Here is a 57,671-nt window from a genome sequence, read left to right on the forward strand (position 1 = left end):
ATGGACGCAAACGCTGCTGGAGTATCTGAGCGCCATTGAGCGGGAAACCGCGCTCTATATCATGGTGAAACGTATTGATGACTGAAATTGAATGCCGTAGTGAAAATATCGTGTTGACCGTCGGAAACAGCATGATGGGCGACGACGGTGCCGGGCCATTATTAGCCGAACGAATGACACAACACCCGGTGGCGGGATGGTCGGTCATTGACGGTGGCGCCATTCCCGAAAATGCAGTACACACGCTGCGCGCGCGATGCCCCAAACGGCTATTGGTCGTCGATGCCACCGACATGGGGCTGGCCCCGGGTGAAATCCGTATCGTCGATCCAGGACGTATCGCGGAAGATATGCTGATGAACACTCACAATCTGCCGCTGAATTTCCTGATCGATCAGCTAAAGGAAGACATTCCCGAGGTGATTTTTATTGGTATCCAACCTGCGCTGGTGGCGTTCTATTTTCCGCTTAGCGCAGAAGTCGAACAGGCGGTGGACCGGCTTTATCACCGTTTGGAAGACTGGCAGGGAAACGGCGGCTTGCAGGTGTTGTAGCGGCCCGGACGGTGCTCAATCGGGGCCGCTGCGCTGTCAGAACTTTTCCCAATTGTCGTGATGCCGGCCACCGGCAGATAGCAAGGGGGCATTGTTACTCACGGCATTGTTATTCACGGAATTGTTATTCACGGAATTGTTATTCACGGAATTGTTACTCACTATCGCGGGCTGCGTCAGCGGCGCGGCGAGCGAAGAACGTAATGGCGGGGTTCCGTTATCTCCCTCAAGGTGGAAAACATCCACTGCGGCGGAAAGTTCATCGGTTTGGGCATCCAGTTGCGCCGCCGCCTCTGCCGCTTCAACCACCAGTGCCGCGTTCTGCTGCGTGACGCTATCCATTTCGTGAACGGCCTGGCTAATCTGGCTAATCCCTCGGCTTTGCTCATCAGTCGCAGCGGCAATTTCAGCAATCAGATCGTTCACATGGGAAATGGCATCAATAATCGAGGTGGTTGCCTCACCAGACTGTTTCACCTGCTCTGCCCCCGCGGCAACCCGGGATACCGACTCCGCAATCAGATCCTCTATCTCTTTCGCCGCCTGCGCGCTACGCTGTGCCAGGACGCGCACTTCACCCGCGACCACCGCAAACCCCCGGCCCTGCTCACCCGCACGGGCAGCCTCGACCGCCGCATTGAGCGCCAGAATATTGGTCTGGAATGCAATACCGTTGATAACGGTCGTGATGTCTGAAATCTTGTGCGAACTGGCACTGATATTTTCCATGGTTTCCATAACGTTGCCGCTGATCCTGCCGCCCTTCTGCGCGATATCCGCAGCATCCTGCGCCAGCTTACGGGCATGGTGAACATGATCCGTGGTTTGCTTCACGGTGGAACTGATCTGTTCCATGCTGGCAGCCGTTTGTTGTAGAGCCGCGGCCTGCTGTTCGGTACGGCTGGAGAGGTTGTCATTCCCCTCCTTGATATGCGAGGTTCCCAAACTGATTTCGGTCGCTCCCTGACGAATAACCGTTACCGTATCACGCAGGCTTTTCTGCAACCGCTTGATATCCGGTATTAACCTCCCGGCACAGTTCTGACCAAATTCGACTAATTCGACGCCCAGTCGACCCGCGGTCAACTGCGCCAAATGCGACTTCAGTACGCCAATCGGCCTAACCAGATAGCTTTTCAGATAGAATTCGGTAAACAGCAGGAGCAAGAGGCCTGTAATCATGACGGCAATCAGCATATTTTGATTATTTCGGTTGTGATTATTCACCAGCGGAATCAGCGATGATGCCGCCATTTCATCGGCGTATCGCTTTACCTCGTCGCCAAAAGTTTGATTGATTTGGGGATAAACCGAACGGAATAGCTGACGAAATGCGGCAATATCATTACGCTGTAATGCGTTATTCATTGGCTCAATCACCGACGTCACTAACGACGACCAGGTATTATTGAGGGAATCGACCGTCGAGCGCGCCACGCCGATATGTTCTGACGATTTAAAACTCTCCATCGCATCATGGACGTTTTTTATAGCGACCTGCGCTGTTTCCAGTGTTTTTCTGGCGTTTTCCGGATCGTCGTTCTGGAAATAATCCTCCACCCGCGCCAATCGACTAATCGATTGAAAATATTGCTCATTCCCATAAACCAACTGTGCATAAGTTTTCTTTTGGATTTCACTTTTATCAAGTAAATTTGTAACCTGATTAAGCGAGTAAAAATTAAAACCTACCGCCACGCCCCAAATAATCAACAGAAAAGCAATAATAATTAGCACCATAATTCTTATGCTAATATCTTTTAGAAAACTCATAATACACCCCATGAATTTATTAAATACATTGCATACCAGACCGATCTCTGGAAAGTATTTATTTTTTGATCATTGCTGCTGTATCGCCCTAACGTTTCACATTCGTGGAGCAAACGTGAATACCCAGACGTTCCGGAATCCCTGATTCAGATACCGATAAAAAGAAAATTGGAGAGGTTTCAATAGCTCAATTAATACTCACAGCGTGAGAGCCTTCCCTGTTTTTATCGATACCCAATAGATTTCAAGATGCAGGAACGCGGCAATTTGAAAGATGACGGGTATAAGTCCAGTTATTGAAATAAAGTATAGACACTAACGGCTGAAGGTGAGAGATATCCCCCCGTTTCATGATGAATTTATTGCGTGCTTACAAAAAAAGTTGAACCTGATAACGTCGTCAAATCTGCCGACCCTTTGCTTGTTACCATCGTCACCATTGACACCCCCTTCGCAACCCCCTGATCATATTGCATAAATATTATTAATATTCAATAAGTTAAAATAAACTTTATTTTCCTGGCATAAACCCTGCTTTATATAGGGCGATGTGTCACTACACTATTATTTCGACACCCCTGTTTTTCATCTGAGCCAGGTCGGAGACGATGTCATGAATCGGTTCGTTATTGCAGACCCCAGAAAATGTATTGGCTGTCGCACTTGCGAAATTGCTTGTGTGCTGGCCCACAGCGACGGGAAGACGGCCTCGTTATCCCCGGAACACTTTTCGCCGCGCCTCAGCGTCGTTAAAGGGCTGAACATCAGCACCCCCATTCAATGCCGTCAGTGTGAAGACGCGCCTTGCGCCAACGTTTGCCCGAATGGCGCCATCATTCATGCCGATGACTATATTCAGATACAGCAGGAAAAATGCATCGGCTGTAAAACCTGCGTCGTCGCTTGTCCTTACGGCGCCATGACCGTGATCAGTAAACCCGTCGCCCGTATCAGCCATTATCAGGGACTGGGTAACTGCATCAAAGCCGAGGCGCAGAAATGCGACCTTTGCACGGGACGAGCCACCGGTCCGGCCTGCATTGAGGTTTGTCCAACCAAAGCACTATACATGATCAGCCGTGATGATATTCAGGCCATGATCCAACGAAAACAACGGCGTGCGGCGCTTGATGAAGCCGCAGGAATGCAGTTCTGAACGGTGCCGTACGGTACGCTGAAGGAGAAGAATCATCATGCAGAAAGTGATCACCGTCTGTCCTTATTGCGGGTCAGGCTGCAAAATCAACCTGCTGGTTGAAAATGGCAAAGTGGTTGGCGCAGAAGGGGCCAACGGCGTTACCAACGAAGGTGAACTGTGCCTTAAAGGCTATTACGGCTGGGATTTTCTGAACGACACCAAGCTACTGACCCCGCGGCTGAAACAACCGCTGATTCGCCGCCAAAAAGGCGCGCCGTTTGAGGCGGTATCCTGGGATGAAGCCATCAAATTCGCCAGTTCCCGCCTGAAAGCGATTAAAGAGAAATACGGCGCCGACGCTATCATGCATACCGGCTCATCCCGCGGGCCGGGTAACGAAACCAACTATGTGATGCAGAAGTTCGCGCGCGCCGTAACCGGCAATAACAATGTCGACTGCTGCGCCCGCGTCTGCCACGGTCCTTCGGTCGCCGGCTTGCAGGTGACGCTGGGTAACGGGGCCATGAGTAATTCCATCTGCGAAATCGAGCATACCGAATGTATTCTGGTCTTTGGCTACAACGCCGCCGATTCGCATCCCATCGTGGCCCGCCGCATCCTGAAAGCCAAGGAGCGCGGCGCCAAAATCATTGTGTGCGACCCTCGCCACATTGAAACCGCACGCATCGCCGACCTGTGGCTACCGCTGAACAATGGCTCCAACATGGCGCTGGTCAACGCGTTTGCCAACGTGCTGATTAATGAAGGCCTTTACAACAGGGAGTATGTGGCACGCCATACCGAAGGGTTCGAGGAATATAGCCAGATCGTCGCCAAATATACGCCGGAATATGTCGCAGAAATCACCGGCTTGTCGCCACAGCTGATTCGTGATGCCATGCGGATGTACGCCGCGGCGCCTTCCGCCACCATTTTGTGGGGCATGGGCGTGACCCAATGGGGTCAGGGTGTTGATGTGGTGAAAGGCCTGTCCGGTCTGGCGCTGCTGACGGGAAATCTGGGTCGTCCGAACGTGGGTGTCGGCCCGGTGCGCGGTCAGAATAACGTGCAGGGGGCCTGTGATATGGGCGCACTGCCCAATGTGTACCCCGGTTATCAAAAAGTGACGGACCACGAGGTCCTGGACAAGTTTGCCAAAGCCTGGGGCGTACCCAGCCTGTCCGACAAGATAGGTTATTCCCTGACCGATGTGCCGCACAAGATTAAAGAAGGCAAAATCAAAGCCAACTACGTGATGGGTGAAGATCCCCTGCAAACCGAGCCGGATCTGTCCATGATGCGTCAAGCCTTCAACGAGCTGGAACTGTTGATTGTGCAAGACATTTTTATGACCAAAACCGCGTCAGTCGCCGACATAATCTTACCTGCCACCTCCTGGGGGGAACACGAAGGGGTCTATTCCGCCGCCGACCGTGGCTTCCAGCGTTTCTACAAAGCGGTTGAGCCACAGGGCGACGTTAAACCGGACTGGGAAATCATCAGCCTGATGGCAACCGCGCTCGGCTATCCGATGCACTACAACAATACGCAGGAAATCTGGGACGAACTTCGCCATCTCTGCCCGCTGTATTACGGCGCAACCTACGAAAAAATGGCCGGATTGGGCTATGTGCCCTGGCCGTGCACCACGGAAGACAGCCCGGGGACACCGTGGCTGTACGAAGGGAACAAGTTTGACCGCCCTGGCGGCAAAGGTCTGCTGTTCGCGACCGAATGGCGGCCGCCGATGGAGCTGGTGGATGAGAACTATCCGCTGGTGCTGTGTACCGTGCGTGAAGTGGGTCACTATTCCTGCCGGTCGATGACCGGTAACTGCACCGCCTTGCAGACGCTGGCTGATGAACCCGGCTATGTACAGGTCAACCCGGAAGATGCCGAGAGGATAGGCCTGCGCGATCAGCAACTGACCTGGGTTTCCTCACGGCGCGGTAAAGTCATTACGCGTGTTTCCGTCAGTGAGCGGGTCAATAAGGGCGCAGTTTACATGACCTACCAGTGGTGGATTGGCGCCTGTAACGAGCTGACGCTGGATCACCTCGATCCGATTTCCAAAACGCCGGAATACAAGTATTGCGCCGTCAAACTGGAAGCCATCGAGGATCAGCAGGCGGCAGAAAATTATGTGCAACAGGAATACAGTGAATTGAAAGCGCGCCTGCGCAGAACAGCGGAAGAAGTAAACTAGACCCACCTTGCCCGGCGGTCAGACTTCTGGCCGCCATCGCTCACTCCATATCTTCAATCGCCTTAACCGAAATGCCCATCCGCTGCATACGCGATAACAGGGTTGTGCGCTTCAACCCCAGTTTAGCGGCGGCACCTTTCGGCCCGGCGACGATGCCGTTCGTTTCTCTTAACACCCGGATAATGCGCTGACGTTCTGACTCTTCTTCGTCATCTTCCACGACCGGTGGCGCCATCGGCGCGTCTTGTGCAACAGCAGGAGCAGGCTTCGGCATTTCCAATGGCGCAAGGTGATGCTGTAGTTCAGCCAACTGCAAATTCAGCGTCGTGCCTTTTGTGAGGATCACCGCCCTTTCAATCACATTCTCCAGCTCGCGCACATTGCCCGGCCAGGGGAGTCTGCTCAACTGACGCAGCATTTCAGATGGAATACTGTCAATGGTGCGGTTCATACGGCGCGCAATCTTGCGGGTAAAAAACTTCACCAGCAGCGGAATATCCTCTGGCCGCTCACGCAGCGGCGGGATCACAATCGGAAAGACATTCAGACGATAATACAGATCGCTGCGGTATTCCCGATCGGCCACCATCTGTTTCAGGTCACGGTTAGTGGCCGCAATCAGGCGAACATCCACCGGAATCACCTTGCTTCCGCCTAAACGTTCAATCTCCCGTTCCTGCAAAACACGCAGCAGTTTAGGCTGTAATTCCAGCGGAATATCCCCTACTTCATCCAGAAACAGCGTACTTTTATCCGCCAGTTCGAAGCGCCCCTGACGCTGGCTTGTTGCCCCGGTAAAAGCGCCTTTCTCATGGCCGAACAGATCGCTCTCCAGTAAACCGGACGGGATCGCCGCACAATTCATCTTCACCATGCGATGGGCATTGCGCGAGCTCAGGTTGTGGATCGCGCGGGCGATCAGCTCTTTTCCTGTTCCCGTCTCCCCGAGAATCAGCACGGTGCTATCGCTCACGGCCACCATTTCCACCTGTTCCAGCACCTGACGAATCGCTGCGCTACGACCAATAATTTCGCCGAATGCCTCACCGCCCACGCTTTGGGTACGTTCAGTGAGCTGTTCCGTCAGATAGAAATTCTCGTGGATCAGGCTGTCCTTCAAACGGGTGATCTGCTCATAGGCCAGCGCATTATCCAGAGCGATAGCAATACGCGCCGCAATCTGCCGCAGCAATTTTATGTCCGCACTGCTGACCGATAAATCACTGCCGTGCGCCAGTTCCAAAACGCCCAGCACGCGATTGCCAAACGTCAACGGCAGCAGGCAGGCATGCTTCAGTCCGCTGTCAAACCACTGCGCCAGATAGCGCGCATGTTCCGGCGAATGCAGATCATTGTCGCGATCGATCAACAGAACATCATTGTTCTTCATGACCTCTTCCGCCCGCGTTTCCGACAGTCTGAGCGTACCTTCGCCCGACTGCGGCGAGCGTCCCGAAAGGTAATGCGTGGCGTAATAGTTAAGCGTCTTATCGTCGTCATCGCTGTCGCGTAATGTCAGCGCCACAAAATCAATCCCGAAAAAGCGGTGAATCTCTTTGGAAACTTCCTGCGCCAGCGCCTTCAGCTCCAGTTTGGAAATAACGGTATTCGTCACGTCAACCAGAATACGGAAGTGATCGCGTTCGTGGCGCAGCCGCTCTTCCTCGCGCTGTGCCTGCGCCCGCTCGCCAATATGCTCCAGCGCCAGCGTAATCACGTCGGCCAGGGATTGAAAAAAAGTTATTTCGCTGTCATCAAACAGGCTGCCGTCTGTTTTAATGAATTCGACGCCGCCCAATGAACGCTGGGGGGACGCCAGCAGGGGAAACTGGCAATAGTCGCTGAGCCCGGCATAAGCCGGTTGCCCCATCAGATGGGAGAATTCGCGCTGGAAATGCGCCCGGCTGCAATGCAACGGCGTATGGGTGTTCCACACGACACCGCCCGGCCCGTCCAATAACAGGATGGTTTCTTCACTACAGATTGTTTTGTTCCCGCTACGGTCGTAGCGATAAAGCAGGGTTTGGTTATGAAGCGGATCGATCAGAAGCAGATTGACGCGCCCGAATCGCACGACTGAAAAAGACAAACTATCCAACACTTGCAGCAATGCTTCGATACTGCGTTGCAGCAGCAAGGTTTGTGACACCTTCAGTAGGGCGTCCTGCCACAGAATCGACAACCGTGATGGGGAATCTGTCAGTCGTATCGCCATAACCACCGCAATTAAAATCAACATAATTACTGGGGATAACAGTGTAAGGATTAACGCACTGAAATCCTATGTCATCATGCCGATAGCTTGATCTGAATCGCCATTAACCAGCAGAATTAGTAAAAAAAAGATAAATATTATTATCCAATAACAATCATTTTATAGCGTGATAGCCCGTTGTCAAAAACGGGAAATACCCCGACGGCCATATAGGGTAAACATCTGCTTTCGATCTCCACTCTTAAAAAACGCTCACAAACCAGAAACAAACCAATTACAAATCCGGTATAAATCTTAATCAAAAACTCATTTAATGAAATATTTCTCTGAACGCGATCACAGATAAATTAAATGCATTAGTAAAAACAGGAAATATATTAATCGAATAAAATTACGCCAACAAACGCTCACAAAAACACCAGCATTTCAAATGAAAATCAGTTATTAAATTAAAGTAATCAGTTGTATTCAACATAGCGAGATGAATAAAAGCCGGTTTACGCTATGTACGGTTAAACAGATTCAGCACATTATTATTTTCAGAATATCCGTACCGACGGCCAATCGGACCTACTGTTTAACTGCCTGTTTAAATTAGTATTAATGCTAATCACCCGGTTCCTCTTCATATTGCATTACGCCTTAACATTCATTTTTTGCATGACGAAGTTCACAATTACATTTCAACCAACAGAAAAAAAATGTAAAAAGTCAGAATCGTTGTAATATCAGCGTGCAGACACAACACCTCAATAACAGGTCAGGGTGATGGGTTAGGTGTGTTCAATTTATAACCACCCGCTCGTCGCGCTGCAATAATATTGTGTTGTCTGAATGAATTCATCAACATGAGGTTTATATGCAAAGGCAGAAGTTAGTTATACAGATAGCTGTCGCTATCATATTAGGTATATTCATTGGATGGGCATGCCACCAATATCTGGACGCTGGACGCGCAAAAGAAATCGCGTCTTACTTCAATATGGTCACGGACATATTCCTTCGTCTTATCAAGATGATCATTGCGCCGCTGGTGTTTGCAACGCTGGTTTCCGGCCTGGCAAGCATGGGGAAATCCTCCGCGGTTGGCCGTATCGGTATGAAAGCGATGATCTGGTTCGTTACCGCGTCTTTCCTCTCGCTGCTCATCGGGATGGTACTGGCGAATTTCTTCCAGCCGGGCGCAGGCATGAATCTGGAAGTTCCTGCCGCCGCGGCGCATGTTACCACCGGCCTGAACACCGATGGTTTCACGCTTAAGAATTTCATCAGCCACATTTTCCCGAGAAGTATCGTGGAAGCGATGGCCAACAACGAAATTCTGCAAATTCTGGTCTTCTCACTGTTCTTCGGCTCTGCCCTTGCCTACGTTAAACACCAAAACAAGCACGCGACCACCATCATTACGATGATTGAAGAGCTGGCCAAAGTGATGTTCCGCGTGACCGACTACGTTATGGCTCTGGCCCCTATCGCCGTGTTCGCTGCCATCGCGTCCGCCATCACCACTCAGGGCCTGGGTTTGATCTACGACTTCGGCAAACTGATCGGCGAGTTCTACCTCGGTCTGGCGCTGCTGTGGACGGCTCTGTTCGCAGTCGGCTATGCGTTTCTGGGCAAGGCAATCGTTAAACTGGCAAAACTGATCCGCGAACCTACCATGCTGGCATTCGCAACCGCGAGCAGTGAATCCGCCTACCCGAAAACCATGGAGGCACTGACCAAATTCGGCGTACCGAAGAAAATCACCAGTTTCGTGCTGCCGCTGGGCTACTCTTTCAACCTTGACGGTTCAATGATGTATCAGTCCTTTGCGATTCTGTTTATCGCCCAGGCTTACAACATCGACCTGAGCCTGACCCAGCAGATTCTGATTCTGTTGACCCTGATGATCACCAGTAAAGGTATGGCCGGCGTGGCGCGTGCTTCGGTGGTGGTGGTTGCGGCCACATTACCGATGTTCAGCCTGCCGGAAGCCGGTATTCTGCTGATTATCGGTATCGACCAGTTCCTCGATATGGGCCGTACTGCCACCAACGTGATTGGTAACAGTATCTCTACCGCCGTTGTGGCAAGTCTGGAAAAAGACGTTCACGACGATGAAGAGGAAAGCGAAGAACCCGACATCGCCTACGAACACGTTCAGGCCACTCAAAATACCTGATGCGTCGAACGGCTATCTGGCGGCCATATGGCCGCCAGTGCTGTCAGCACCACGACGTTCCTGCAATACTGTTCCAGCACGGTCGTCACTCCATGGTTAACGCGGCAACGCTTTTATATATCGCCAGAACTTTTCCGACGCCATATTCAGCCTGGCATCAAGACGGTAAAGGTATACGCCCATGTTCATCACGGCATCTCCCTTATCAAGAATCACCAGTTCCTGACTTTCCAGTTCTTCTTTGATGGAATAGTCCGGCAGCCATGCAATGCCATAACCGCTTTTGGTCATCCGCTTCAACAAGTCACTCATTGAAGAGACGAAATGCACCGTAAACCGGTCGCTGTCCACGGAGGATAAATACCGGCTGACCTGACGCCCCATATAGCTGGTATCGGTGTAATTCAGCAGGGGAACAGAGGGCGCATGCATATCAAATAACGGTTTACCGTTGCTGCCACGGGCGCAGACCGGATAAAGCCGGGATTCCAGTATTTTTTCATGCATAAACGGTTCAGACATCAGCTCTTCGTTATAGAACGAGAAAATGAAGTCGCTCCGCCCCTCTTTGAGGTTTAATACCGCTTCATCGACATCAATCGATTCAACATAAAATATCTTTTCCTGTTGCTCCGGTACGGTTTTCAATAACTCAGGCATAAGAAAGACGGATAGCGAATGCGCGGCGGCAATCATGATTTTATTTTTATAGTGGCTGCCACCATGTAGCTTGTTTAACTGATATTCCAGATCGTCCAGTGTATTGCGAATATGTGCGTGAAAAACACGCCCCTGTTCGGTTAATTGCAACGGGGAAGAACTGCGATCAAAAATATCGAACCCGATGGCGGTTTCCAACGCACGGATACGCCGGCTGAATGAAGACTGTGAAATATTTCTTTTCTCGGCGGCGGTCGTAAAACTACGGAACTCCTCCAGCGCGATAAAATCATAAAGCCACTTTGTCTCAATATTATTAAGCATAATATCTCACCATTTTATTCTACCGATCGCTCCAACCCAAGAAAAGCATAAAGATACCACTCACTATGCAAAACATACATAGGGGATGGGAATTTAGCAATTCACAGATACCGGCAATATGCGACCATTCTTTCAGTTTCAAACCGTTATGGAGCAAAACAGCATGAACAGTCTGGTAGGAATTCTGGGTGGTATGGGACCGGGTGCAACCGTTGATGCGCTGCAAAAACTGATTAAAAACACCCCTGCCTACCGGGATCAGGATCATATTCCGACGATTGCCGTTTCCATTCCGGATATTCCTGACAGGACAAAATGCATTCTTGACCATAGCCCATCGCCGCTGGGAAAAATGATTCAATATATGAAAATATTGGAAAACGCAGGCGCCGAATGCATTATTATTCCGTGTAATACCGCACATTATTGGTTCAATGAATTAAAGCAACACACGCAGGTGGAGATGATCAGTATTATTGATACCGCCTGTCAGGTTATTCAGGATAGAAAAATATCTCAGGTCGGATTACTGGCAACAACCGCCACCATCACGGCGCGTATTTATCAAAACAATCTCGCAGAAAAAGGAATCGACTGCCATATCCCAACGGAAGAGGAACAAACCCGGGTGATGGAAAGCATTTATGCTTATAAAGCCGGCGATTTGGCCGCGGCACATGACATGCTTTCACCAATAAAAGATCGGCTGCTGCAAAGCGGGGTGGAAAAAATTATCCTCGGCTGTACTGAATTGCCGCTTATTCTGGAAAACGAGATCCAGACAGCGCCAGAGAACTATATTGACGCCACGGAAGAACTGATCAAGAAAACCGTTGCATGGTATTTTTCTCATGCCCACAGAAGCGAGATTGCAGCCTGAACGCAGCCAACGCACATGCAACTTGAAGTATGACGAGTATATATTTGTTAACCCGGTTCCACTTTTATGTTCTGCAATTGCGAGTATCTCTGTTACTGAGCATTATTATTCTCAGTAATCTTGATCTTACATGGCGAAACCATGATTAATGTGGCTCTGGTAGACGATCACATCGTTGTTCGGTCTGGCTTTGCACAGCTTTTGACATTAGAAAATGACATTCAGATCATCGGGCAATACTCATCCGCGGCACAGGCATGGCCGCATCTGCTCAAACAGCCTGTCGATGTGGCGGTGATTGATATTGCGATGCCGGATGAAAGCGGTTTGAGTTTATTGAGCCGTCTGCGTCAGCAGCGCCCCGGCTTCCGCGCCATTATTCTGAGCATTTATGATACCAGTGCGTTTGTGCAGAGCGCGCTGGATGCCGGCGCAGGCGGCTACCTCACTAAACGCTGCGGTCCGGAAGAGCTGGTTCAGGCGGTACGCGTAGTCAGTCGTGGCGGCTTATATCTTTGTGCGGACGCCCTGCATGCTATTCGCCACCAGCAACAGCCCCCCAAAGAATTACTCTCGTTAACGCCGCGCGAACGAGAGATTTTCACGATGTTAATCAACGGCCTCAGCGTAAAAAGTATTGCCGAGCAGCTTACCCTGAGTCACAAAACCGTGCACGTGCACCGCGCGAATATTCTCAGCAAATTACAATGTGATACGACGGTGGAACTGGTGCATTTCGCTTTGCAGCATCAGCTATTGGCAGGAAACTGATCCATGCGCCGGCTGCGTACCACAGGCATGATGCTGTTTCTGCTTTTTTTCTATGGCCTAAGCTGGCTGGCGCTGTGGACAATCAGCTTCTATCTGAGCAATAACGGCCAGCAGGCAACGCTGCTATTACCGCAAGGATTACGGCTGGCGCTGATGATCCTGCTACCGCGAAAATACTGGCCGGTGCTGCTACTGTCGGAAATCGCGATACAAAGCTGGTTAATGAACGAGCAGCTTCAAACGCGTGCATTATTGTTGCTATCGCCGTGGCTGAGTTTACTTCCCGCCGCTATGACGCAGAAAATCTGGCACCGTTATACGCTTTACTGGCAGCGATTGCTGTTGTTATTGAGCGCCCTGACGCTAAATACCCTGCTGCACGGCCTCTTTATCGGCCCCTGGCTGCAATCGCAATTAACCCAAACGTTACTGGCAACCTTTACCGGCGGCGTGTTGTTAATTCCGTTTATCTATTTGATCCATGAATATATCAAGCAACAGCATCTGCAAACGCTACTGGCCCAGGAGATCCCCGATCCGCCGCTGCGCACCTCATTGCTGATTTGGTGCTCACTGTTCTTCTCGATCGGCGTCTGTCTGCAAATGACGTTTACGCCTGACATGGAGCGTCTGCTGCTTATTTTCGTGTTCCTGCCTAATGTGGTCATGGCCTACAAGTTTGGCTGGCAAGGCGGGGTATTATCCGCCGTGCTGGGTAGCCTGATGATTACCGTCACGCGTCAGGTTAGCGGCGCCTTTAACGACCTGCGGGAGCTGGAGCTATTTTTGTCCACGCAGGCGCTGCTTGGCATCGGGTTGGGGATTGCCATCAGCCGTCAGCAACAGCTGGCGCAACGATTGCAACGCTACCGTCAGCAACTGGAGCAGGAATTGAAGACCCGCCGCCGACTGATGGAACGCATCATTCATACCGAAGAAGAAGTCAGAAAAGACATTGCCCGCGAGCTGCATGATGATATCGGACAGAATATTACGGCAATTCAGATTCAGGCCATGCTGGTTAAACACAGCGCCCCTGAAGGGGCCGCCCGGAATGCGGCCGGACAGATCAGCGATCTCTCGCAGCGTATTCATCACACCACCCGCCAGCTTTTACGCCAGCTGCGCCCTCCCGTTCTGAATGAAATGGTACTGGATAAGGCGCTGCACCATCTGGCAGACGATTTCGCCTTCAGTGCCCGCGGCATCAATTTTCATCTCGACTATCGATTGCCTCAACAGCCGGATGACGATGTGGTTATCTACACGCTTTACCGGATGGTGCAGGAGTTGCTTAACAACATTAACAAGCATGCCTGCGCCAATAACATCGAGGTACTGCTGTATCAGCAAGGCGATTTGCTCACGCTGGAAGTCATTGACGATGGTATCGGTCTTCGCCCCGGTAATAATAGCGGAGGCTTTGGTCTGCGTGGGATTGAAGAGCGCGTATGTGCTTTAGGCGGAAACTGGCTGGCAAAATCAAAGGCCAGTTCCCCGCAGCAAAAAGGCACGCACATAATTGTTAACTTACCCACAAAATTTAAACAAAAGGACTGATTACTAGGAATTATTCCTAGTGTCCTAAAACCTTATCTCATCCTTTTTCAGATACATCTCCCTACTCTTGCGTCATCGCTGATTGAGGTATCCATGCACACGACCGAGCTTACACCGACACAAATCAGCCAGCGTTATCGTTACTGGCGGCCGCGACTGCTGATTTCGATGGTTATCGGGTACGCCGCGTTTTATCTGACGCGTAAAAGCATCAACTTTGTTATGCCGGTGATGCAATTGGAACTGGGGCTGAGCAAAGGTGATATCGGCCTGTTAGGCACGCTGTTCTACCTGTGCTACGGCGCGTCCAAATTTATTTCGGGCATCGTGTGCGATCGCAGTCAGGTGCGCTGGTTTATGGGCGTCGGTCTGTTGATTACCGGCGTATTGAACATTTTGTTCATGTTCTGTCAGTCACTCACCGGACTGTTGATTGTGTGGGCACTGAACGGTTTTTTTCAGGGATGGGGATGGCCCCCTTGCGCCAGGCTTCTGACCAGTTGGTATTCGCGTAATGAACGCGGCTTCTGGTGGGGATGCTGGAATACCTCGATCAATATCGGCGGCGCCGCCGTCCCTTTGTTAGCGGGCTATCTGGCTTCCGAATGGGGCTGGCAGGCCGCGCTGCTGGTGCCCGGCATTATCGGCATTTTGATCGGGCTGTGGCTGTGCTGGCAGCTGTGCGACAAGCCGCAACAGCAAGGGCTACCCAGCGTCGGACAGTGGCGGCGTGACGCGCTGGAAATCCGTCAGGAGCAGCAGAGTCCCCCGATGCCGATGCGGCGGATTTTGCGGGATGCCATCCTGCGCAATCGGACCATCTGGTTATTGGGCGTTTCCTACATTCTGGTGTACCTGATTCGTATCGCACTGAATGACTGGGGAAACATCTGGCTGGCAGAAAGTCACGGTTTCAACCTGCTCAGCGCCAATGCCACGCTGTCGCTGTTTGAACTGGGTGGTTTGATCGGTGCGTTGTTCGCCGGTTGGGGGTCAGATTTGTTATTTCGGGGCCAGCGCGCGCCCATGATCCTGCTTTTCGCGCTGGGGTTGTTCGTGACGATGACGGCGCTGTGGCTGGCTCCGGTGCATCACTATTCGCTGTTGGCCGCGTGTTTCTTCAGCATCGGTTTTTTCGTTTTCGGACCGCAAATGCTGATTGGACTGGCGGCGACGGAATACAGCCACAAAGATGCGGCAGGCACCGTGACCGGTTTTCTGGCTCTGTTTGCCTATCTGGGCGCTGCGCTGGCGGGATGGCCTCTGGCGCAGATACTGCAACACTATGGATGGTCTGGATTTTTTACGCTGCTGGCTCTGGCGTCAGCCTGCATCGGACTGTTACTGATGCCGCTATTAATGGCGGGCGTCAGCCGACAGGAACGACTATCGACATTGAAATCGCTGTAACGCATGCAGTAGTTCTCTATACCAACAGGAAAACGTAAAATGAAACTGACTACATTAACCACACTGATTGCCGCCGGGCTGACCCTGGCTGCCGTTTCCACCACCACCCAGGCCGCCGGACGTCTCGTCATTTACTGTAGCGCCACCAACGCCTTCTGTGAGGAAGAAGCCAAAGCCTTCGGTGAAAAATACAATGTAAGAACCTCCTTCATTCGTAATGGTTCCGGCAGTACGCTGGCAAAAGTCGAAGCCGAGAAGAAAAACCCACAGGCTGATGTCTGGTACGGCGGCACGTTGGATCCACAGTCTCAGGCAGGCGAAATGGACCTGCTGGAACCATACCAGTCGGCCAACCTTGAGCAGATCATGCCGCAGTTTCGCGATCCGGCAAAACGCAAAGGCAACTATTCCTCCGCCGTGTACGTCGGCATCCTCGGTTTTGGCGTTAACACCAACCGTCTGAAAGAGAAAAACCTGCCGGTTCCACAGTGCTGGAAAGATCTGACCGATCCCATCTATAAAGGTGAAATCCAGATTGCCGATCCCCAGAGCTCCGGTACGGCCTACACCGCGCTGGCCACCTTCTCTCAGCTCTGGGGACAGGACCAGGCCTTTGATTACCTGAAAAAGCTGAACACCAACGTTTCCCAGTACACTAAATCCGGTATTGCGCCGGCGCGTAACGCGGCCCGTGGCGAAACCGCCATCGGCGTCGGTTTCCTGCACGACTATTCCCTGGAAAAAGAGAAAGGCGCGCCGCTGGAGCTGGTCTCCCCCTGTGAAGGCACCGGTTATGAAATCGGTGGCATCAGCATACTGAAAGGGGCGCGTAACATGGATAACGCCAAGCTGTTCGTTGACTGGGCATTGTCAAAAGAGGCGCAGGAACTCTCCTGGAAGAAAGGCCAGTCTTACCAGATTCTGACCAATATCACTGCCGAAGCCTCCCCGCTTTCACTGAAACTGCAAGATCTGAAACTGATCAACTACGACATGGACAAGTACGGTGCGGCCGACGTGCGTAAGGAGTTGATATCTAAATGGGTTAACGAAGTAAAAATGGGTCAATAACGCGGAGCCGATCGTTTAAGACGCCGGCTATCAGTCAACCAGGAACCGAAACAAATGGAAGCGCGACAGGTCAGCAACGGACTGTCGCCTGTCCATGGGGATCATTATCGCTGACCCCTTACTCATCCATGATTTTTAACTGCAACCTGTGATGCCCCATACCAATGATAATACACATACCAGGGAATCCATCATGTCACACACATTAACGCTTTCTCCTCCGCGCAAACGGGATGCCATCTTCCTGTGGCTGGCGCTGATCGTGGTGGCATTTATACTGCTACCGGCGTGGAGTCTGGATTACGGCCTGCTTGATGTTTCAGGCGATGAACTGTTGGCCGCCTACAGTTGGTCCCATCTGAACATCAGTCTGCTGTGGTTCCTGTTGCCAATGGCGCTATTCCTACGCACGACATTCGCCGCCAGCCGCGAGCAGCGCGGCCGACACCGTTTTGATGCGGCTTACTCGCTGTTCTGCGCGGTCTTCGTGGTTGTCAGCGCCACGATTGAAGGACGCGGCATGGGTTACGCCACGATTCTGCTGTTCATTGCGCTCGGCGCGATTATCACGCTATCGCTATCACGGCTGGACTGGCTCGGCGGCGATCAATTCGTAATTGGCTCGCTGGTCGGCATCATCGCGCTGATCGGGGTATTTATTCTTTATCCCAGCATTGCCATTTTCATCCCGATGTTCACCAACGACAGCGGCGAATTCGCGCCGCTGCTCTTCACGCAGATTCTGGGGCAAGCCCATATCCTACAGGTGATCAGGAACTCTTTCCTGCTCTCCGTCGCGGTAGGCATCGGTTGTACGTTCTTCGGTCTGGTACTGGCGATTTACACCTCACGTATCGCACGTCGTTCCGCCATCATCGGCCGGGTATTCTCGATTCTGCCGATCGTGACGCCGCCGTTTGTCGTCGGTCTGGGCGTTACGCTAATGATGGGGCGTTCCGGCTACGTCACCGAACTGATGGTCACCTGGTTTGGCTTGACCAACACCAACTGGCTATATGGGTTTACCGGTATCTGGCTGGCGCAGGTACTCGCCTTTACGCCCATGTCGTTTATGATTCTGGAAGGGGCGATCAAGACCATTCACCCCTCGCTGGAAGAAGCGTCTTACACGCTGCGGGCCAATCGCTACCAGACCTTCCAGCGGGTTTTCCTGCCGTTGCTGAAACCGGCGCTGGCCAATTCGTTCCTGATCGTGATTGTCCAGTCGCTGGCTGATTTCAGTAACCCGCTGGTGCTGGGCGGCAACTTCGACGTACTCGCCACTCAAATCTACTTCTATATCGTCGGCGCGCAGCTGGATTATCAGGCTGCCAGTACCCTCGGCGTGATCCTGTTGCTCTTCTCGCTGGCGGTGTTCTGTATCCAGTATATGTGGATTGGGAAACGCTCTTACGTCACCATTTCCGGCAAATCCTACCGTGGTGATGTGCAACCGCTGCCGGTTTCGCTGGTGTGGATCGTTTCCATCCTGCTGTATATCTGGATTGCCTTCAACATCCTGCTGTACGGCAGCATTTTCTACGGCAGCTTCACCGTGAACTGGGGCGTTGATTACACCCTGACGCTGGCCAACTTCAGCAAACTGTTCGGACAGGGATTCAGCGATGGCGCATGGCCTTCCCTGCTGGATACGCTGCTGTTTGCCGGTATCGCCGCGCCGATTACCGCGCTGTTCGGGCTGTTAATCGCCTACATCGTGGTGCGTCAGCAGTTCTATGGTAAAAAGACCATCGAATTCAGCACCATGCTGTGCTTTGCCGTCCCGGGCACCGTGGCCGGGGTCTCTTATATCCTCGCGTTTAACAGCGCGCCGGTTTACCTCACCGGCACCGCCGCCATCGTGATTATATCGATGGTGATGCGTAACGTGCCGGTCGGTATCCGCGCGGGTATCGCCGGACTGGGTCAACTGGATAAATCGCTGGATGAAGCGTCGCTCAGCCTGCGAGCCGGATCGATGCGCACCGTGTTCTATATTCTGCTGCCGCTGCTGCGTCCGGCGATCCTGTCCGCCCTGATTTACAGTTTTGTCCGCGCCATTACCACCGTCAGCGCCATTATCTTTCTGGTTACACCGGATACCCGCGTCGCGACTTCCTACATCCTTAACCGGGTGGAAGACGGTGAATACGGTATGGCCATCGCCTACGGTTCCATCCTGATTGTGGTCATGCTGGCCATTATTTTCCTGTTTGATTACCTGGTCGGTGAAGCACGCGTTTCCCGTTCCAAAGCTCAGAATAGTGACTAAGCGGAGTGATTATCTTGAATACTGAAAACCCAAAAACGTCGGAAACGTTTTTTAACGCCGCTTACGGCGGCCCGCAGGGCGACGGGCAGGACGTCCGTCATAAGAATTTCGTTGAACTGAAGCATGTCACTAAACGATTCGGTCACAACACCGTCATTGACGATCTGAATCTGGCAATCCCACAGGGGAAAATGGTGACGCTGCTGGGGCCGTCCGGCTGCGGCAAAACCACGGTACTTCGTCTGGTCGCCGGGTTGGAAAAACCCACCGAAGGACAGATTTTTATCGATGGTGAAGACGTTACCGATCGTTCGATTCAGCAGCGTGACATCTGTATGGTGTTTCAGTCTTACGCCCTCTTCCCGCACATGTCGCTGGGAGAAAACATTGGCTACGGATTGAAAATGCTGGGCCGCCAGAAAGATGAAATCAATCAGCGGGTAAAAGAAGCGTTGGCGCTGGTCGATCTGGACGGTTTTGAAGATCGCTATGTCGATCAGATTTCCGGCGGACAACAGCAGCGGGTCGCGCTGGCCCGCGCGCTAATCCTCAAGCCGAAAGTGTTACTGTTTGATGAACCGCTGAGCAATCTGGATGCGAACCTGCGCCGCAGCATGCGTGAAAAAATTCGTGAACTTCAGCAGCAGTTCAATATCACATCGCTCTACGTGACCCACGACCAGAGCGAAGCCTTTGCCGTTTCCGACATGGTCCTGGTCATGAACAAAGGCAAAATCATGCAGTTGGGCGCGCCGCAGGAACTGTATCGCCAACCCGCGTCTCACTTTATGGCCAGCTTTATGGGGGATGCCAACATCTTCCCGGCCACCATTGACCATGACAGCGTCAATATTTACGGCTACAGGCTCCCTCGCCCGCAAGGTTTTGCCGAAGGGCAACGCGAAAGCACGGTGGGCGTTCGTCCGGAAGCCATCACGCTCAGCGATCAGGGGGAAGAGAGTCAGCGCTGCACCATCACTCAGGTTGCCTACATGGGCCCGCAGTATGAAGTGCAGGTTGACTGGCACGGACAATCGCTACTGCTACAGGTCAATGCCACGCAGCTCCAGCCTAATCCGGGCGATAGCTACTACCTACAGATTCATCCTTACGGGATGTTTGTGCTGGCAGACCAATAAGTTCACACTCACCGGGCGTTCCCTTGCGCCCGGTATTTTAGGTTCCTCACGGCAACGCTTTTCGGCTTATGCTGGCCATTTATTGTCAGTTATTATAAAAAAACTCAACAGATTGCGCATTCTCTCGCCAAACAGATCAAATTTGTGGTTTCCGCCTTTGACATGCACTGAACGCCCCGTTATGATGCGCCCCGTTCACACGATTCCTCTGTAGTTCAGTCGGTAGAACGGCGGACTGTTAATCCGTATGTCACTGGTTCGAGTCCAGTCAGAGGAGCCATTTACTTGTTTTCATGCATCCTTGCGAATCCCTATTTGTACGTTGATTCAACAGGTTAGCGTGAAAAACCTTCCCGATGCGTTTCTAGTTTTCCCTCCGCATCGGGAAAAAATGGTGGTCAGATTTGGGGTCAGGTTGGTTCGATAATGGAGTGACCCCCAAATGTCCCTTTCTAACGCGCAAATCCGCAGTTTAAAATCCCTTTCTAAACCCACAAAGTTGTCTGACTCACATGGTTTGTATCTGCTCGTCAATCCCGGCGGTTCACGTCTCTGGTATCTCAAATATCGTATCGATGGCAAAGAGTCCCGCCTCAGTTTAGGCGCTTATCCCGATGTGTCTCTGACCGATGCCCGGCAACAGCGCGACGGCATCCGCAAACTCCTGGCGCAGAATATCAACCCGGCGCAACAGCGTGCCGCTGAAAAAGCCGCTCGTTCACCAGAAAAGAGTTTCATGACCGTGGCGCTGAGCTGGCATAAAAGCAACAGAACCTGGTCGGAAAACCATGCCGCCCGTCTGCTTGCCAGCCTGAACAATCATATTTTCCCGGCGTTCGGTAATCAGCCGATAACGGAACTCAAAACCCGGCACTTCACTGCCCTACTGAAAGGTATTGAGGAAAAAGGTTTGCTGGAGGTCGCATCCCGCGCGCGGCAGCATCTGTGCAATATTATGCGTTACGCGGTTCAGCAAGGATGGGTGGAAAGCAATCCGGCGCTGAATCTGGTCGGCGTAACGGCTCCGCCGGTCAGGCGCCATTATCCGGCTCTGCCGCTGGAGCGTCTGTCTGAGCTGCTGGGGCGTATTGAAGATTATCAGCAAGGCCGGGAACTGACCCGGCTGGCGGTATTGCTCACCCTGCACCTGTTTATCCGGTCCAGCGAACTGCGTTTCGCAAGGTGGAGTGAAATTGATTTCAGAAACAAGATCTGGACCATTCCCGCCACCCGCGACGCGATTGCCGGCGTCCGCTACTCCGGACGTGGCGCTAAAATGCGCACGCCGCATATCGTGCCGCTGTCCCGGCAAGCCATCGACGTTCTGAAGCAAATTCAAGCGATTTCAGGCCATTTGGAACTGGTGTTCCCCGGCGACCATAATCCGTATAAACCAATGTGTGAAAACACGGTCAACAAAGCGCTGCGGCTGATGGGTTATGACACCAAAGCGGATGTCTGCGGGCATGGATTCCGGGCGATGGCTTGTAGCGCTTTGATGGAATCGGAGTTGTGGTCGCAGGATGCCGTTGAGCGCCAGATGAGCCACCAGGAACGCAATAGCGTGCGGGCGGCCTATATCCACAAAGCCGCCCATCTTGAAGCTCGCAAAGCGATGATGCAATGGTGGTCGGATTATCTGGATGCGTGCCGAGAAGTCTATGTCCCCCCCTATATCTGGGGCAAACAGGATGCCAGAGCCCACGATGAGGTAATTAACGGATAAAACGAAAGCAGATCCGGACGGTTCAGGATCTGCTTTTTCTATTTTTAACCAGTTTTATATCTGTTTTTTCGATTCCTCAGTTAATGGTCCAAGTCTAGCAACACCTTCTTTTTTATACTTCCTCATTAAGGCGTTAGGTGTTGCCCGGCATTAACGCATGGATATCTCATTTGAGCTTGATGACGTCGCGACCTCGGTTGTAACCCAAAATCACCCAGTTTTGACCTGAGATACCCACAGGAATTAATGGTGCAGATAAATAACTACAAAGGTCGGGTGCTGATCCTTCTGACACAGAAATTGGATCTGCACTTTTTTCTACGTTCCAGAGAACTAAGCCTCAGCTGTTAGGGTGAATTCAAACCGAAAGCGTATACTGGGGAGCGAAAAATGGTAACAAACTCATTTATATGGTGATTTGTCATTATATCACCAAGCCGCAAAGACTTCTCGACCATGGCTGACCTCCAGTCTTCGGACACGAAAGGAAATCCTTGGTGCGATCACGGATACCTCTATCAGGGGTTATATCGTGCAGACGTCCAAGTTCTGCTTCTCGCTAAGCAGTGATAAACATCTTCATAGCTGGCGAGCTATGACCTCCTGACAGCATAAAATCAAGCATCGTCAATGATCCCGAGTGGTATAGATACATAATTTTTCATGATAATTACGTAAAAAAAGACTGATCCAAAAAAATAATATAGGTAATCATCATAAAAGTTATTTCTCTCGTAATAAATAATCGATATAGACTGAACTCACGGAATGATTGACCGAAGTGAAATTAAAACTCAGCAATTCAATTAGCGGGGAATGCCTGTATGGAAATCCACAACCGGACTCCAGATGTATATGATTTGCTTGAAATAAACAAGATCTTTCTTTCGACTTCAAATAATGGTGAGTCATTTGAAAAAGACTTACATCTCAATGGATTCATAGAAAAACCATGGGGACATGAATATAGGGTTTATTGTGATTCTATTTTTGATGTATGGCGCCTTCATATATTAAAAAATCAATCCACTTCTATGCACTGTCATATACAAAAAGATACCGTCCTTATATGCCTACATGGCGATGGAGAAACCAGGTTTCTTGATGGCACACATCAAGCATTAAAATCTGGTGACAGCATATATATTGCAAAAGGTGTATTCCATCAAACTATCGCCGGAAAATCAGGTGTTGAGTTAATTGAAGTCGAAAACCCAAGAAACAAATTCGACTTACTTAGACTTAAAGATAATTACGGTCGACAAAATATGGCATATGAAAGAAGATCCCAGGAACATGATCTTTTACTCCCATTCCATCAGATAGCTCCCGGCACATTTATTAGGGAATATGATCTACATAAATTAGCAAAATTTTCTGTCAAAATTCTTGATAGGAATATGTTAAATGATGAGGATAACTTTATTTTTATTTCCTTAGATGTAAAGAGTCATCTAATGGGAAAAATTCATATCCTAAGGATCAAAGATGCCATCGCAGAAATGTACTGCGGTCAGAAGGTACTTTTAATTAATGTTCCGTAACGTAACATAGAAGGAAAATAACATGTCCAAACCAACACGAGTTGTGATAATCACCGGTCCGGGTTTTCAGGATCACGATGTAGTTTATACGTACTATCGTTCTAAAGAGGAAGGATACGATATATCAATTGCTACAAAGGATGGAAGTGCAGTGACGGGGAAATATGGCATAACGGTTCCTATGGACAAACGTTCCAAGGACAATATTAATTTTGATCAACTTAAGACCAATGATTTTGATGCTGTTATTCTCACTGGCGGTCATGAAGCTCCTGATAGGGTTCGCCAAGATAAAAGAGTTAAAGATTTTCTAAAACAGATGGCAACACAGGGGAAAGTAGTGGCTGGTCTCTGCCATGGTCCCTGGATCATGATTTCCGCCGGTATTCTAAAAGACAAACTCGCCTGTGCATATGTTGGCCTGAAAGACGACATGGTTAATTCCGGTGCAAATGTAATTGAAGCGGATGTAGTTGTCGACGGAAATATCATAACCTGCTCCTACTACGCCGAATGTGGAAAATTCATGCGCCAAACATTCGATGCAATAGATAGATGGAAGCGTGGTGAAAAGCTTAAAGAACCCTTGGTGGTATAAATCGATGTTAATAGCAATGGATTTCGACGGAGTCGTAGTTGACGGAGTAGACGAATGCATGTTAATTGCGTGGAATGTATTGCATGATAGACCTCTAGGAGATTTCAACCAAGATGTCCTTCAAAAAATCCCACGCCAGATGGTTAGTCGATTCAAGAAATTAAGGAATTTTGTACGTCATGACGGACATTTTATCGCTTCATTTTCTGAACTAGGAAATGAAGTTATGAATAATGACGAATTCTCTGCCATATACGAATCATTTTCACCCAAAGAGAAGGATATATTTAGAAATAAATTCATCCAGTATAGAAAACAGGCAAGAAATACCTATCCTATTTTCTGGGCTAAACTACATCGCCCACTATTGGATATATCAAAATTATTTTCGACAAGTCACGATATTTATATCGTATCGGGAAAGGATGAAGATTCCATATCATTCATCCTAAGAGAGCATGGTTTAAATGTACCTACAGAGAAAATATTTGGGAGGATGACCGACAAAAATGAAACTCTTACTTCACTAAAACTAATAGCCGCCGCGAAAAATGAGGAAATGTTATTTGTTGATGATAACATCCAAAATGTTATTGATGCGTTAGAACATGGCATTCAATCATTTTGGGCTAACTGGGGATACAATATCCCTGAGCACAAAGTAATGGCTCACAAAAATGGTATTAATGTATTAAGTACAGTGGATCTCTTGGAATTAGTCAAGAGGCCATCTTAACGCGATATTATTTCTATTCTTCTGTATGAGGAGTAATAACTCATGGCGAAAGAAATACTGTGTGGTTTCGGAGTGGGTGTAGATGCTGTGGCTGGCTGGCTCTCTTCTTATGGGGGTGAGGATTCTCCAAGCGATATATCTCGCGGTATGTTCGCTGGCGAAGTAGGCACTCCACGTCTTCTAAATCTATTTAAACAGTTCGATATCCCCACAACCTGGTTTATGCCTGGCCATTCCATTGATACCTTTCCTAAGCAAATGGAGGCGGTAGTCAATGCGGGACATGAAGTAGGAGTTCATAATTACAGCCACGAAAACCCAATATCGATGTCACCTGCTCAAGAAAGAGAAGTCCTTCTGAAAGGAATTGAGATGGTCACACAATTGACGGGGCAAAGGCCTACCGGATATGTCGCTCCGTGGTGGGAATTCTCCCCCATAACGACGGATCTCCTGTTGGAAAATGGCATCAAATATGACCACTCGCTAATGCATCATGATCATCAGCCCTATTACGTAAGGAAAGGTGATTCTTGGACCAAGATAGATTATTCCAAAACGCCTACCGAATGGATGAAGCCGCTGGTGCGTGGAGAAGAGACGGATCTCATTGAATTACCTGCCAGTTGGACGATCGATGATATTCCTCCTTTCATGTTCATGAAAACAAAACCCAACAGCCAAGGCTTCATGAATCCTAGAGACATTGAACAACTTTGGCGGGATCAATTCGATTGGGTCTATCGTGAACATGAGTATGCTATATTTACCTTTACGATTCACCCAGACGTATCTGGACGCCCGCATGTATTAATGATGCTCGAGCGCCTTTTAACTCATATGCTTGGTCATCCTGGGGTGAAATTCCTTAAATTGAATGACATCGCAGATGATTTTGCCAAGCGATCTCCACGAAAAAAATAGTGATGGGGCAGCCAATAAGGCTGCCCGTTTCATGTTATTTCTCTCTAACTATAAATTCACCATTCTTAGACAGATCGAGTATTCTGTTCCTGATACCCAAAACAAGTGGGTTTCGTAATGAACTCTCAACCCATACCAGATAAATTGAATTTACGGGAAGTCTTTCATGAATACGAACTTCCACTATTTGACCTTCCGCTATGCTTTGGGCACATAAATATTCTGGCATCACAGTCCAGCCAATACTTTCTCTGATCATCCTCTCTAATATCCGTAAATCCGGGACAGTGATAGATGGACGAATAAATGCGAGAAATTGCGAGGAATCATGAAAAACTTCTCTTATCAGTGGTAACTGGTCGTCATAAGCAATTAGAGGAAGCGTTGCCAGTGAACCAACCACATCATCATTATCCTTGATGTTTTTGGCTATCCGTGACGATACCACAACGATCAACTTTTCCATTCCGATTTCCGCATATCCAAATTTTTGTTTATCAGGTACAGAAGTTGTGAAACCTAACTGACTACTTCCGTCCAACAGGCTATTGTATATGCGCTTCCTATTACCGGTTAGTAACTGAAATTTAATATTTTCATTGAATAATGTCGTAACTAAATATGGAAATTTTGCCCACATTAATTCTGCTGGCCCTATGAAAGATACGGTTCCCGAAGATTTTCTTGTCCGTGATCTAAGCGTCGACAGTTTCAGTTCAATAGTATCTATATCAAAAGCCACCAATCTGGCCAACTCCTCGCCATCCACTGTCGCAACCACCCCATGTGAACGACGAGTAAATAGAGTACATCTGGTAAAGGCTTCAAGTGAATGTATGTGCGAAGACATTGCAGGTTGGCTTATACCCAGCCGTATTGCCGCTTTTGAAATCGAACCAGCCCTGTATACTTCGACAAAACTTCTTAATTGAACCAGATAGCTCATAACTTCGCCCTCTATAAGAGCTTTAAGCTCATCAGTGACGGCACATAGCAAAGCCTGCGTAGTATTCCGTTATAGACAAGTTATGTTAATGGTTCTATAACCATTAGAAATAATTAACAATTAAAGGTTTTAATAGGGAGAAGATTGCACATAACAGAATAACACTTTGATATATATATCGTTGCAACGAGTTATATCAGCTTTGTGATTAATGGGTGAAGTAGAATAGGGACTTCGATCTGCCATGTTACAATACGTTCACAAGTAAGATTGGCATGCATAACTTGCTGTAAAATTGGTGAAGCTACCTGAGCAGTCTCGCACAATGCCGCTGAAAATCTGGGGCGTGGAAAAGGCCGCTTTGTTATCAAGCTTGCCCACTCTCCGGATTATCCATAAACATCCCATGGCGCCTGTTTCCATCTTTCTGTTATAAAATCGATAAATGCACTAAGCCTGCGAGGTATAGGGTCTCGTCGCGCCCGAACGACACTGATCTGAGACGTGTTTGCTTCCCAATCAGGCAGAACTCTGCAAAGTCTCCCAGCCCTTAATTCATCATGAATATCCCAGGTTTCTCGCAGAGATATGCCAAGCCCATCCAGACACCAAGCATGTAGCACGTCTCCGTTGTCACTGATAAGGTTGCCGCTTATGCTGATATTTTTCTCATGACCGCCTCTACGTAGTGTCCATAAATTGTGTAAAAGCCCAGGGTAAGCGAAGACTAAGCAGTTGTGATTTAAGAGATCTTCCGGTTGCTCGATAGGGGGATGCCCTTTTAAATATTCTGGAGATGCGATTAAAATACGCCTATTATTTGCTATCTTTCTGGCCAAAAGACGAGAGTCTGCCAGTTCACCCATGCGAATAGCCAGATCGAAGTCACCACTGTAAAGGTCCTGAATTTGGTCCGAGAGTCTTAAATCGAAGCCCACTCTAGGGTGTTCCTCGCAGAATGCCGAAATCGCGGGAGCAACATATTTTCGGCCAAACGGAGCTGGCGCAGTCAAACGAATATTTCCTGTTAATTCATCACTGCCTCCTCGAGAAAGTTCCTTCACCTCCCCCAGAACAGCAAGCGCTACCCGAGCCTTCTCGGCGATAGCGCGACCTTCTTCTGTAATCCTTAAATTGCGGGTATTTCTTTCAAACAATGTTGTCCCTAACGCCGCTTCCAGTCTGGCTATCTGTTTGCTCACCATTTTTGGGAGGATTTGAAGATCCCGCGCTGCGGCGGAGAAATTGTTTCTGTCGACGACGTGCAAAAAGACTTCAAGGTCGTCATTTCTCAAATTTATTTTGTTCATTTTGGGGTAAGTGTTTGTCCGTTTAGGTCTCTTTAAAGGATAAATCAATTGTTCCACAATGAGACCCAATATGACAAGTCTGTCATATCGCATGCAAATCAGCAGAATTTAGCTTTCTGCCCCTAATGTAGAGGAAGTTAAAATGTCAAAACGTATCCTGTTTGTATTGACCAGCCATGACCGTAAAGGCACTGCCGAGAGTAAAAATGCCGCACCTAGCGGTTTCTACCTTTCTGAGGTGACTCATCCCTACTATGTACTCGCAAAAGAAGGATATGAAATTGATTTTGTGAGCCCCAAGGGGGGCAAAACCCATGTTGACGGTTTAGACCTCAGCGATCCAGCCAACGCCTCCTTTTGGAATAATGATGCCTTACGCGAGGCAACTCAAAACACATTAAAACCTTCACAGATTGATCCTGACGTCTATGACGCCGTCTTCTATGCGGGAGGTCATGCGACAATGTGGGATTTCCCTGACAATACAGAGTTGGCAAGTATTTCATCACGAATCTATGAAAATGGTGGCATCGTCGCGGCGGTTTGTCATGGCCCTGCCGGATTAGTGAACATTCGACTTTCTGATGATAAATACTTAGTTGCGGGCAAAAAGGTATCGGCTTTTACAAACAATGAGGAACGTGCCGTAGGATTGTATGACATCGTTCCTTTCTTACTTGAGGACACGCTGAAGGAAAAAGGTGCTGAGTATATTTCCGCCGAGAATTTTCAGTCACAAGTGGTCGTCAGTGAGCGGCTGGTTACAGGCCAAAACCCCGCTTCCGCAAAAGGAGTCGCAGAAGCGATGCTGCCTTTACTGGCATCTATTGAAAATAGCCGAGCCTGAGTTATGAAAGAACGTATGCCTTTTGTTATATATATCTTTGCACTCTGCGCTTTTGCTCTGGGATTCACTGAGTTTGTCACGATCGGCTTAGTTTCCACGATATCGGCAGATCTCAACGTCAGTGTCAGTCATGTGGGTACAGCGGTGACAGCCTACGCCCTCGGTGCCGTAATTGGCGCTCCGGGATTAACAGCATTGGCAACACGATGGCCTCGTAAAAGATTATTACTTGTTGCTATGGGCCTGTTTACGGTGGGCAATGGTATCGTCAGTGCGTCCGAGTCCCTAACGCCGATGTTGATTGCTCGATTTGCTTCCGGTCTGGGGCACGGGGTGTTTCTTGCTGTTGCTTCAAGTGTGGCAACCCAACTGGCTGGACGACATCGTGCTGGTGCTGCTGTTGCGGTTGTTTTTGGCGGTCTTACCATTGCGCTGGCGTTGGGCGTGCCACTTGGCACCTACATCGGCGGCCTATTGAGTTGGCAGTCGATATTCATGGCGGTGGCGGCCAGTGGGGCGATCGGATTCATTGGATTGACCACGCTGATGCCAACGGATCACGATGATCCCGCCTTGCGGGCAAATGCCATGGACGGCTTAAAAGCCATGTTCAACCCACTATTGCTTGCGGGAGCCGGAATTACAGTTTTGGCTTATGCAGGATCTTTTGCTCTGTATACGTATATTTCCCCGATTCTACTTCAGGTAACGCATGTGGACGAGCGTACGATCAGTTTGCTGATGTTGGTATATGGGGTAATGGCCGCGATCGGCAATGTCTGGGGGGGCCGTCTGACCGACAAGCAAGGTGCAGACCGTGCGGTGATGATAGTACTTGTTGGTCTAGCGCTCGTTCTCTTCGCTATGTGGTTCTCTGTCTCATCCTTAATTTTAATGGCGTTGTTTATTGGCTTGCTTGGAGCATTGACATATGCCGCAGTCCCCTCAATGCAAGCAAGAGTGATCGGATTGTCTCACATATATGCCCCCGAAGCTCCGGCTGTGGCAGCAGGATTGAACATTGCCGGTTTTAATGGGGGTATTGCGTTAGGGTCATTATTGGGAGGTGTGGCACTGGATTTTTCTGGTCTAACAAGTCCTGCATGGGTTGGAGGAGGAATTGTAATTGTTGGTATTTTTTGGATGATATTACAAATAAATTCGAGTAAAAGACGCGCTGCCTCCGATTACTCCTCATAGCACAGCTCATATTTGAGATAGCTCAGTGAAAACCAAATCACTGAGCCGTTTCATTGTGCATCTTTGACAAAAATTGCAGCCAGATTCAGGCGATTATTTATTTCATAAAATCAGTTTTTATAATTCCATATCTACTTCATATAAATCGGCATTTTAAACATCCTTCTAAAAACACAGCGAAATTCATCAGCAATATCATTGTGTAAAAGGAGATATATTATGTCAGATAACTCTACTATTCCAAACATTAAAGATAGAATTTCAGACTGGATAACTATCAGGGAGGCTGTAAAGGTTCTTAACGGATTTAATGGTAAAAATATTAGAAAATGTGATATTTATCGATATGCTTTACAAGGAAAAATCCGTCTATCCATCTATTTTCAGTCACCAGTCATATTGCGAAGAATAAAATCAAGCAATCATAAATTAAAGCTAACGCCAATAAATAAATCATTCACTACAAGATTATGCATGCTTGATCCAAATACCTTATTCAACGGAAATGACTTAACTTTTAGCACTAACGGAGAGTATATTTTTCCTGTACAGAGAGTCATCAACACAACATTGCTCGGATACGAATATGTCCTTATACAACGCTTGCTTGCTCAATCTCTGAAACCCCCCCCACCAGAATCAGGAGCAAATAAGAACAATTACGGCATTACCGTTTCCATTTGTGGGGGATATTCCAAATTTTTGAAAAAACAACATGGCAAGAAAGAATAAAGAAACAAGTAAGGCGACTACCTGAGGATATTGCATCAGATATTTACGAAACAATGCTACGATATGATCTTGAAAGAGAGTCTCATAAATACTATTTCCCTGTCCATGAATTACCAAAGGATGCCTGTTTTGTCATCAGACAAACTGAGTTTAAGAAGTTAGTCAGCATGCCGGTTGAAAAAATTTTTCTTCATCCGGCATCAGCACGCATATCCACGCCGCTGTCCCGCCTGTTTTGGCTTGCCTGCAAGCATAATGAGGCTATCAGTCCGTTAATCAGGCAACCCTACAAGCTCTTATCCATTTTCGAACAGTGGGCCTCTGACGATGGCATCACCGATCGATTCAGCGGCGACACGCTAAAAACTGCTCTTGAACGCGGCTCGCCTACAGCTGTTTCGGCATCAAAAAGATGATAGTCCACCGTTCTAAAAGTCCGTATTAAGGACTCTGCCACCCGTAATACGGGCTCATCAACTTTATCCCTGCCGCTGCTTTGTGTTGTCGTGTCATCTCCGGGCAAACCCCCTCTTTGCTACAGGAGAACACCGTGACATCTCATCAATTATTACGTTTGAAGCAGGTTGAAGAAAAAACCGGCCTGAAACGCTCGCAAATCTACCTCTATATGAAAAGCGGCCGCTTTCCACGCTCCATCAAGATTGGCCCGGCCAGCGTGGCCTGGCTGGAATCTGAAGTGGACGAATGGATCAGCCTCAAATTAGCCAACCGCTTAACGCGTTGAAGGGAGAAGCCGAATCATGATCCCGTCACTGAATTACTCCGTATTAACCGATGCCCTGCACGCGCTGAAGGGCGGCGATATTCGTCACTGCGAAGCGCTGGGGTTTACGTTTGATGAAATGAATGCCCTTAATCAGCTGTCCCTTGACGAACTGTTTATCCTTAGCCGGGCATCGGCGCAATTTATGGCCGTCAGCGTTCGCCATGATGCGCTACGCCAACTGTTGGCGCTGTCGCGACAGGAAGTTCAGCGCCAGCAGCAGATTAATCGGGCCATCCAACTGGGCGGCTCGATTGCGTTGCTTAACCGCTATTTCGGCCTTACCTCCAATGAAATCTGCGTGCGCCGCCGCTTGCTGGGCGTCGCTATTCCGCAAGGCCGGACGCCCATCCCGGATGAACGAACCGACGCCGAGATCTGACGGCAATGGCAAAAACGCCGCGTAGAGAACCTTGAATCGCCCGAGGCATTGACGGCGATGATGCAGGTCACCGAGGCGCTGTCCGCGCCGACGGCAGGACCTTCGCTTACCAGCGTCTGGAATCGCATCACGCTTTGCGAACGGGAAGCGTTGGACAGGAGGGCGTCGCATGCCGGATGAGATCGATCGCGACCAGGAATTTAACGAGCAGCGGTTGGAAGAGATGATCGAACAGAGCCGTTTCAAACCGGCGCCCACGCCATCACTCTTGCATTGTCGTTTCTGCGGCAAGCCTATTCCCGAGAAACGGCGGCAGACGTTGCCGGGCGTGACGACCTGCACGCAATGCCAGGCAAAACTTGAACGCCGTAGGCGATAAAACCGTGCGGAGAACAAGGATGTTCCGTACGCTTTTTATTTTTCTTCAGCAAGAACATCCTGACTTTGACTATTGAAATAGTGTCGAAAAAAAATAAAAACCGAACAGACCTTCATAAAGAAATTTCCCCGCCAGATAAAACTCAAAATCACATCAAGATAATTTCCCGTCCTTTTTCTTTTATTTTCCAGTTTGAGTTTCTTGTTACCCGACTTAATCAGAAAGCGCACCCTGACCACGCCGATATTTGCCGGCGATGTTCAGGACGTTTATTTCACCGGGCCGGGTTTGCCTAAATACGCTCTTTAACAATCGGGATCGGGCTGTCACACAACCACAATTCAGGGTGCCGCTGAATGTTCTCGCTGACCCGTTAAAACCGGAATGCAGGATCGGGATGTGACCAATGTTTCATACGCTTTTTTATCAGAGGAAAAATCATGCGAAAACCCCTTTATCACGTCTTTGTCACCCAGGAAAGTCAGCCCGATGCACAGGGCGAAAAAAGCACCTACTGGACCAAAGTCGGCGCCGCCTTCGCCCATCACGGCAAATCCGGCCTGAATGTAGTGCTGACCCCTGGCATCGCCGTCTCCGGCAAGCTGGTGCTGCTCGAACCCAGAGAAGATAACAACGCTGCGCAGGACGTTCCCGCCGGTTAATACGTTTCCCGTTTCTTTCTGTCGCTACCCTCCTGCATTTTACCTTTCCGAGGCCGCCATGCTTTCCACCACCGCCTTTCTGGCGGCGGCCATACAATGCGCCGCCAGCGTTCACCCGACTACCGCGCTCGACGTCGCGCGGGTTGAATCCGGTTTTCACCCTTACGCCATCGCGGAGATAGTGCCGAAGCATCAGCGCACACCAGGCAGCCATGGGGTGATTTCTCATTATCCCGCCAGCAAGGCGGACGCCGTCGGCATCGTCAGGCGGTTGGCCGCGCAGGGCCGCCGCTATTCGGTCGGCCTGATGCAAATCACCAGCAGCAATTTCCGCCACTATGGCGTCACCGCCCGTGAGCTATTTGATCCCTGCGTCAATCTGTCGGTCTTCGAGCGCATCCTCACCGACTGCTACCGGCGCGGCGGCTCCCTGCAACGCGCGCTCAGTTGCTACTACGCCGGCAATTTCGATAGCGGCCAGCGGCCGGAAGCCGCCTTTAACCGCACCAGTTATGTCCAGCGTATCGGCTATGCCGTCCCGTCGACGCGGGAAGATAAACAACACCTTTCGTCCGGAAAATCCACACCCGCAATCCATTACCCCGCCGTCGTCCTGCGCGGCGACATGGCCGATAACGCCACGCCAGCGTCACCGTCCGTGCGCTACCCGAACGCCGTTATGCGCGGCGCTTTACCCGTCCCTGAGACTAATGAGGAGAATTAATGATGCGCAAACGTAATTTCCGGCCCGCCATCTCTTCCATATTAATGTCCGCCCCTGTGCTGGCAGCCGACGGCGGATTCAATAAAGCCAATGAGACGCTAAGCAATACCTCCACCGGCCTGCTGGGACTGGCCGCCGTCACCATCACGCTGGCGACCATGTGGATCGGCTACAAGGTACTGTTCGACGGCAAGAGTCTGCATGACATGCGCAACGTCATTATCGGCGCCATCCTGATTGTCGGCGCATCGGGCTTCGGCGCCTACTGGGCCGCGTAGGAGGAACCGATGACCACGCTGAACAAGGCGCTGACGCGCCCCGCCGCCATCATGGGCATTCCCCTCGTACCGTTCGTGATCGTCAGCGGGGCTATCGTCCTGCTGGCGGTTTACCTCAGCTATTACCTGGCCTTGCTGCTGATCCCTGCCTGGATGGAGATGAAGGCCAGGGCCCGTAAGGACATCCACTATTTCGGGCTGCTGTGGCTGGCGTTTAAAACGCGCGGCCAATGGGTCGCCAACCGCTATTTTGGCGCCAACGCCATTCTGGCGAACCGCTATGACGCCGTCGATATTGCGGAGTTTACCGACAAGATGAAATTAAACGCGCGCATCACGCTGGATAAATACATTCCGTATTCCTCCCATATTCACCCTCACATCATCAGCAACCGTCACCGGGATTTTGTGGCGACCTGGGAACTGGGCGGCACCGTTTTCGAATGCGAGGATGAACATCATCTCACTTTTCTGGCGACCCACCTGAATAACCTGATCCGGTCGTATGAAGGGCAGCCGGTCACTTTTTATATACACCGTGTGCGGGAGCCGTACCAGGACGCCTTTGCGGCGCAATCGGGTATTCCCTTTGCCGATGAGGTGGCGGAACTGTACTACCGGCCCCTCAAAGACAAACCGCTCTGGCGACACCGGCTGTTCTTTACCGTCTGTTTCGCGCCGTTCTCGTCGCTGGAGAAAAAGGCGCTGAGCCGACAATCGGTCGGCAAAAGACAGACAGCGCTGGATAACGCCCTGAAGGCCATGCTTGAGCACTGGGCGTCATTGAACGCCGCCTTATCCCGCTATACGGCGACGCCGCTGGGCGTTTATGAGGCAAACGGGCGGGTGTACTCCTCGCAGCTTTCTTTCTATCATCGGCTGCTCACTGGTAAATGGCAGAAGGTAGCGGTCACGCGCGCGCCGTTTTACCACCAGCTCGGCACGGCGGACGTGTTTTTCACCACCGATACCGCCGAATGCCAGACGGTAGACGGCTCCCGCTACTTCCGCAGTCTGGAAATCAAGGACTATTCGCCCGAAACCACCACGGGTTTACTGGATGCGCTGCTGTACGCCGAAAGCGAGTATGTGCTGACGCAGTCCTTTACCTGCATGGCGCGTGATGAAGCGCAGAACCATATCCGGCTGGCGGAAAAACGGCTGAACTCGGCCGCTGACGATGCTCTGTCGCAGCGCGAAGAGCTGATTGTGCTGCGCGACCTGCTCCAGTCCGGGCATGTGTCATGCGGCAAATACCACTTCTCCCTGCTGCTTTCATCCGCCAGCGCCGACCAGGTGGTGAAGGACGCCACGACGCTGGCGCAGCCCTTCGCCGACCTCGGCATTATGACGACGCTCTCCACCCTGTCGTTACCCGCCGCGTATCTGGCGCAACTGCCGGGCATCTATACCTTGCGGCCGCGGCTGGTGGCCGTCAGCAGCCAGAACTATGCGGATATGGCGAGCCTGCACAACTTCCATCCCCACAAGCGCGGCGGCAATCCCTGGGGCGAAGCCATCGCTATCCTCAAATCGCCGGGCGGCGGCGGTTATTACCTAAACCTGCACGACAGCCAGGCCGGACGCGATGACTTCAACGAGAAAACGCCGGGCAATACGGCGATTATCGGGAAAACCGGCTCGGGGAAAACGATGCTGATGACCGTGATGCAACAACTGATGCAGAAATACCGCAACCCGGCGACGTTTGCCGCTTCGGGCACCATCAAGCGACTGACCACCGTTTATTTCGACAAAGACCGGGCGGCGGAGATGGCGATACGCCAGATGGGCGGGCGTTATTTTCGACTCCGTACCGGCGAGCCCACCGGGTTCAACCCGTTTTCGCTGGCGCCGACCCGGCGGAACATCAACTTTATCAAGCAACTGGTGCGAATGCTGTGCCGCCGCAACGGCAAGCCGCTCGATCCGCGCGACGAAGCGCGTATCAGCGCGGCCGTGGACACCATCATGCTGGACTACCCGCCGGAATACCGCCGTTACGGCATCACGCGGCTGCTGGAAGTGCTGCCGGAGCCGCCGACCCAGGAGGCCCGAATCAATGGGCTGCGCATCCGGCTGAAACAATGGGCGCAGGGCGGCGAGTTCGGCTGGGTATTTGATAACGAGGCGGATACGTTCGATATCAGCGATATCGATAACTTCGGCATCGATGGCACGGAATTTCTGGATGACGACGATATCCGAGGGCCGATTACCTTTTACCTGCTGTATCGCGTCACCAGCCTGCTGGACGGCCGCCGGCTGGTGATGTTTATGGACGAGTTTTGGAAGTGGCTGGCTGATGTGGAATTCTCCCGGTTCTCGCTCAATATGCTCAAGGTCATTCGCAAGCTGAACGGCATCTTTGTCCCCGCCACCCAATCGCCCGACGAGATCGTCAGGCATCCCATCGCCCCGGCGATCATCGAACAGTGCGGCACGCAGATTTTTCTCGCCAACCCAAAGGCCAGCCATGCGGACTACGTGGAGAAAATGAAAGTACCGGAAAGCGTGTATGACATCGTCAAAAATCTGGATCCGGGCGAGCGCTATATGGTGATCCTGAAAACGCCGTTGCGTGCCGGCGAAACCCGGCCATTCGTGGCGATGGCGAAAATGGACCTATCAGGACTGGGGAAAGTCACCAAACTGCTGAGTGGGAGCGAAGACAACCTGAAAATCTTCGATGCCCTTTATCAGGAAGGCATGAAGCCTGAAGCATGGAAAGCGCAGTTTCTTGAAATGGCTATCTGAGAGGTGATAACAATGCGTACCCGAAACACCGTGCTGGCGTTAGCACTCTTTCTCTCCACTCCGGCGTTCAGCGCCGGGATCCCGGTTTTCGACGGCGTGCAGAATACCGAATCCATTAACCAGTGGGTGCAAAAACTCCAGCAGTGGCAGGAAACCGTCACCCACTATAAAAGCGAGCTTGACGCCTACAAGCGGCAATTAGCCACGGCGACGGGCGTGCGGGATATTCAGGGGTTTCTTAACGAGGCGAGAAACCTCAAAAGCGATATTGATAACCTCCGCAAAAACGGCGTTTCACTGGATGATCTGCTGACCAATCAGGGCGGCGCCTATTCTTCCGAGCTTCAGCGCTTGTATGGAAAATATCAATCTTTCGATACCTGTAATCAGTCCAGTTCCTCGCCGCGTTATCTGGAGAGTTGCAAACAAATCATCCTGAATCAGGCGGTGGCGATAGAAAATACGTCCGACGTTGAAAACAAGATCGCCGGCACGCTCGACGATATCGCCGCGTTATCCGACCGCATATCGAATGCGCAGGATTCGAAAGAGTCGCAGGACCTGGCTAACGCCGTGGCGGCCAGAAGCGTACAATTGAACGCGTTGACCAGCCAGTGGGAAATATCCGTCAGGCGGGCGGAACAGCGGACACAACTGCTGGAGCGGCAAAAACAGCAAGCCTTTGAGCAACAGCAATTAACCGCCCCGGTTGCCGATCTCAATAATATATAAGGAGTCAGATATGGTTAAACCCTTATTCATATTATGCGCCGTATCATGCGCTATCGCATTATCCGGCTGTAAAGAGACAAAATCCGAAGCCTGGTATAAACAACATCCTGATGAGACCTATGAGGTCTATACGCAATGCCTTAAGGATGGCGAGGCGAGCGATAACTGCGAGTTTGCTCATCGAGCGGCCCTGATGTTCGCGCAAATAGGGAAACCCGGCATCAAGGAAAAATTTGAAACCTTGTTTCAGCAGGAAGCCGAGAAAAGAAAATCCGTTACCGAGTAATATTCCCTCGATAAAAACAGGGGCTTCCCCTGTTTTATTCCCACCTCTTTATTGGTATGTGAGGCGCTATGTCCAGTGGGATTTTTGTCGGTATGAACAAAAACATCATGGATGGACTTAATGCCGTGTTGGAAGGTCAAACGTCTACCTACGGCACCATGATCAGCGTGATTATCGTCAGTTCCTTCACGCTATTTATTCTGTATCGCGGTTATCAGACGCTGGGCGGCAAACTTCAGACCCCGGTTGAGGATGTTGTCTGGGATGTGGGCCGGATGCTGCTGATCACCACCTTTGTTTTAAACCGCGACGGCTGGCTGGATGCCGCCATTGCCGCCATCGAAGGACTTAAGGACGGGATCAGCGGCGACGATAACGTCTGGGCGTTGCTCGATACCGTCTGGGAGAAAGCGCAAACGCTTGGGCAAACCCTGTTTAATCTGGATACCGCATCCTACGTCAAACTGAACGGCGGCTTTGCCGAGGTGCTGGTCTGGAGCGGCGCAATCGTGCTTTTACTGGCGGCAACATTCGTCAACCTGCTCGCCGAAATCACCATTCTATTAATGACGACGACCGCCCCGATATTTATTTTCTGCCTGCTGTACGGTTTTCTTAAGCCGATGTTTGATAACTGGCTAAAAACCATTTTCACCGCCGTATTGACGATCATGTTTTCCGCCTTATCCATCCGGATCGCCATCAACTATCTGAATAAAATACTGGATGCCGCCATCAACGCCTCCAGCGAAAGCAACATGGTGACGCTGGCGGCGCAATGCCTGCTGGCCGGGATCGCAGCGGGCGTCGTGGTCTGGTTCGCCGCAAAGATCGCCGGCGCACTGAGCGGCGCCGCCGTTCAGGCGGTATTACAAGGGGCGGCTATGAGCGGCTTAAGCGGGCTGGTGAAAAAGTCCTCCGGCGCGGCCAAACCGACGCTGAAAGCCGGTGCTGCCGGTGCCCGACTGGCGGCCAAAGGCGGCGTTATGGCGGGCCAGTTTATTGGCGCCGGCGTGAACAAGACCGTCACCGCCTGGCAAAAACGCACCGCCGCAATAGAGAGCATGAAGCACTTCAACCAGCAGCGTAACCGCTGATCCTTCCCTAATCCGCATATCCACATGGCATCGTAGCGATCGCTGCCGGTGCGACATCCCTGTCTCCGTCCAACTGAGGAATCGATATGAAATCCAGCCTCTTCCTGCTGATGCTGTGCGCGCTTACGGGCTGCGCTCAGTATAACGACAGCCTGCCGCCGGTATCCGGCCCCCCACAGCAGGTGAATTCCCCCGCCATTATCCAGGAGATGACACACCATGTCCGAGGTTAATAACGTCATCGATGCATCCAGAAGCTTTGAATCGGTCATTCTCGAAAAAGATGCCCGCGAGAAAAAAGTGGCCTGGCTGATGGCGGCGGTCGGATTTGTTCTGGCCGCAATGGCGATTGCGGCCATTATTATTCTGCTGCCGCTGAAAACCACCGAAATCGAACTCTGGTCGGTGGATAAACAAACCGGGCGTTATGACTATATGACCCGCATTAAAGAGCGGGATATTTCCACTGAAGCATCGCTAGCGCACGCATTGGCCGCAAATTATGTCAAACGCCGCGAAGGCTATAACTATTTTTCCCTTCAGCGCGATTATGACGACGTGCAGTTATTCAATAGCGACGGCGTGAATAAGGATTATCTTGACGGGTTTAACGGCGACCAGGCGCCGGACGTTGTTTTCAACAAAGCGGAATATGTCGTCGCTATCGACATTATTTCCAACGTCCACGCGCCCGCCACCGCTCCCGACAGTCTGGCGACGTTACGCATCAAGCGAACCATTCGCCGCGTTGCAGATAATTCGGTGAAAAACGATGTCTGGAATATCCGCCTGACCTACCGCTACCTCCCCCGTAAACAACTGACGGACAGCCAGCGTGAAGTGAACCCGCTGGGGTTCATCGTCACCAGCTACCAACGCGATAAAGAGCTAAGGAGCGAATGATGCTGAAAAAAATGCTGACCGGTGTTTTTTTCCTGACGGCATGCGCCGCCTGGGGCGCGGCGACGCCGCGCGGCAGCGCGTATGACAGCCGGATGCAGAACGTCTCGTATAACAGTCAGAACGCCACCGTCGTCAATACCCGCCCCGGCTACGTTACCACGCTGCTGTTTGACGACGATGAAACCGTTATCGCCGCGCAAGCGGGTTTTCCCAAAGGCTGGACGGTGACCAAGAACGATAACCGGGTGAGCGTTAGCCCCAATCCCATCACCCAGCCGGTGACCGACGCCAACGGCAACAACGTCAGCCAGGTGTTTCTGCCGACCGCGAAGGACTGGAAAACCAACCTTTTCGTCGTGACGTCAAAACGCGATTACAGCCTGGAGCTGAATGTGCTGGACCACGACTCGCCCGCGCAGGCCTTCGTTATCCGCTATCGTTATCCGGCTGAAGCCCGCCGGCAATCCGTCGCCGCTAGCACCGCCCGCCAGAAACAGCTTCAGGAAATGCAGGAAAAACAACAGATAGCGGCGGTATTTCGGCAGGCCGCCACGCCGCGTAACTGGCGTTACACCAAACGGGTGGCGAACGGGTCAGCGTCCATTGCGCCGGATTTCACTTACGATGACGGCCGCTTTACCTACCTCGGCTTTTCGCCCGTGAAAATCCTGCCCTCCGCCTTTACGGTCGTTAACGGCCGGGAGCAGGCGGTGACGCCGCGAATTATCAGCCAGGGCAACTACACCGTAATAGTGGTGCGTTCTCTGTCGCCGCGCCTGGTGCTGCGCTACGGCAATGCGGTAGTCGGGATTGAAAACACGGCATTTGGCGACGCGACCGTGGCTAACGGCGATACCGTCTCCCCCGACGTCACGCTGGAGGCCAAATGACCGATAAATCTACCCCGGAAGACGCGCAAAAAACCACGGCGGAGCTGGAAGCCGAGGCCCGCGAACGCGCCCGCGCGGCAATGGCCAGCCAGATGCCGGAGCAGAAAACGCCCCCCGGGCAGCCCGACGTCACGCGTTTTCGAAAACCCGCCGGGCGTCGGACGCTGCTGGTCAGCCTGCTGAGCCTGGCCTTACTGATGGCGCTGGCGCTCGGCGGTGACCATTTTCTTGGCATGCTGAAGAAGGACGAGGATAAAACGGCGGAGAGCGCACCACCGCCCTCATCCGGCACGGCACGCAATGAACGCAAAAACCTCGGGCTGGACAGCAATCCGTTCGGCCTGTTCGAACAGGGTAAATCGGAGACGTCCGCCGACAGCAATCAGGCTCAGGACGAAGCACCGCCGTTACCGCCTGAGCCGCCCGCTTTAAACAAGGCCGCCGCACTGGCGGACGGGATGAACAACGCGCCGGCGACGACTCAGCGCAGCAATACGAGCCCGAGTCAACATGGATCGCCCGGCGATGCAGGCACGCCCAGCCATCCGGCAACGTCAGACGCCTATATGCCGTGTAAATCGGTGATGGTCAAAGGCAGCGACGGCAAGCTACGCTGCCAAGACGCCGACACACCAGCAACCGGCGACGACAATCCGGGCGTGGCGAAAGTTACCGGCGTTCGGCGACTGCCCCTCGATCCGGACCTCTATATCCCGGTTGACCGCTATATTCCCTGCTCAATGATGCGGCGCTTCGTGTCCGACGTGGGCGGCACGCTTTCCTGCCTTATCAGCGAGGACGTTTACAGCGCCAGCAATCATGTGAAGCTGATCCCTGCGGGCACCATCGCCAGGGGCGTTTATCGCACCGGCGCGCTGCAACACGGCCGCAGCCGGATGTTTGTCATCTGGACGGAATTGCGCACGCCCGGCCTGCTACAAATTCCCTTGATCGATACGCAGGCTAGCGGCCAATTAGGTGAAGCCGGTATTGCCGGCTGGATCGATACCCATTTCTGGGAACGGTTCGGCAATGCCCTGATGCTGAGCACCGTGCAGGACGTGGCCGCTGCGGCGTCGGATTCGGCGCCGGGCAAAGACCGCAATACTGACTACACCGAAAACACCCGCGCAGCCACGGCGGAAATGGCGAAAACGACGCTGGAAAACAGCATCAATATCCCGCCCACGATGTACCTGAACCAGGGCGATGTGATCGGCATCATGACCGGTACGGATATCGATTTCTCTTCTGTCTATCAACTGCGGCTGAAAACGAGGTGGTATGCGCGCTGACAACCTGTCTCTTGAGTTCATGAAAAACCGGCTGTTCGGCGATTTTCTGCCGCTGGCGGGCCTGACCGAAATCGCCATTAACCGTCCCGGCGAGATCCACACCAAAATACGCGGAAAATGGCAAAGGCACGACGCCCCGGTTACGCTGCGTCAGTGTTACGCTTTCGCCAAAGCGCTGGCCGCCTGGAATGAGGACAACGTGGATGATACCTCGCCGATCCTGTCCGCCACGCTGGGATCGGGCGAGCGTATCCAGACCATTATTCCCCCGGCCTGCGAGCGCGACACCGTTTCCATCACGCTGCGCAAGCCCTCATTCGAGCAAAAAACGCATCAGTCCTGGATAGACGCCGGTTTTTATCACCGGGTGACCGGCAAGGAGCGAACGAAAAGTAAAGAAGATGAACTGGCCGGATACTATAAGCGCGGGGAGATCCCCCGCTTTATCGAAAAGGCGGTTGAATACGGCAAGACGTTATTTATCGTCGGCGAAACCGGGTCGGGTAAAACCACCTATATGAAAACGCTGCTGCACTATATTCCGCCGCATCTCAGACTGACCACCATCGAAGACACCCCCGAAATCCGCTTTTACCGCCACGCCAATTATGTCCATCTATTCTATCCGGCGGATGCCGGGGAGGATGCCATCGTCACCCCCGGCAGGCTGATCCGGGCCAATTACCGCATGAACCCGGATCGCATTTTGCTGGCGGAAATTCGCGGAAAAGAAGCCTGGGACGCGCTAAAAATCGTCGGCTCCGGCCATGAGGGACTTATCACCTCGATGCACGCGGGCAGCCCTGAAGCCTGTATTGAAGGGATCATCGACCGCTGCTATGAACATCCTGACTGCCAAAATATCCCGTTTGCGGTACTGCTGCGCAAGGTGCTTAACAGCGTGGACGTTATCGTCAGCGTCGATATTCACGGCGATATTCGCCGCATGGGCGCGATTTATTTTAAACATCTTCATCTGAACAACATGAAGGAGGTCTTTAATGAGGCGAATTGTTGAAATACTGTATGCCGGTGCGGCGCTGGTGATGCTCTCCGGCTGCGCATGGCCGCCAGAGCCCGTTCAGCCCGCATGGGATACACCCGGCGCGGCCGCTAACGCCACGCTCCCGCAGTGGTCGGAAAACCGTATTGTCATTCCGTCCCCCAACGTCGACGGCCGCTGGTCAACGTCTATCGTTTTCAGCCCTGAAGCCATATATCCGCCCGGCGTCTGGTATGCCGTCGCACATTCAGAGCAGGTTATCGTCAATACGCCCGATGGAACGAGTTATTTCAGGGCGAAGTCCTGGCTGAGAAAACACGGTTATCGCGCCGTCGTGACTTATCAGCCTAAAGCAACTGACCGCCTCGCCGGCCATGCCACCGAGATTTATTTTTACCGCTGACCTCGACTGCCATCCACGTTCGCAATTCATCCGACCTTTATCTTCTGTAATAAAAGGACATTACCATGAAAAAACCCATTATCGCGGCGACGCTCCTGTGCCTAGCCGCCGGTTTTTCCGCGCCGTCATTTGCGGCCGATCCCTGCGAAGTGGTGTTGTGCATGTATGGCAAGGCAACCGGCAACAGCGGCGGCAGCCGTGATTGTGACGTGGAGTCTGGATTACTATCCGTCATGCATCTCAGGCAGAATCATGAGACGGACTGTCAGGAAAACGGGGGCACATTGGAGCGGTCCGTACTCGCCGCACCGAATGTCATGCCCGTCAGTTCTTCGGAGACACCCCAAAGCCGAGAGGCCACATTGATGTCCAGCGCTCGCTCAGGAATCTTTGCGATCGCAGGTGAACCTCGCGTTTCGCCGAGTTTGTCAGGACCGTAATAGGTCCCGCCTTTCGCCTCCGGTGAAGTGGCGGCGAAAAGTGTAGGCAGTGCGCCCTGGGCTGCGGGCTGAAACATGAACCAAAGGTACTTTCGCCAAAGCCCCAGTACGCTATTCGGGCCCGCTCCGTTCGGCAGCAGGTCTGTGCGGGAAATACCCGGATGAGCTGACATGCTGGAGATACCCCAACCAGCCGCATCGCTTCTGCGTTGCAATTCCAGGGCAAACATCAGGCAGGCCAGTTTCGACTGCCCATAAACAGTCATCGGCTTGTATTCGCGTTCCGCTTGCAGGTCGTCAAAGTTGATCGAGGCATCGCGGTTGCGACTGGCGATGCTGGAAAGGGTAACGACGCGAGGATTGTGGCCGTTGCGCAATAGGGGAAGCAGTTGGGCGGTCAGAGCGAAATGACCAAGGTAATTCGTGCCGAGCTGCAACTCAAAGCCATCGTCTGTGACCTTGCGTTGCGGAGGCATCATCACAGCAGCGTTGTTGATGAGAAGATCAAGGCTTTGCCGCTTTGCCCGCAGGCGTGATCCGAAGGCCGTGATGGATTCGATGTTGGCAAGATCGAGCACTTCGAAGCACACGGACGAGTCGGGCGCGGCCTGGCGAACTTTCGCAACGGCCTCTTTCCCCTTGGCCAGGTTGCGGCCCGCAATGATTACCTCCGCTCCGGCAGCGGCGAGAGCAATGGCGTCCTCAAGCCCGAGGCCGCCAGTACCCGTGACGACGGCCGTGCGGCCGCTTTGAGACGGTATGTCCGATGTCTTCCACGTTGTCATGATCTTGCCCTTCAAAGGTTGTGAGTGTTACACTAGGTGCACACATTAATGCACTCAGTGCATTTTCGCAAGAGGAAAATTACGTGACGTCGGAATTCATTGGCCGTCCCCCTAAGGAAGGCCTGCGCGAACGAAAGCAGCGCGAAACGCGGCTGCGCATCATCGAAACCGGATTGAAGCTTTTTTTGGCTAACGGGTATGACGGCACAACGCTCGACGCCATCGCTGAGGAAGCCGGGATCTCCCGGCGTACCTTCTTTTCCTACTTCAAATCCAAGGAAGACATCGTCATTGCCTGGCAGGCAGGGGTATGGGATGCAATGAGAGCGGAGCTACTCAAAGTGTCACCAGATGAAGCCCCATTGGATGCGGTGCGCAAGACGATGGTCAATCACGTATCCCAGTACGAATCCAGCAAAATGATTGCCATCGACCGGGTGATGCGTGCGAGCGAAGCACTCATGGCACGAAAACAGGCCGCTTATGCAATGCAGGAAGAATCGCTTTACGACACCTTGTGCGAAGTGTGGCGGCAACCAGAACGTCGTTCCTCCCTACGCATCGTTGCGATGGTTTCCATTGGTGCCATGCGCCTTGCCCTTGAAGCCTGGGGTAAGCAAAGTGGCAAGCGACCGGTAGCTAAATTACTGGAAGAGACTTTCGCAAATTTGAAAGCCGAGATATGAACTAGCAAGATTGAGTCGCCGGCCTTTTGCACGCCCGTTCCATGGCGAGGCCGGTACCGCGGCAGGGCTGGTTCTTTGGCTACCGCTATAACGCAGCGAAGTTTCCGAATTTTCATATCTCTTGCTCGCCATTCGGATTCGTTCTGCACTTAGAACGGAGATGCGGCTTACGGCGTGAGGACGATGCGGCCATTGAGCGAACGGCTTTCCATCCGTTCGTGCGCAGTAGCGGCCTTTTCGAACGGAAGCACGTCGATCGCTGTCTCGCCCAGCCCCGAAACAACCATCTTCAACGCGGCTTCAAGCGCGGGACGGATCACATCTGGATGCGTGGGTAGGTAGGCGCCTGCATTGAATCCGGACACGGTCGAACTGGCCAGCCAGAGGTCGTTGGTCTTTACATGGTGTTCCCAATCACCGCTGGCATTCCCAACGACGATGAGCCGACTACCTGGCTTCATCAACGCGAAGCTGTGGCTGCGGACTGCGCCACCGACAGGGTCGATGATGATGTCGAACTTCTCGTCACCGAGAATTCCTGGCAATTCGTTGGAATCGACGATCCGGTCATAGGGTAGCTTCGTGTCCGCTGCGGCATCCAGCTTGCTTGGGCGTACCGTACCCACCACACGAGACGCACCGAGCTGCCTGGCAATCCCCGGAAATGCAGCGGAAAAGCCACCGAGCGCGCCATGAATGAGCACGCTCTCGCCTTTGGATAGATGCGCAACTTGAGTCAGGGCAACATGCGCCATCGCCGCGTTGGGTATGACCGCGACAGCGAGAGCCGGATCTATGCCGGTGCCTTCGATCGACACGACGCCGCGCACCGGGGCGATGTATACGGAGGCATAGCCGCCGATGCCAGTACCCGCTGACATCGAAACGACTTGTTCGCCAACCGTGAAGCCGGTGACGCCCTCGCCAAGCGCACGCACCGTACCTGCCACTTCAAGACCCGGAATGAAGGGTGGCTGAGCCATTCCCGGTACGTCTTTGAAGTGCCCTTGACGGAAGAAGACATCGACAAGCCCAACCGCAGCATGAGTGACGTCGATGGCGATTTCACCTGGACCGGGTGTCGGATCGGGCAACTGCGTAACGACGAGGACGGTTGGGTCTCCGAACCGGGTAGTTTGAACGGCCTTCATAGGACTTTCCTTTGCGAGACGGTTTGTGGGAGCGTGCGCCAATTTTTAACGCACATTGTGATGCGTTAAGTGGACGATAGCACGATTCCTCGTGTAACGCACGTTAGGATGCGTTAACATCGAGGCATGAGAGAGAGAGCCCGTTCAGTCGAAGATAAGCAGCAGCGTTCCGAGGATTTGCTCGACGCAGCCGAGTCCCTTGCCCAGGAACTGGGAGGTGTGCGCTTCGTGACGGTCACGGCGGTTACCGAGCATGCGGGCTTGCACCGAACGGGCGTGCGGCGCTATTACGCCAACAAAGAGGAACTGTTCCTCGAACTGGCGGAGCGTGGCTGGTACCAGTGGCGCGATGCGATCAGAGCCGGGCTGGGTGATCAGACGGGCCTGGAGCCGAAGGACGTTGCAGAAGTCGTTGCCGATACCATCACTTCTCTCCCGGTCTTCTGCGACCTCTTAACCCATGTGACGCTGAGTCTGGAGGGTAGCGTTGACATGGAGCGCGCTCGCCGCTACAAGACTAAAGCGTTCGCCGCCCATGACGACATCGTGGCCGCGCTAGTTCAGGCCAGCAGCATGACCACCGAACAGATACAGAATTTGCTGGCGACGACGATCATGCTGGCTGCCGGCTTCTGGCAGGTATCACATCCGACGCCGACGCTCGCCCGGCTATACGAACAAGTACCGGAATGGGGGCATGTTGCACTCGACTTCGGCCCTCGTCTCCGTCATCTGCTTCAAGCCACGGCTGTAGGGCTTGCGGGAACGGCAGCCCCGTGCTCGGGGAACGCTTCAAAAAAGCGAGGGAAGCGGGAGTGATCCGGTTGGCATCAGCTTGCTATCGCTGGATACATATGTAGTAACAAAGGGGTAAACGGTCAGGAAATGGCTATGCCTTGTGGCCGTCCAATTCCTCACGACACCTCGCGGCCGCGCACCGTGGCGGCGAGCTGTTGGCCCAGCCGCTGTTCGATCACCGGCTTCCACGGCACTAGCGAGAAGCCCATGCCGTCATTGAGCATCGCGTAGCGACCGCTGGCCACCACTTCGTATTGCTCGCCATCGGCGGCGAGGATGACGACAAAGTTTTGCAGCAGGGCGATGCTCGCGGCCAGTTCGGGAACGGACAGACGCGGGGTCTTGCGTGCGTTGCGCTTAGAGCGGCGCGGCAGCAACTGCGAGAGCGGAACCAACTACGGCGCAGTCCAGCGAAGTGCCGAGCTGGAGTCATCGTGAAATAAAAAACACCATCACTTCAACCCGGACAAGACGTTTACTATGCGCCGGGATTTTCTCACACAGTGCGCCAGCGCAGATCCGACCGCCGTCAGTCAAATATTATCGCGCTTTGGTCGTATGAGCGGCTGACCTAATGCCACGAACGGATAAAAGGAGCGATCGCAATGAAAACCTCTCAATTCCTGTCGGATATGTGCTGATTACTCGTCAGTCCTGCCGATGAAATTCAATCCATAAGATTGTTAATTTCAGCGGTTCACAAACATCAACCGCTAAAAATAATAACAATGCACGCAGACAACGATTTTCGGCGTTTAATTCCATGCTCAGTCATGGGATTAAACGTGGCGTGAGGCGAGTAAATTCAATTTCAAAGAAATTGCTAATTTGCGTCGCCGAACCCACCGGCGAGCGTTCATCCCCAGGTGAACCGAGCTGGCCGGGGGGAGCCAAATAAATTTCGCCGCCCCAGCGAGCGAAAAGCTATCGCCCACGATAGCGGTTTATTTGGGGGGCGCAGCCCCGCACACCGTCGCGGCTAAGTCTCCGGCAAAAAGCCGGTAGCGTGACGCGACCACCCTCTTTGAAGGCGTTTTCCCATTTTTTCGCTTGGCCGGAACGGACAAAAGAAAAAATAGGCGAAAAACGGCGTCTCAAAGGGGGTGGTCGCGCGTAGCGGGCGACGGTGTGCCGCCGTTGACGTTGGGGGTTTTGGCGCGGCGTCCAGCCGCGACATTACCCCCATGTGACATTACATAAGGGCGTCCAGCCCGCATGTACTGGCGCAGGCCGTTTCGAGCAGGGAAGCATGCTTTCCTGCACATGGCCGCATAGCGGCCACCTTCTTTATCCCATACGCTCGCCCCGCCTTTTCGCCCGACACGGTGGGGCGAATTGATGGGGCGATGTCATGGGGCGAACTGCTGACGAAGGAGGCATCGTGATTTTGAATAAGCTGGCCGTTTCACTTTCGCCGATAGTGAATGGCGCACTGAGCTTCATGGCTTTTATGCAACAGCATCAGCTGATGCTGGCGCTGTTATCGGGGCTGACGATGCCGTTTTTCGCGTCGATGAAAAGCGATGAACGGCAAAAAGCCCCGTTGTGGCAAAAGCTGATTATTGCTTTTTCCCTGCTGTGTTTTCTTTCCGGTACGATGGGGCCGGTACTTATCTGGATTTTCCAGTGGCTTTATCAAGGGCGGGTAGTCGCCAGCATTCCTGTTCTGGCATGGCCGGTGCTGATTACCTTTAACGTAACGGGTTTTATTTTGCATATTCTGCTGCGCAGGGTATTAACACCTGAATTAGATAAAATAAAGAAACGTCTCGTGAGGAAAACAACGCTTGAACGGGAATTACGCACCGATGTGCGCACGGTGAAATCCCTGCTGCCGGAAACGCTGCATTATGACCCGCTGGATTATATCGACCTGAACAAAGGGTTATTTATCGGCATTGACCGAGATATTCAGCCGATGTATTTGCCGTTAAAAGACTGGCAAAAACAACACGCGGATATTATCGGCACCACCGGCGCCGGTAAGGGTGTTGCCACCGGAATATTACTATATCAAAGCATTCTGGCTGGTGAAGGCGTATTTGTGATGGACCCCAAGGATGATGAATGGGCACCCCACCTTTACCGGAAAGCCTGCGAGGATGCCGGTAAACCTTTTGCCCTGATTGACCTGCGAAAACCCCAATACCAGTTAAACCTGATTGAAGAAATCACCGCCGATGAACTGGAAGAACTTTTTGTTGCTGGTTTCAGTCTCGCAGAGAAAGGTCAGGAATCTGACTTTTATCGCATTGATGACCGGAAAGCGGCCCGAATAGCCGCGCAGTTTGTCACCCATAATACTGCCTCAACCATTCGAGATGTGTATAACGGTGACTACGTTCAGGGTATTGCAGATAAGATAAAAGCCTTTTTCGGAAAGATTGAAGAGCTGGCCTTGCTCAATGCCATTAATGCCCCCACCGGATTTTCGCTTAATAAGATATTTGAGGAAGGCGGTTGCTGTTATGTGATTGGCTCAATGCGCAACAGCAAAATCATTACCGCTCAGCGTATGCTGCTGGTTCGCCTGTACCAGCTGGCAGAAAGGCGCGAGCGGGTGAAATACGTGCCCCGCCCCATTGCTATTTATCTTTCCGAACTGAAATACCATTTATCCAGGCCCGCGCTGGAAGGCTTAGGCGCGGCGCGCGATAAAGGCGTGCATATTATTATGGACCATCAGTCTATTGCCGATTTAAAAGACTGCCCGGCAGATTTGAAAGGTGACGCCGTTGTCGGCGCTGTCGTTGAGAACGCCAAATTCAAACTGGTTTATCGTGTCATGGATCCGGACACCGCTGAATGGGTGGCCAGAATGTCCGGTACTATATTAGTCGATGATGAGGTCCGCAAAGCGAAAACCGACGCCGTGCTGACAGAGACTATCGACAGTGAACGCACCATCAGGCAGGCCGAGCGTTTCTTTACCGACAGCAATATGATCCTGAACCTACCCGATTTTGTCAGCTTCATCTTCACGACAAAAACTCTCCCCTCTGCTTCTCTGATTTCGCCCATCAGGGTGAAAAAACGCGAACTGGAGATCTGTGCCGTGTCGCCCGCGATTGCCGCCACCGCCACAACGGTAAACATCACCCTGGATTTTAGCGAGGAGGAAATCGCCCCCGGACCGGCATCAACGCCGGATATCACCACAACGCGGCCCGATCTTTTTTTTGATACGGACGAAAAAGACACAACAACACCGAATGCCGATAAAGAGGAAAACCCGCCATTGCTGGATTTTTAAAAGGGGGGAATGATGCTTATCACCGCATACCGCGAACGCCAGACGCGGCACCGCGAAAAAATACAACGACTGCTGAATTTCCTGAAAGAAGAAACGTACAGTGACTTTAAAACGCTGATGCTGCTGTTCGGCTTCAGAGACCATAAATCGCTATATTCCCTTCTTTCAAAAGTCGAGGGTATGGGCTTAATACAAAAACATGTCCTGGTATCGCGCACGATGAAAATTTCATTGTGGGGCATAACCAGTGACGGACTGGCCGTAGTGTTAACCCCCGACGATACACTTTTTCCGGCACGGTTTGAGCCGTCAAAAATTACCGGCTGGACGCTGGAGCACCACCTTGATAATCAGACCGCCCGTATCATTCTTGAGCAAAAAGGCGCATCCGGATGGATAAACGGCGATCGCACAACCTTCCTCAGTCGTTATCAGACCAGCCATCGCCCGGACGGACTGATTACGCTGCCCGGTGGCACCGTGATCGCCATTGAGACCGAGCGCCGTCTGAAAACCAAAGCCCGTTATCAGTCGATCATCGCCAGTCATTTGCTTGCCCGAACCCGTAAAGACTGGATTTACGTTTTTTATATCGTGCCGGACCCGCAGAAAAAGCGCGGTCTTGAACGGCTGTTTGAGAGTATCAGGCACGTGATCGTTAACCATCAACACATTCCGCTGGAACCCCGCCACCGGAATGTATTCCGCATCTACACGCTCGACGAGCTGCAACGGCTCGATGTAGACCACGGCATATAGTTCTTCTCTATCACTTACAGTTCCAACCCACCCAACCAGCAGCGCAACGACCTGAAATAATACCTCTCGAAATACTCACACAACATCAGAACAGACAGGACTCCAGAATGAACAGAGAAACTGACCGACTTGCTGACGTACTGACTGAAATGAGCGCCAAAGCGCTGGTCACGTGGATGACGCATTCCGCATTGCACGACTTACCGCGCGAAGCATTACTGGTTCGCGGCCACGATTTTGTGTATGCCCTACATGCTAATTTTGTGCTGCTACGTGATGTTCTGTCAGAAACGCTGGAAGATATTGAGCAACAGAGCCATGATCTCGAAGAAAGACTGGATAGCCTGGAACAGCGGCTACTTGCGCTTCAGGCAGTTGCTGGTAACCGAGAATAGCTGCCCATTCAGCCCTGTCCGTGTGACTTGCTTTATTCCACTGTAGAGACATGACTGTTCGGTGCTCGCCTGGCTGCGCTCCGCCTCACTCGTGTCTCTACAGCGTTACTGTTTTAAGCGGCCCTACACGCAAAGCCGCATTCCGTTGCGACTCCTTCCTGCTCAGATTTTATCCATCAAATAACGATGCGCTTTGGATGCCGCGCTGGCGGCCTTGAAAATATAGCGTTTGTCGTTCTTCAGTGCTTTCAGCCAGGAAGCAATATAACTTTCATGCTGAACCTCTCCGACAATCCCCAGGTCCGCCATCAGGAACGCGCTTCCAAGCTCGGCGATCAACTCCTCAAAAGCATAATCCTCACTGCCAAACTTCCCTTTCATTTCTCGATTCAGACGGCTTTTACCACCACTCCAGTGCACCAGTTCATGCAGACCGGTGGCGTAAAAATTGGCAGCATCGGCAAAAAGATATCGTTCCGGTAAGCGAATTTCATCGGTTGACGGGATGAAAAAGGCGTTCTGCCCCTTCTCAATGATGGTTACACCACTGTTACGGAAAAGCGCTTCTGCCTGCGGTAACGGCTCAAAGTTCTCTGTCGGGAAAACTGCTTCGTCCCTCAGAGGCAAACCATCAATTTGCTCAACATTAAACACGGTGAACGTCTTCAGCATCGGGATATAGTCAGTTTCTCCGTCGTCATTTTCCTTTTCCAGTGTGGTATAGAAAATGGCGGTAGTGCCGTGTTCCCCTTTACGCACCTGCCCGCCTTCCGCTTGCGCCTGTTTGTAAGTCATCCAGCGTGAATCCTTGAATCCCTGTTCTGACGCACTGCTCCACAACAACATGATATTCATCCCGCTGTAAGCAGCACCAGTCGCATAATTTGAAGGTAATCCTGACATGCCCGGTACGCGCTGCCATGGGCAAGACCACGGTTTTACACCGGCTTCAAGCGCTGCAATGATGTTATCGGTGACGGTCTGATAAAAATCTGTTCTGGTTTGAGAAAATTTCGTTTTTGAGGAGCCTGACTGCTCCAGCGGGGATACGCTGGTCGCCGTTGCGGTGTTAGGGGCGCTAGTTTGGGTATGCAGGGAAATAGTCATGGTTTTTCTCCGTCAGTGGTGTGATTTTCGTCTTCGTATCGCCTGACGGTTCGCTTTCCCGGCATCGTTCCTGCACGCAAGGGCGCAGAATGCGTGCCATTTACCCTTGCGGGACGGGTTGTGTTGGGAAACGATTTAACGGAAGCAGATATGAAAAGGGAAAGCACGTAGGAGAGGACCTGCTGCCTTCTACCAGTGTTGTAACGCAGCTTGCTTCATGGTGTTGATAATTCGGCTTATTATTTTGAGGATGGGATGTATACGATCCGAGATCCGGAAACATAGAGACCATCCATCTCAAGTGTTCTGTTGAATCACTTTTTTGTTTAAAGAAGCATCATAAAAGTATTGGTTTTTTTTATATTCTCAGTAATATAGATTTACAATTGGTTTCTAGTCGTTCAAAAAGTAATGACAACAATTAATTAATTTTCTTACGGTTATTGTTGTTATTCGCTCCCTCAAATTGGAGTCAGGTGATGCAAATAGCTGGCGGTCTTTATCGTGAACTCTGTGAGAGTCCCTTCTGGGATATGACCTTCGGGTCTGGTGGCCGTGCGGCTATGGCTATAGCTTCACTTTGCTCAGATTCAGAGTTACATACCTATGCATCTGCATCCGATGAAAGCGCTATTTCGCAACTAAAAAGCCAAGGTATCCGTATAACTACAAATTTTCGACCTACATCTATTGCCTTTGCCTATTTCCATCCGCTTTCGGTTCCTCACATTGAACCATCCATCAAAAAAATTGAACGCCAAAGGCCAATCCATGTGACTGGAGAAGCAGTGTTACGCTTCGGATTTTTGGAGGGAGATGCTGTCGTTCATGCTAATAGGGCTGTTTACGACCCTCAGACATGGCGTAATCCCCAAGCCTTTTACGATAACGGTTCTAAAGCTAATGAGCTTTCTATCGTCCTAAATGAATTAGAGTTACAGCATGCAACGGGTATTGCACAGCAAGAAGAAGCAGTATCTCAGCTAATAAAGATGCAAAATGCTTATTCTGTGGTTGTTAAAGCTGGAATAAAGGGTGCAACCGTGTATGAGAGAACGGGGAAAATTACTTATATACCAGCATATCGCTCTTCGAAAGTATTCAAGATCGGTACAGGAGATGTATTTAGCGCCATATTTGCATTTCATTGGGCCTACCGAGGTTGTTCAGCCGAAAAATCTGCTGATTTGGCTTCGAGGTCGGTCGCTCTATATTGTGACAGCCGCCAGTTAACTTTTAGCCAAACATTAATGCCAAAATTGTCGCCAGTAACCTATATTCCACAGGCAAAAATTTGCTTAGAAGGAGCCGTTGATTCATTAGGTCAACGATATGTACTTGAGGAAGCTCGTTTAGCATTGAGTGAGCTCGGGATGGAAGTGTACTGCCCTGAACTATCATTCTCCACTTTGGACATAGTGGCTGATGCTGTGCTGGTTGTAGATGATGGGTTAAATATCGACGCCAAGAATCGCATTAACAATGCTATAGCAGAAGATATTCCTGTCGTCGTGCTACGTGAACGGATTACTACAAATACGACAGAGATTAAAAGCGCGTTAATTACAAATGATTTCACTACAGCAATGTACCTAACCGCCTGGTCAATTGATGCTTATCAAGCGTCAACTCCACAATAAAAAATGTAATTAATAATTATTGCGAATTAGGTTGTATAACGAAATGAAATTATCTGAGGCTTTGTTGACTTATGTCAGATGTGTATATAATTTATCCACATGAGAATATTAATATAACCCAGCGGTTGCATGAACTCCTTTCTCAACAATGGGATGTATGGTGGGATGACAATATTGTTGGTGAATGGAGACCTGCTATTGAAAAAAACCTTGCCGAGACGAAATGTGTTTTGGCGTTGTTTTCAGACTTTTCGCGCAAAGCGACCGTCACCGACGAACTAAGAGTGGCTCAAAAACATACTCAAAATATTATCGGGTTAACAATAGATCAAAGTGATCCTCCCTATCCTTTTGGAAGTTTAACGAGTATTGACCTTCGCGACTGGGATGGCGATGCATCTCATCCAGGTTTCCTACAACTGCAAAGAAAAATTGCACGAGTTGTATTGCCTCGTAAGGCCCCTAGTAGGCTGCAGGCAACCTCAGGTAGTAACTTACTTATTCCTAACATATTTATGTCTGTTTCATCTCATGAGACTCAGTTCTCACCTTCTGATGCATTAGAAGTGCTCAGAGTACATAAAACATCATCAATCCTTGTGTCAGCCTATGATTTAGTGAAATCCCATGACAAAAGAGAAATGCTTAGCAAAATTAAAGCATACCGCAAAGCAGGTGGCTTCGTTCTGATTGATTCTGGAAACTACGAAGCACGTCGATTGCAGGATAAAGAATGGAAACCCATTCACTACAGACAAGCACTGATGGATACACCCCACGATTGGGCATTTTGTTTTGATGTGGCAAAACCGAACCCCGAACCAGAAAAAGCCATAGAGCAGATAGTGAAGGCTGTTAAAAGGGATTCCAAATTCACAACTGCACCAATGCTACCCATCGTTCATGTTTCACAGGATGATGCTGGGCTTTCTAGATTACCTGTGATCGTAAAAGGTATTTCTGAGCGACTAAACCCTCAAGTTATAGCTATACCAGAAAGAGAACTTGGCGCTGGACTTGCTGCCCGGGCTAGTACAATGAAAAAAATAAGAAAATCCCTAGATGAGCTCCCATATTATCAACCTGTTCATCTGTTAGGTACCGGAAATCCATGGAGCATTGCAGTTCTTGTTGCTGCTGGTGCAGATACATTCGATGGTTTAGAGTGGTGTCGTTTTGCAATTGATCCTCGGCGGGGGCGGCTACATCACTTCCAACATTTCGATTTTTTCAAAAATAGTGGAGAACGAACGCCTTTTCTTGACATGGTCGATGCTCAAACAACTATTGGATATGCAGGGCAAGTAGCATTCTACAATTTGGAATACTACGCAGAATTTGGTCAGCTTATGCGTAGTATGATATCGACAAAAGATGCTGAACCCTTCGCGACGGGAGTAACAAGATTGTTCAGCAATGAGTTAAGAAAGCTTTTTCCTGAGGTTTTTCCATGAATAATTACACACCGGAGGCTTTATCTCGAGCCGTAAAAGCCTTATGTGCAGATCTAGATACTCGAATTGAGTGCGGGTTGGTATCTGATGAACGCTATTTATGGTGGGAACTCTCATGCTGCATACTCAGCAGCCAAGTGCCTTACCCTCTTGCTGTCGCTGCAGCTGATATCATTGACAAAGAGCAGTTGCTTCACAACTCTTACGAAAACCGTGACGAATTGATAACTCTTTTGTATGCAGTTCTTAAGAGACCATTGGAGGTTGAGGGAAAAAAACGGAGTTATCGATTTCCTAAAGCTAAAGCTGAACAACTAGCTGCAACACACACAGCAGTTGCCCAAACGGGGAAATCACTAAACTCATTGGTTAGCTGCGATGTATATTACGTACGCGCATGGCTGGTGGCTAACGCTCATGGTATAGGGCCAAAGCAAGCAAGCATGTTTCTTCGCAATTGTGGAGCAACTTATGACTTGGCCATTTTGGATCGTCATGTATTAGATTATATGTCTGCGCTTGGTATTTACTCAGGCAGTCAATCATCTATTTCAGGTTTAAATAAATATGGCCAATACGAAAATAAGCTACGTGACCATGCAGAGCAAATGAACTGTCAAGTCGGGCTGCTCGATTGGGCAATTTGGATTGTAATGCGAGTTGCGAAAAGAAATTATCAGAAGGAGTTAGCATGAGCATCGTTACTCTCGTTTCTGGCGGACTTGACTCGACACTGGTCGCTAAATTGGCGCAGGAAGAAGGGCTGCAAATTTTCCCCCTCTTTATCGACTATGGACAACGAGCTCGGGATAGGGAACTTGCAGCGTGCAAGTTATCGATGAGTACATTGGGACTGCCTGAACCAGAAATAGCAAATTTAGCTGGCTTTGGCCAACTAATACACTCTGGCCTCACCGACAAATCATTGCATGTAATTAATGATGCCTTCACTCCGGGGCGAAACCTGCTTTTTTTACTAACAGCTGCTGCCTATGCTTATCAGAAAAATGCAGATGCTATTTCTATTGGTCTACTCCATGAAAGCACAAGCCTCTTTCCAGATCAGACGTCAGAGTTTCTTGCTAGGGCGGAAATAATGATTTCATTATGCATGGGCAGAAAAATTAAAGTACTTGCCCCCCTTTCTGTTTTTACTAAATCAGATGTGGTTATGTTAGCAGATGAAAAAGGGATTTCAAATACGTACTCGTGTCATATGGGTAATGAAAAACCTTGTGGAAACTGCATCTCTTGTAATGAATTTAAGTTCGAGGATATGAATAATGGGCGGTAGCAGCACAGGTGGATGGAGCAGGCTTGGAGATGTGAGAGCCCTCGAACAAAAAGCTAAAGAAGCACTTAATGAGGGTAGAAGAAATGTATTCATCAGTTTTGCGACTGAAGACATGAATGAAGTTAATCTTCTCCGAGCCCAGGCTAAAAATGAAAATAATGATATTGAATTTAATGATCACTCAGTCCGAGAGCCTTATAACAGTGAACAAGCAGAGTATATTAAACGCAAGATTAGTGAACGCATTAATCGCGCATCAGTGACAGTTGTTTTTGTTTCCGATTCGGTAGTGCAAAGTCACTGGGTTAAATGGGAAGTAGAAAAAAGCCTTGAACTCGGGAAAAAGGTTATAGCAGTACACCCTGGTACACATTTTGATGGTGTTCTACCCAGGTGGATTTCTGATAATAATATAAAAATCATACCGTGGTCTAATTTATCTACTGAACTTAAATAAAAAATTAAGTATGAATCTATGGAATTGAGAAATTCCATAGATTCATTTACAGTATTTGATGAGCATAATCATGAAAACCATTCATCTCTTTAATCGAGTAACTTCATATAGTTAAAATCAAACTTGGATGATTTGTATAAACCTCTCTCACATCCAAAACAATAACAAATTAGCATA

The 57,671-nt window shown here is 50.9% G+C and carries 53 protein-coding genes, 1 tRNA gene and 2 pseudogenes (1 of these 56 cut by a window edge); 47 read left to right on the plus strand and 9 right to left on the minus strand.

The window, feature by feature from the left end:
• Both DDT52_RS14375 and hycI read left to right on the plus strand, forming a co-directional pair.
• A protein-coding gene (locus DDT52_RS14375) for a formate hydrogenlyase maturation HycH family protein (protein ID WP_136156963.1) crosses the window boundary here: on the plus strand, positions 1 to 85 show its 3' end. The gene continues 338 nt to the left of window position 1, outside the view; 85 of the gene's 423 nt are visible here — the last part of the coding sequence; its start codon lies beyond the left edge, outside the window; the stop codon is at positions 83 to 85.
• Entirely contained in the window at positions 78 to 554 is a 477-nt protein-coding gene (hycI, locus tag DDT52_RS14380) for a hydrogenase maturation peptidase HycI (RefSeq protein ID WP_136156964.1), read from the plus strand. Before DDT52_RS14375 ends, hycI begins: the two co-directional genes overlap by 8 nt.
• A gap of 36 nt (positions 555 to 590) precedes the next feature.
• On the opposite strand, the gene DDT52_RS14385 is transcribed toward hycI, so the two are convergent.
• Positions 591 to 2,327 carry a methyl-accepting chemotaxis protein gene (locus tag DDT52_RS14385; protein WP_136156965.1) on the minus strand — a complete coding sequence of 579 codons (1,737 nt, stop codon included), beginning with the start codon at positions 2,325 to 2,327 and terminating at the stop codon, positions 591 to 593.
• A 613-nt stretch (positions 2,328 to 2,940) separates the two neighbouring features.
• Between DDT52_RS14385 and DDT52_RS14390 the strand changes: the two genes are divergently transcribed.
• Both DDT52_RS14390 and fdhF read left to right on the plus strand, forming a co-directional pair.
• The gene (locus DDT52_RS14390; protein WP_136156966.1) at positions 2,941 to 3,483 is read left to right on the plus strand and encodes a 4Fe-4S binding protein; all 543 of its coding nucleotides are present in this window, start codon (positions 2,941 to 2,943) and stop codon (positions 3,481 to 3,483) included.
• Positions 3,484 to 3,520: 37 nt separating this feature from the next.
• On the plus strand, positions 3,521 to 5,671 hold the full coding sequence (fdhF, locus tag DDT52_RS14395; RefSeq protein WP_136156967.1) for a formate dehydrogenase subunit alpha: 2,151 nt from the start codon (positions 3,521 to 3,523) through the stop codon (positions 5,669 to 5,671).
• Between the two features lie 40 nt (positions 5,672 to 5,711).
• Here fdhF and flhA read toward each other — a convergent pair whose 3' ends face one another.
• The gene (gene flhA / locus DDT52_RS14400) at positions 5,712 to 7,886 is read right to left on the minus strand and encodes a formate hydrogenlyase transcriptional activator FlhA (protein ID WP_136156968.1); all 2,175 of its coding nucleotides are present in this window, start codon (positions 7,884 to 7,886) and stop codon (positions 5,712 to 5,714) included.
• A gap of 859 nt (positions 7,887 to 8,745) precedes the next feature.
• Between flhA and DDT52_RS14405 the strand changes: the two genes are divergently transcribed.
• Entirely contained in the window at positions 8,746 to 10,050 is a 1,305-nt protein-coding gene (locus DDT52_RS14405) for a dicarboxylate/amino acid:cation symporter (protein WP_136156969.1), read from the plus strand.
• Positions 10,051 to 10,146: 96 nt separating this feature from the next.
• Here DDT52_RS14405 and hypT read toward each other — a convergent pair whose 3' ends face one another.
• Positions 10,147 to 11,034 carry a hypochlorite stress DNA-binding transcriptional regulator HypT gene (gene hypT / locus DDT52_RS14410; protein WP_136156970.1) on the minus strand — a complete coding sequence of 296 codons (888 nt, stop codon included), beginning with the start codon at positions 11,032 to 11,034 and terminating at the stop codon, positions 10,147 to 10,149.
• A gap of 163 nt (positions 11,035 to 11,197) precedes the next feature.
• Between hypT and cuyB the strand changes: the two genes are divergently transcribed.
• The 13 genes from cuyB to DDT52_RS14475 all read left to right on the plus strand — a co-directional run bounded on the left by cuyB (position 11,198) and on the right by DDT52_RS14475 (position 25,665).
• Positions 11,198 to 11,914: a cysteate racemase gene (cuyB, locus tag DDT52_RS14415; RefSeq protein ID WP_136156971.1), complete on the plus strand. Its 717-nt coding sequence runs from the start codon at positions 11,198 to 11,200 to the stop codon at positions 11,912 to 11,914.
• Between the two features lie 141 nt (positions 11,915 to 12,055).
• Entirely contained in the window at positions 12,056 to 12,685 is a 630-nt protein-coding gene (locus tag DDT52_RS14420) for a response regulator transcription factor (RefSeq protein WP_136156972.1), read from the plus strand.
• 3 nt (positions 12,686 to 12,688) lie between these two features.
• Entirely contained in the window at positions 12,689 to 14,245 is a 1,557-nt protein-coding gene (locus tag DDT52_RS14425; RefSeq protein WP_136156973.1) for an MASE1 domain-containing sensor histidine kinase, read from the plus strand.
• A gap of 93 nt (positions 14,246 to 14,338) precedes the next feature.
• Entirely contained in the window at positions 14,339 to 15,655 is a 1,317-nt protein-coding gene (gene uhpC / locus DDT52_RS14430) for an MFS transporter family glucose-6-phosphate receptor UhpC (protein WP_136156974.1), read from the plus strand.
• Between the two features lie 39 nt (positions 15,656 to 15,694).
• Positions 15,695 to 16,726, plus strand: a complete 1,032-nt coding sequence (locus DDT52_RS14435; protein WP_136156975.1) for an ABC transporter substrate-binding protein — start codon at positions 15,695 to 15,697, stop codon at positions 16,724 to 16,726.
• Between the two features lie 193 nt (positions 16,727 to 16,919).
• On the plus strand, positions 16,920 to 18,998 hold the full coding sequence (locus tag DDT52_RS14440) for an ABC transporter permease (protein ID WP_136156976.1): 2,079 nt from the start codon (positions 16,920 to 16,922) through the stop codon (positions 18,996 to 18,998).
• Between the two features lie 14 nt (positions 18,999 to 19,012).
• The gene (gene fbpC, locus DDT52_RS14445) at positions 19,013 to 20,137 is read left to right on the plus strand and encodes a ferric ABC transporter ATP-binding protein (protein WP_136156977.1); all 1,125 of its coding nucleotides are present in this window, start codon (positions 19,013 to 19,015) and stop codon (positions 20,135 to 20,137) included.
• A gap of 204 nt (positions 20,138 to 20,341) precedes the next feature.
• Positions 20,342 to 20,417: transfer RNA gene (locus DDT52_RS14450), tRNA-Asn, on the plus strand.
• 162 nt (positions 20,418 to 20,579) lie between these two features.
• Positions 20,580 to 21,863 carry a tyrosine-type recombinase/integrase gene (locus DDT52_RS14455; RefSeq protein WP_136156978.1) on the plus strand — a complete coding sequence of 428 codons (1,284 nt, stop codon included), beginning with the start codon at positions 20,580 to 20,582 and terminating at the stop codon, positions 21,861 to 21,863.
• Positions 21,864 to 22,687: 824 nt separating this feature from the next.
• The gene (locus DDT52_RS14460) at positions 22,688 to 23,407 is read left to right on the plus strand and encodes a cupin domain-containing protein (RefSeq protein WP_136156979.1); all 720 of its coding nucleotides are present in this window, start codon (positions 22,688 to 22,690) and stop codon (positions 23,405 to 23,407) included.
• Positions 23,408 to 23,429: 22 nt separating this feature from the next.
• Positions 23,430 to 24,005 (plus strand): DJ-1/PfpI family protein, encoded by a 576-nt coding sequence (locus DDT52_RS14465; RefSeq protein WP_136156980.1) that lies wholly within the window; start codon positions 23,430 to 23,432, stop codon positions 24,003 to 24,005.
• Positions 23,974 to 24,741 carry an HAD family hydrolase gene (locus DDT52_RS14470; protein WP_247595540.1) on the plus strand — a complete coding sequence of 256 codons (768 nt, stop codon included), beginning with the start codon at positions 23,974 to 23,976 and terminating at the stop codon, positions 24,739 to 24,741. The genes DDT52_RS14465 and DDT52_RS14470 overlap by 32 nt, the downstream gene beginning before the upstream one ends.
• A gap of 42 nt (positions 24,742 to 24,783) precedes the next feature.
• Positions 24,784 to 25,665, plus strand: a complete 882-nt coding sequence (locus tag DDT52_RS14475; protein WP_136156981.1) for a polysaccharide deacetylase family protein — start codon at positions 24,784 to 24,786, stop codon at positions 25,663 to 25,665.
• Between the two features lie 34 nt (positions 25,666 to 25,699).
• On the opposite strand, the gene DDT52_RS14480 is transcribed toward DDT52_RS14475, so the two are convergent.
• Together DDT52_RS14480 and DDT52_RS14485 are read right to left on the minus strand one after the other, a co-directional pair.
• Complete coding sequence (locus DDT52_RS14480; protein ID WP_136156982.1) at positions 25,700 to 26,611, minus strand: LysR family transcriptional regulator; 912 nt, start codon at positions 26,609 to 26,611, stop codon at positions 25,700 to 25,702.
• A gap of 389 nt (positions 26,612 to 27,000) precedes the next feature.
• Entirely contained in the window at positions 27,001 to 27,921 is a 921-nt protein-coding gene (locus tag DDT52_RS14485; protein ID WP_136157011.1) for a LysR family transcriptional regulator, read from the minus strand.
• A 142-nt stretch (positions 27,922 to 28,063) separates the two neighbouring features.
• Here DDT52_RS14485 and DDT52_RS14490 point away from each other — a divergent pair, with 142 nt between their 5' ends.
• From DDT52_RS14490 to DDT52_RS14575, 19 genes and pseudogenes are all read left to right on the plus strand, one after another.
• Positions 28,064 to 28,768, plus strand: a complete 705-nt coding sequence (locus DDT52_RS14490) for a type 1 glutamine amidotransferase domain-containing protein (protein WP_136156983.1) — start codon at positions 28,064 to 28,066, stop codon at positions 28,766 to 28,768.
• Positions 28,769 to 28,771: 3 nt separating this feature from the next.
• A complete protein-coding gene (locus DDT52_RS14495) occupies positions 28,772 to 29,968 on the plus strand; it encodes an MFS transporter (RefSeq protein WP_136156984.1) in 1,197 nt (398 codons plus the stop codon).
• A gap of 219 nt (positions 29,969 to 30,187) precedes the next feature.
• Positions 30,188 to 31,116: pseudogene (locus DDT52_RS14500) on the plus strand (hypothetical protein).
• Between the two features lie 134 nt (positions 31,117 to 31,250).
• Positions 31,251 to 31,445: an AlpA family transcriptional regulator gene (locus DDT52_RS14505; RefSeq protein WP_009113423.1), complete on the plus strand. Its 195-nt coding sequence runs from the start codon at positions 31,251 to 31,253 to the stop codon at positions 31,443 to 31,445.
• A gap of 16 nt (positions 31,446 to 31,461) precedes the next feature.
• Positions 31,462 to 32,046, plus strand: a pseudogene (locus tag DDT52_RS14510) (DUF2857 domain-containing protein).
• Complete coding sequence (locus tag DDT52_RS14515; protein WP_009113425.1) at positions 32,036 to 32,245, plus strand: TraR/DksA family transcriptional regulator; 210 nt, start codon at positions 32,036 to 32,038, stop codon at positions 32,243 to 32,245. The pseudogene DDT52_RS14510 and the gene DDT52_RS14515 overlap by 11 nt, the downstream one beginning before the upstream one ends.
• Positions 32,246 to 32,685: 440 nt before the next feature.
• Positions 32,686 to 32,907, plus strand: a complete 222-nt coding sequence (locus tag DDT52_RS14520; RefSeq protein WP_121554688.1) for a hypothetical protein — start codon at positions 32,686 to 32,688, stop codon at positions 32,905 to 32,907.
• A gap of 58 nt (positions 32,908 to 32,965) precedes the next feature.
• Positions 32,966 to 33,631, plus strand: coding sequence for a lytic transglycosylase domain-containing protein (locus DDT52_RS14525; RefSeq protein ID WP_136156985.1), 666 nt, complete (start codon positions 32,966 to 32,968; stop codon positions 33,629 to 33,631).
• A gap of 2 nt (positions 33,632 to 33,633) precedes the next feature.
• A complete protein-coding gene (locus tag DDT52_RS14530; RefSeq protein ID WP_136157012.1) occupies positions 33,634 to 33,909 on the plus strand; it encodes a TrbC/VirB2 family protein in 276 nt (91 codons plus the stop codon).
• A gap of 9 nt (positions 33,910 to 33,918) precedes the next feature.
• The gene (locus tag DDT52_RS14535) at positions 33,919 to 36,666 is read left to right on the plus strand and encodes a VirB4 family type IV secretion/conjugal transfer ATPase (protein WP_136156986.1); all 2,748 of its coding nucleotides are present in this window, start codon (positions 33,919 to 33,921) and stop codon (positions 36,664 to 36,666) included.
• Between the two features lie 12 nt (positions 36,667 to 36,678).
• Positions 36,679 to 37,398, plus strand: coding sequence for a TrbJ/VirB5 family protein (locus tag DDT52_RS14540; RefSeq protein ID WP_136156987.1), 720 nt, complete (start codon positions 36,679 to 36,681; stop codon positions 37,396 to 37,398).
• Between the two features lie 10 nt (positions 37,399 to 37,408).
• Positions 37,409 to 37,684 carry an EexN family lipoprotein gene (locus tag DDT52_RS14545; protein WP_136156988.1) on the plus strand — a complete coding sequence of 92 codons (276 nt, stop codon included), beginning with the start codon at positions 37,409 to 37,411 and terminating at the stop codon, positions 37,682 to 37,684.
• A 68-nt stretch (positions 37,685 to 37,752) separates the two neighbouring features.
• Positions 37,753 to 38,781, plus strand: a complete 1,029-nt coding sequence (locus tag DDT52_RS14550; protein ID WP_136156989.1) for a TrbL/VirB6 family protein — start codon at positions 37,753 to 37,755, stop codon at positions 38,779 to 38,781.
• Positions 38,782 to 38,867: 86 nt separating this feature from the next.
• Positions 38,868 to 39,014, plus strand: coding sequence for a hypothetical protein (locus tag DDT52_RS20965; protein WP_168709787.1), 147 nt, complete (start codon positions 38,868 to 38,870; stop codon positions 39,012 to 39,014).
• Positions 39,001 to 39,684, plus strand: coding sequence for a VirB8 family type IV secretion system protein (locus DDT52_RS14555; protein ID WP_136156990.1), 684 nt, complete (start codon positions 39,001 to 39,003; stop codon positions 39,682 to 39,684). Before DDT52_RS20965 ends, DDT52_RS14555 begins: the two co-directional genes overlap by 14 nt.
• The gene (gene virB9 / locus DDT52_RS14560; protein WP_425591556.1) at positions 39,681 to 40,574 is read left to right on the plus strand and encodes a P-type conjugative transfer protein VirB9; all 894 of its coding nucleotides are present in this window, start codon (positions 39,681 to 39,683) and stop codon (positions 40,572 to 40,574) included. The genes DDT52_RS14555 and virB9 overlap by 4 nt, the downstream gene beginning before the upstream one ends.
• Complete coding sequence (gene virB10, locus DDT52_RS14565) at positions 40,571 to 41,869, plus strand: VirB10/TraB/TrbI family type IV secretion system protein (RefSeq protein WP_136156991.1); 1,299 nt, start codon at positions 40,571 to 40,573, stop codon at positions 41,867 to 41,869. The genes virB9 and virB10 overlap by 4 nt, the downstream gene beginning before the upstream one ends.
• Positions 41,859 to 42,887, plus strand: coding sequence for a P-type DNA transfer ATPase VirB11 (virB11, locus tag DDT52_RS14570; protein ID WP_136156992.1), 1,029 nt, complete (start codon positions 41,859 to 41,861; stop codon positions 42,885 to 42,887). The genes virB10 and virB11 overlap by 11 nt, the downstream gene beginning before the upstream one ends.
• Positions 42,871 to 43,275: a cag pathogenicity island Cag12 family protein gene (locus DDT52_RS14575; protein ID WP_136156993.1), complete on the plus strand. Its 405-nt coding sequence runs from the start codon at positions 42,871 to 42,873 to the stop codon at positions 43,273 to 43,275. The genes virB11 and DDT52_RS14575 overlap by 17 nt, the downstream gene beginning before the upstream one ends.
• 265 nt (positions 43,276 to 43,540) lie before the next feature.
• On the opposite strand, the gene DDT52_RS14585 is transcribed toward DDT52_RS14575, so the two are convergent.
• Entirely contained in the window at positions 43,541 to 44,500 is a 960-nt protein-coding gene (locus DDT52_RS14585) for an SDR family oxidoreductase (RefSeq protein WP_048638357.1), read from the minus strand.
• Between the two features lie 83 nt (positions 44,501 to 44,583).
• Between DDT52_RS14585 and DDT52_RS14590 the strand changes: the two genes are divergently transcribed.
• On the plus strand, positions 44,584 to 45,186 hold the full coding sequence (locus DDT52_RS14590) for a TetR/AcrR family transcriptional regulator (protein ID WP_121589577.1): 603 nt from the start codon (positions 44,584 to 44,586) through the stop codon (positions 45,184 to 45,186).
• Positions 45,187 to 45,353: 167 nt separating this feature from the next.
• Here DDT52_RS14590 and DDT52_RS14595 read toward each other — a convergent pair whose 3' ends face one another.
• Positions 45,354 to 46,337, minus strand: coding sequence for a quinone oxidoreductase family protein (locus tag DDT52_RS14595; protein WP_072065868.1), 984 nt, complete (start codon positions 46,335 to 46,337; stop codon positions 45,354 to 45,356).
• A gap of 219 nt (positions 46,338 to 46,556) precedes the next feature.
• On the opposite strand from DDT52_RS14595, the gene DDT52_RS14600 reads away from it, so the two are divergent.
• Positions 46,557 to 47,156: a hypothetical protein gene (locus DDT52_RS14600; protein WP_231604180.1), complete on the plus strand. Its 600-nt coding sequence runs from the start codon at positions 46,557 to 46,559 to the stop codon at positions 47,154 to 47,156.
• Positions 47,157 to 47,251: 95 nt separating this feature from the next.
• Here DDT52_RS14600 and DDT52_RS21210 read toward each other — a convergent pair whose 3' ends face one another.
• Positions 47,252 to 47,530 (minus strand): DUF3363 domain-containing protein, encoded by a 279-nt coding sequence (locus DDT52_RS21210; RefSeq protein ID WP_048638356.1) that lies wholly within the window; start codon positions 47,528 to 47,530, stop codon positions 47,252 to 47,254.
• A 986-nt stretch (positions 47,531 to 48,516) separates the two neighbouring features.
• Between DDT52_RS21210 and DDT52_RS14615 the strand changes: the two genes are divergently transcribed.
• From DDT52_RS14615 to DDT52_RS14625, 3 genes are all read left to right on the plus strand, one after another.
• Entirely contained in the window at positions 48,517 to 50,388 is a 1,872-nt protein-coding gene (locus DDT52_RS14615; protein WP_136156994.1) for a type IV secretory system conjugative DNA transfer family protein, read from the plus strand.
• 12 nt (positions 50,389 to 50,400) lie between these two features.
• Positions 50,401 to 51,147 (plus strand): MobC family replication-relaxation protein, encoded by a 747-nt coding sequence (mobC, locus tag DDT52_RS14620; RefSeq protein WP_136156995.1) that lies wholly within the window; start codon positions 50,401 to 50,403, stop codon positions 51,145 to 51,147.
• Between the two features lie 107 nt (positions 51,148 to 51,254).
• The gene (locus tag DDT52_RS14625) at positions 51,255 to 51,542 is read left to right on the plus strand and encodes a hypothetical protein (protein WP_136156996.1); all 288 of its coding nucleotides are present in this window, start codon (positions 51,255 to 51,257) and stop codon (positions 51,540 to 51,542) included.
• Between the two features lie 162 nt (positions 51,543 to 51,704).
• Here DDT52_RS14625 and DDT52_RS14630 read toward each other — a convergent pair whose 3' ends face one another.
• Positions 51,705 to 52,649: an ArdC family protein gene (locus DDT52_RS14630; RefSeq protein WP_136156997.1), complete on the minus strand. Its 945-nt coding sequence runs from the start codon at positions 52,647 to 52,649 to the stop codon at positions 51,705 to 51,707.
• 479 nt (positions 52,650 to 53,128) lie between these two features.
• On the opposite strand from DDT52_RS14630, the gene DDT52_RS14635 reads away from it, so the two are divergent.
• From DDT52_RS14635 to DDT52_RS14655, 5 genes are all read left to right on the plus strand, one after another.
• A complete protein-coding gene (locus tag DDT52_RS14635) occupies positions 53,129 to 54,289 on the plus strand; it encodes a carbohydrate kinase family protein (protein ID WP_112216932.1) in 1,161 nt (386 codons plus the stop codon).
• Between the two features lie 71 nt (positions 54,290 to 54,360).
• Positions 54,361 to 55,743, plus strand: coding sequence for a toll/interleukin-1 receptor domain-containing protein (locus DDT52_RS14640; protein WP_136156998.1), 1,383 nt, complete (start codon positions 54,361 to 54,363; stop codon positions 55,741 to 55,743).
• Positions 55,740 to 56,438, plus strand: coding sequence for an 8-oxoguanine DNA glycosylase (locus tag DDT52_RS14645; protein ID WP_136156999.1), 699 nt, complete (start codon positions 55,740 to 55,742; stop codon positions 56,436 to 56,438). Before DDT52_RS14640 ends, DDT52_RS14645 begins: the two co-directional genes overlap by 4 nt.
• Positions 56,435 to 57,037, plus strand: coding sequence for a 7-cyano-7-deazaguanine synthase (locus DDT52_RS14650; protein ID WP_136157000.1), 603 nt, complete (start codon positions 56,435 to 56,437; stop codon positions 57,035 to 57,037). The genes DDT52_RS14645 and DDT52_RS14650 overlap by 4 nt, the downstream gene beginning before the upstream one ends.
• The gene (locus DDT52_RS14655; protein WP_112216934.1) at positions 57,027 to 57,494 is read left to right on the plus strand and encodes a TIR domain-containing protein; all 468 of its coding nucleotides are present in this window, start codon (positions 57,027 to 57,029) and stop codon (positions 57,492 to 57,494) included. Before DDT52_RS14650 ends, DDT52_RS14655 begins: the two co-directional genes overlap by 11 nt.
• Positions 57,495 to 57,671: the final 177 nt, after the last annotated feature.

The organism is Brenneria roseae subsp. roseae, assembly GCF_003115845.1.
GTDB lineage: Bacteria > Pseudomonadota > Gammaproteobacteria > Enterobacterales > Enterobacteriaceae > Brenneria > Brenneria roseae.

What these genes read in the sequence shown, in the direction of transcription:
- DDT52_RS14625 (WP_136156996.1), top strand. Translation starts at nt 51,255, where the DNA reads ATGAACAGAGAAACTGACCGACTTGCTGACGTACTGACTGAAATGAGC.
- DDT52_RS14535 (WP_136156986.1), top strand. Translation starts at nt 33,919, where the DNA reads ATGACCACGCTGAACAAGGCGCTGACGCGCCCCGCCGCCATCATGGGC.
- DDT52_RS14595 (WP_072065868.1), bottom strand. Translation starts at nt 46,337, where the DNA reads ATGAAGGCCGTTCAAACTACCCGGTTCGGAGACCCAACCGTCCTCGTC.
- virB11 (WP_136156992.1), top strand. Translation starts at nt 41,859, where the DNA reads ATGCGCGCTGACAACCTGTCTCTTGAGTTCATGAAAAACCGGCTGTTC.
- DDT52_RS14550 (WP_136156989.1), top strand. Translation starts at nt 37,753, where the DNA reads ATGTCCAGTGGGATTTTTGTCGGTATGAACAAAAACATCATGGATGGA.
- DDT52_RS14420 (WP_136156972.1), top strand. Translation starts at nt 12,056, where the DNA reads ATGATTAATGTGGCTCTGGTAGACGATCACATCGTTGTTCGGTCTGGC.
- DDT52_RS14475 (WP_136156981.1), top strand. Translation starts at nt 24,784, where the DNA reads ATGGCGAAAGAAATACTGTGTGGTTTCGGAGTGGGTGTAGATGCTGTG.
- fdhF (WP_136156967.1), top strand. Translation starts at nt 3,521, where the DNA reads ATGCAGAAAGTGATCACCGTCTGTCCTTATTGCGGGTCAGGCTGCAAA.
- uhpC (WP_136156974.1), top strand. Translation starts at nt 14,339, where the DNA reads ATGCACACGACCGAGCTTACACCGACACAAATCAGCCAGCGTTATCGT.
- DDT52_RS14585 (WP_048638357.1), bottom strand. Translation starts at nt 44,500, where the DNA reads ATGACAACGTGGAAGACATCGGACATACCGTCTCAAAGCGGCCGCACG.
- DDT52_RS14385 (WP_136156965.1), bottom strand. Translation starts at nt 2,327, where the DNA reads ATGAGTTTTCTAAAAGATATTAGCATAAGAATTATGGTGCTAATTATT.
- DDT52_RS14515 (WP_009113425.1), top strand. Translation starts at nt 32,036, where the DNA reads ATGCCGGATGAGATCGATCGCGACCAGGAATTTAACGAGCAGCGGTTG.
- DDT52_RS20965 (WP_168709787.1), top strand. Translation starts at nt 38,868, where the DNA reads ATGAAATCCAGCCTCTTCCTGCTGATGCTGTGCGCGCTTACGGGCTGC.
- DDT52_RS14635 (WP_112216932.1), top strand. Translation starts at nt 53,129, where the DNA reads ATGCAAATAGCTGGCGGTCTTTATCGTGAACTCTGTGAGAGTCCCTTC.
- DDT52_RS14555 (WP_136156990.1), top strand. Translation starts at nt 39,001, where the DNA reads ATGTCCGAGGTTAATAACGTCATCGATGCATCCAGAAGCTTTGAATCG.
- virB10 (WP_136156991.1), top strand. Translation starts at nt 40,571, where the DNA reads ATGACCGATAAATCTACCCCGGAAGACGCGCAAAAAACCACGGCGGAG.
- DDT52_RS14530 (WP_136157012.1), top strand. Translation starts at nt 33,634, where the DNA reads ATGCGCAAACGTAATTTCCGGCCCGCCATCTCTTCCATATTAATGTCC.
- DDT52_RS14540 (WP_136156987.1), top strand. Translation starts at nt 36,679, where the DNA reads ATGCGTACCCGAAACACCGTGCTGGCGTTAGCACTCTTTCTCTCCACT.
- DDT52_RS14465 (WP_136156980.1), top strand. Translation starts at nt 23,430, where the DNA reads ATGTCCAAACCAACACGAGTTGTGATAATCACCGGTCCGGGTTTTCAG.
- DDT52_RS14575 (WP_136156993.1), top strand. Translation starts at nt 42,871, where the DNA reads ATGAGGCGAATTGTTGAAATACTGTATGCCGGTGCGGCGCTGGTGATG.
- cuyB (WP_136156971.1), top strand. Translation starts at nt 11,198, where the DNA reads ATGAACAGTCTGGTAGGAATTCTGGGTGGTATGGGACCGGGTGCAACC.
- DDT52_RS14455 (WP_136156978.1), top strand. Translation starts at nt 20,580, where the DNA reads ATGTCCCTTTCTAACGCGCAAATCCGCAGTTTAAAATCCCTTTCTAAA.
- DDT52_RS14480 (WP_136156982.1), bottom strand. Translation starts at nt 26,611, where the DNA reads ATGAGCTATCTGGTTCAATTAAGAAGTTTTGTCGAAGTATACAGGGCT.
- mobC (WP_136156995.1), top strand. Translation starts at nt 50,401, where the DNA reads ATGCTTATCACCGCATACCGCGAACGCCAGACGCGGCACCGCGAAAAA.
- DDT52_RS14435 (WP_136156975.1), top strand. Translation starts at nt 15,695, where the DNA reads ATGAAACTGACTACATTAACCACACTGATTGCCGCCGGGCTGACCCTG.
- DDT52_RS14655 (WP_112216934.1), top strand. Translation starts at nt 57,027, where the DNA reads ATGGGCGGTAGCAGCACAGGTGGATGGAGCAGGCTTGGAGATGTGAGA.
- DDT52_RS14490 (WP_136156983.1), top strand. Translation starts at nt 28,064, where the DNA reads ATGTCAAAACGTATCCTGTTTGTATTGACCAGCCATGACCGTAAAGGC.
- flhA (WP_136156968.1), bottom strand. Translation starts at nt 7,886, where the DNA reads ATGGCGATACGACTGACAGATTCCCCATCACGGTTGTCGATTCTGTGG.
- DDT52_RS14485 (WP_136157011.1), bottom strand. Translation starts at nt 27,921, where the DNA reads ATGAACAAAATAAATTTGAGAAATGACGACCTTGAAGTCTTTTTGCAC.
- DDT52_RS14460 (WP_136156979.1), top strand. Translation starts at nt 22,688, where the DNA reads ATGGAAATCCACAACCGGACTCCAGATGTATATGATTTGCTTGAAATA.
- hypT (WP_136156970.1), bottom strand. Translation starts at nt 11,034, where the DNA reads ATGCTTAATAATATTGAGACAAAGTGGCTTTATGATTTTATCGCGCTG.
- DDT52_RS14520 (WP_121554688.1), top strand. Translation starts at nt 32,686, where the DNA reads ATGCGAAAACCCCTTTATCACGTCTTTGTCACCCAGGAAAGTCAGCCC.
- DDT52_RS14440 (WP_136156976.1), top strand. Translation starts at nt 16,920, where the DNA reads ATGTCACACACATTAACGCTTTCTCCTCCGCGCAAACGGGATGCCATC.
- DDT52_RS14640 (WP_136156998.1), top strand. Translation starts at nt 54,361, where the DNA reads ATGTCAGATGTGTATATAATTTATCCACATGAGAATATTAATATAACC.
- DDT52_RS14630 (WP_136156997.1), bottom strand. Translation starts at nt 52,649, where the DNA reads ATGACTATTTCCCTGCATACCCAAACTAGCGCCCCTAACACCGCAACG.
- DDT52_RS14650 (WP_136157000.1), top strand. Translation starts at nt 56,435, where the DNA reads ATGAGCATCGTTACTCTCGTTTCTGGCGGACTTGACTCGACACTGGTC.
- DDT52_RS14390 (WP_136156966.1), top strand. Translation starts at nt 2,941, where the DNA reads ATGAATCGGTTCGTTATTGCAGACCCCAGAAAATGTATTGGCTGTCGC.
- DDT52_RS14525 (WP_136156985.1), top strand. Translation starts at nt 32,966, where the DNA reads ATGCTTTCCACCACCGCCTTTCTGGCGGCGGCCATACAATGCGCCGCC.
- hycI (WP_136156964.1), top strand. Translation starts at nt 78, where the DNA reads ATGACTGAAATTGAATGCCGTAGTGAAAATATCGTGTTGACCGTCGGA.
- virB9 (WP_425591556.1), top strand. Translation starts at nt 39,681, where the DNA reads ATGATGCTGAAAAAAATGCTGACCGGTGTTTTTTTCCTGACGGCATGC.
- DDT52_RS14425 (WP_136156973.1), top strand. Translation starts at nt 12,689, where the DNA reads ATGCGCCGGCTGCGTACCACAGGCATGATGCTGTTTCTGCTTTTTTTC.
- DDT52_RS14405 (WP_136156969.1), top strand. Translation starts at nt 8,746, where the DNA reads ATGCAAAGGCAGAAGTTAGTTATACAGATAGCTGTCGCTATCATATTA.
- DDT52_RS14545 (WP_136156988.1), top strand. Translation starts at nt 37,409, where the DNA reads ATGGTTAAACCCTTATTCATATTATGCGCCGTATCATGCGCTATCGCA.
- DDT52_RS14495 (WP_136156984.1), top strand. Translation starts at nt 28,772, where the DNA reads ATGAAAGAACGTATGCCTTTTGTTATATATATCTTTGCACTCTGCGCT.
- DDT52_RS14645 (WP_136156999.1), top strand. Translation starts at nt 55,740, where the DNA reads ATGAATAATTACACACCGGAGGCTTTATCTCGAGCCGTAAAAGCCTTA.